We start from the raw sequence: 55343 nt of genomic DNA on the forward strand, positions 1-55343 counted from the left end.
GGGCCAGAAAGACCCAAGAACAGGTCCGCTCCGCTGATTACATCATCCAAAGTCCGCAGATCAGATTTCTGCGCAAAGGCCGCCTTGTGTGGGTTCATATCCTCGGTACGACCTTCGTAGACCAACCCATGAATATCGCACAGCCAGATGTTCTCGCGCTTTACGCCAAGCTTCACCAACATGTTCAGGCAGGCGATCCCAGCGGCACCACCACCGGTCGAAACAATCTTGATGTCCTCAAATGACTTGCCAGCAACCCGCAACGCGTTTGTGGCCGCAGCCCCAACAACAATTGCCGTGCCGTGCTGGTCATCATGGAAAACCGGAATGTTCATCCGCTCGCGGCAAATGCTTTCCACGACAAAGCAATCGGGCGCTTTGATGTCTTCAAGGTTAATCGCACCAAAAGTCGGACCCAGCGCGCAAACAATATCCGCCAGTTTCTCAGGATCAGTTTCATCCAGCTCAATATCAAAGCAATCAATATTGGCGAATTTTTTAAACAGAACTGCTTTGCCTTCCATCACCGGTTTTGATGCCAAGGCACCAATATTTCCCAGCCCTAGAACGGCTGAACCATTCGTGACAACAGCCACCAAATTCCCGCGCGACGTATAGCGGCTTGCGGTTGATGCATCTGCTTTGATCTCAAGACAGGCCTCGGCCACGCCAGGCGAATAGGCTCGCGATAGATCACGCCCATTGGCTAATGGCTTGGTCGCGCGGACTTCCAATTTCCCGGGTTTTGGAAACTCGTGATAAAACAGCGCTTCTTGGCGTTGGCGTTCTTTTGATCCATCAGGCATTTTGCATCTCACTATATCTTTTGTTTAGGGCTAAACTATTTTCTGTTGATTGAGAATAGCCGCCTGCATTCAGAATGCTTTCTCTTGCAAAACCGTGAAGACAATCGCAGTCTCTGCGTGCCGCGCGGTATTCTGCGCGGCTTAGGATTTCAAATTGATTGAGTTGTCATTTTTGACCATTGAGTTAAAAACTCTGAACGTCAATCATCAGGTTGCGCAGTCAACGACCTCTTCGGAGCGTAGAAAGGAATATTTGCGATGACACTAAAGGATCAGGCCTTAAAGGTCCGTGAAAAAGCCTATGCGCCTTATTCCAACTTCAAAGTAGGCGCGGCCATCGTCGCCGAAAACGGTGAAACCTTTGTGGGGTGTAACGTTGAAAACGTCGCCTATCCCGAGGGCACCTGTGCCGAAGCGGGCGCCATCGCATCAATGATCGCCAATGGCCAAACCCGTCTGACCGAAGTTTACGTTGTTGCAGATGCCCCCATGCCCGTTTCGCCCTGCGGCGGGTGCCGCCAAAAGCTGATTGAATTCGGCAATGGTGACGTTGTTGTCACGATGGCCACCTTGGGCGGGGTAGAGCAAAAAATGACCTTGTCGGAACTGATGCCCGGCGCCTTTACCGAAGAGCATCTGGAGAACACCTGATGGACGCCCGCGCGATCATTGCTGGGCTGCGCCGTGGGCAAAGCCCAAATCGAGAAGAACTGACTTGGTTCGCCCAAGGTTTGGCGGACCAAGCCGTAAGTGACGCGCAAGCTGGTGCCTTTGCGATGGCTGTGTGTCTGAATGGCTTAACTGAAACCGCCCGCGCGGACCTAACAATAGCCATGCGTGATAGTGGTGATCGCCTTAGCTGGGATTGTGCTGGGCCGGTGATCGACAAACATTCAACCGGCGGCGTGGGCGATTGTGTCTCGCTTGTACTTGCACCAGCCTTGGCGGCCTGCGGTGGCTTTGTGCCGATGATCTCGGGTCGTGGCCTTGGCCATACCGGCGGCACACTTGATAAAATGGAAAGCATTCCCGGCCTGCGCGTTGATCTACCAGAGGACCACTTTCGCCACGTCGTGCAAACCACAGGCGCGGCCATCGTCAGTGCTTCGGCCAATATCGCTCCAGCAGACAAACGCCTTTATGCGATCCGCGATGTCACCGCTACGGTGGAAAGCCTTGATTTGATCACGGCCTCTATCCTGTCCAAGAAGCTGGCCGCCGGGCTAGAGCATTTGGTGCTCGACGTAAAATGCGGCTCTGGAGCCTTCATGAAATCCGTGGACGAAGCGCGCGCCTTGGCGACATCCCTTGTGCGCACAGCCAATCTAGCCGGCTGCCCAACTTCGGCCATTGTGTCGGATATGAACGAACCGCTCGCTCCCGCGCTGGGCAACGCGTTGGAAATTGCCGAGATCATGCGGGTGCTGTGTGATGGCGCAAAGGGGTCGTTGCACGAACTCACCGCTGCACTTGGTGGCGTTCTCCTGTCTAACGCTGGTCTTGCAAAATCGGTCGACGAAGGCGCGGATATGATTGTGAAGTCCATCGAAGATGGACGCGCAGCAGAGGCCTTTGGTAAAATGGTTTATGCCCAAGGTGGCCCTGTGCAATTTGCCGAAAACTGGCGCCGTTTTCTCCCCGAAGCAACTGTCATCACCGAAGTGCCAGCGCCTAAAACAGGCTACATCAGTGCTATCAATGGCGAGGCTTTGGGCCTTGCGGTCGTCGCACTCGGCGGAGGACGCCAAGTGGAAGGTGACCAAGTTGATCCATCCGTTGGCCTATCGGATGTCGTTCGCTTGGGGCAAAAGGTGACAAAAGGCCAACCCTTGCTCCGCATCCACGCATCCCGCGAGGCATCCGCCCAACGCGCCGCTCAATCCGTGCTGTCGGCGATCCAGATCACAGACAAAGCACCAACACCCCAACCTTTGGTCCACGAAAGGATCGACGGATGACCCGTGCCTTCCTTGTTGTGATGGATTCCGTCGGTATCGGCGGTGCGCCAGATGCCGATCAATATTTCAACGGTGACCGGCCAGACACCGGTGCCAATACGATTGCGCATATTGCCCAAGCCTGCGCGAATGGTCATGCCGAAGCGGGGCGGACAGGTTTGCTCAATCTGCCCAACCTCGATGCACTGGGCCTTGGCGCGGCAACGCGTCTATCGTCTGGCGATGACACCCCGAACTTAAACGCCACGCCGACTGGTTTTTGGGCCGCAGCCCAAGAAACCTCGCAAGGCAAAGACACACCTTCAGGCCACTGGGACATTGCCGGTCTTCCCGTGCCGTGGGATTGGACCTATTTCCCAGATACGCGCCCAGCTTTTCCAGACGCTTTGGTCAAACAGATCACGCAAGCGGGCGATGTTGCTGGCATTCTTGGCAATTGTCACGCCTCGGGCACAGAGATCATTGATGAACTCGGCGCGCTCCACATTCAGACGGGCTTTCCAATTTGCTACACCTCCGCTGATAGCGTGTTGCAGGTGGCCGCACATGAACACACGTTTGGCTTGGCGCGCCTGCTGGCGTTCTGCGAGGCCATCGCGCCCATCTTGCATGATATGAAAGTCGGCCGCGTCATCGCGCGCCCCTTCGTAGGTGATGTTGAAACCGGTTTCAGCCGCACGGATAACCGCAAAGATTACGCCATTACACCGCCCAAACCGATCTTGACCAATTGGGTCCAAGACGCGGGTCAGCATGTGTATGGCATTGGGAAAATTGGCGACATCTTCTCGATGCAAGGCATTGATGACAGTCAAAAAGGCCCGGATGCTGAGTTGATGAACCATCTGCATAACCTTGTAGACACAGCCGAAGTTGGCAGCCTAACCTTTGCCAACTTCGTAGAATTTGACAGCCTTTATGGCCATCGTCGCGACATCTCTGGCTATGCTCGTGCGCTGGAGTGGTTTGACCTACAAATCGGTGCATTGATCCCGAAACTGCGCAAAGACGACCTTTTGATTATAACCGCGGATCACGGCAACGATCCCAGTTGGGTCGGGACCGATCACACCCGCGAGCGTGTGCCAGTGCTGTGCCACGGGATTGGTCAGGGCAATGCTGGCATCGTTAAATTCGCAGACATCGCAGCCACTGTGGCTGCACATTTAAACGTCCCGGCTCAAGGTCCGGGTAGGAGCTTTCTATGAGCGTCGCTGACCTCCCCAAAGTCGAACTTCACCTTCACCATGAAGGCGCGGCGCCACCTGCCTTTATCCGCCAATTGGCGGCAGAGAAAAAGGCCGACATCTCCAAGGTTTTCAATGACCAAGGCGGCTATGCCTTTAACGACTTCGTGCACTTTCTATCGGTCTATGAAGCCGCAACATCCGTTCTGAAAACACCCGAAGACTACGCGCGCCTCACAACAGCCGTTCTTGAAGAAAGCGCTGCCAATGGTGTGGTTTACAGCGAAACTTTTATCTCGCCAGACTTCTGTGGTGGTGGCGACGTAAGCGCATGGCGCGAATACCTGCACGCAATCCAAGAAGCCGCTGACGCCGCAGAAAAAGCCCACGGCATTATCCTGCGCGGCGTCGTGACCTGTGTCCGTCATTTCGGCCCGGAAAAAGCCAAAGCCAGCGCACTATGCGCCGCCGAAACAGCTGGGGACTGGATCACCGGCTTCGGCATGGGCGGAGACGAAGGGCAGGGGCATCAAGGTGACTTTGCCTATGCCTACGACATGACCCGCGAAGCAGGTCTAAAGCTGACCACACATGCCGGCGAATTTGGTGGCCCAGAAAGTGTGCGCGAAGCGATCCGCGACCTCAATGTTGAACGCATCGGTCATGGCGTGCGCTCCATCGAAGACGCAGGTCTTGTGCAAGAACTTGTCGATCGTCAGATCACGCTCGAAGTCTGCCCGGGATCCAACGTGGTCCTTGGCCTGTATCCAAACATTGCCGCGCACCCCATTCAGCGTCTGCGCGACGCTGGTGTACGCGTCACCGTTTCAACAGATGACCCGCCCTTCTTTGGCACAACGATGCGCCGCGAATACGACATGCTGAACCAAGCCTTCGGTTGGGACGCAGACGATTTCGCCGCCCTCAACAAAACCGCAGCCGAAGCGGCCTTCTGTGATGAAGACACCCGCGCACGCATCCTACAAAAACTGGAAACCGCATGAAAAACCATCTGACCGTCGTCGATCACCCATTGGTGCAGCACAAACTTACGCTCATGCGCAAGAAACAGACCTCTACGGCGGAATTTCGCCAGCTTCTGCGCGAGATCAGCCAGTTGCTCGCCTATGAAGTCACACGTGAATTGCCGGTGACCACAGCCACCATCGAAACACCGATGCAATCAATGGATGCCCCCGTGCTAGATGGCCGCAAGCTGGCCCTCGTATCCATCCTGCGCGCAGGCAACGGTCTTTTGGACGGAATGCTGGAATTGATCCCATCAGCCCGTGTTGGTTTCGTGGGGCTGTATCGCGACGAGGAAACGCTAAAACCGGTGCAATATTACTTTAAAGTACCGACAGAACTCGACAAACGCTTGGTGATTGCTGTTGATCCAATGCTGGCAACGGGCAACTCTTCGGTTGCGGCCATCGACCTTTTGAAAGAGGCCGGCGCCACCAATATTCACTTCCTCTGCCTTTTGGCCGCCCCCGAAGGTGTGGCGCGCATGAAAGAGGCGCATCCTGACGTTCCAATCGTGACCGCCTCGCTGGATGAGCGCTTAAACGAGCTTGGATATATCGTTCCGGGCCTTGGTGATGCAGGGGATCGCATGTTTGGTACTAAATAATCCCTATGCGTACTTTACTCATTTAGAGGATTAAGGCTAAAGTGCCCCCATATCTTGTGGGGGCACGATGCTGTTTACTAGGACACTCGCGATCGCTTTGGTCGCTTCGGTTATCGGACTACAGGCGGCAGACGCCCGTAGTTTACGCAATGATGGCACACCAGCGGAGTTTCCGCCGGCGTCATTCAAAGGCAAGCAATACGTTGATAGTCAGGGCTGCGTTTTCATTCGCGCAGGTGTTGATGGCTCCGTCACTTGGGTGCCGCGTGTCGCACGTGATCGCAAAATGATTTGCGGCTTTCAGCCTTCGTTGAAAAACCCATCCGCAACGGCATCGGCCGCACCTGTCAGCAACAAAGTTGTACAGATCGTACCAAACGCCGCGCCAGTGCAGACAAAAACCAAGGCACCCAAGAAGGTCGCGACTGTTTCCAAAAAGCCTGCGAAGGTCGTGCAGCCAGCTCGCGTTGTCGCACCTCAAAAACGGGTCGTGAAGACCCAGCCGGTTGTTGCAGCACCCGTCGCTCCAAAAGTGACACGCAAGTATTCAGTCAAACAAGTCGCGCCGAACCAAGTTGCAACCAGCACACAATGCGCCGGTATTAGCGCGCAGTCTCAGAAATATCTGAATCACCCAACAGCGAACGTGCGTTGTGGTGGCCAAACCATGGCCCCACATTTCGCAGACGCACAGGGGACACCAACAACTACCATTGCACATCAACCGACATATACAGCACCTGCTGTGAAACAGCGTTCTGTTGTCCGTACAAAGCCAGTGCAGGTCGTGACAGCGACCCAAGTACCAAGCAACACACGTGTTGTGCCGCGCCACGTTTATGAAAAACGCGCGAATGCAATCACCATCACCAAACCACCGCGCGGCTACAAAGCCGCTTGGCAAGATGACCGGCTGAACCGCCACCGTGCAGAGCAAACTTTTGACGGCATGGCGCAAGCTGACGCAATCCTGACCCGTGGCACGCCACGTCGTCTGAAATCAGTGCAGGCACAAGAAATCGTAACAGCGCAGCGCGTCAAAACCGTTGTCGCCTCCAAGGGCAACTCTGGTCAGAAACGCATGCACGTGAACACCGGGGGCTACGTTCAGGTCGCGACCTATCGCACCTCCAAAGACGCCCAAACCGTCGCGCGCCGCGTCAAAGCACTGGGCCTACCGGTTCGCGTTGGCAAGGTTACAAAGGGTGGCCAAACCTACCGCATGGTTCTGGCTGGTCCATTTGCCTCAACCGCACAAGCGCAATCCGCGCTGAACAAGGCACGCTCTGCAGGTTATAACAACGCCCGCATTCGCTAAGTAAAATTAGATAAGATAACTTGAAAAGCTCGGCCTTGGCCGGGCTTTTTAGTTTGTGCAGATCTCTTGCAAAGCCACCCATTCCCCGTCGCTTAGGACTGGGGGGATATTGCCCAACAACGTGGTATCTGCCTCGATCAGATCAATCGTGGTTTCGCCTGAAATATCAATTGCATAGGCATAGGGTGTGCCCGGCAATTCTAAGCCTGCGAAATGCTCTGCCAAATCTGCATGCGGCACCACTGGCGCGGTTTCGGTGGCCAATGCCTCGGCGTAGCCAATCAACGTATCTTCGGTCAACTGGCCAGTTGTCAGCAAACGAAAGCTCGCGCTGATGCCGCCGGTTTCTAGCAGATGCGCCAGCGGGTCACGCATTTGAATTCGCAACGCTTCGGCAGCCACATAGCCCGCCACAACAGCGGGGTCTTCGTGGTCTTCCAAGATCGTGCGCGACACTAAAATTGCGCCACCCGGCAATCCAGCCGTGTCGCGAATACCGCCGGGAACCACAATAATCTCACGCACACCAGCGCGGCTTGCCAGCCGTTCCAACGCCGCGTCTGCCACTTCTTCGTGACAGGGCGATCCGGTAATAGAACCCATCTGGCTTAGGACATCTTGCCCAATCACCACGCGATTGATCTGCGGCACCACAGACGTCACATGCGCCCGCAACGCGTCCGGCAGCCAAAACACAGCACCTGCCGCAACCGCCGCGACAGAGGACATCATGATTAACACACGCACGCGGCCAGAACGCGGTTCGCTCTTGTGAATGGCTTTGCGCAGCTTTTCGATGGCGCCCACCATTTCGGCCTCGCCTTCGCCAAGTTCTAACGTCTCACCGGTATCGCCATAGGGGTGAAAAACCGCAGGTGTCTTGCCCGGATTTGCGCGTTCAATCGCAGCAATAGACCAATGCGCCAAAGGGCGGTCTTGCATGTCGGAAATCACAAGGGTCGCATCGCCAATGGACGCAATCACTTCGCGGCGTTGCGCATCGGCATCAGCACGCCAAAGCCCCGAGGCTTCGAGCCGTTGGTATTTGTTCAGCGCGGTCATGACATCTGCTCATTATTATTTTGGCCGAAATTTACACTGAATCTGTCACTATCGCAATTGCTCGAATTTCATTGCGGGGTTTGGCATTCGACGCTAGCGAAATACACGTTTGGCGACTAGCATATGCACATGATCTTATCGCGCGGCCGCCGCTACATCTTTGTGCATATTCCTAAAACCGGCGGCACAGCCTTGTCGCTGGCGCTAGAGGATCGCGCAATGAAGGACGACGTGATGCTGGGCGACACGCCCAAAGCCATCAAACGCCGCCGCCGCATCAAAGGGGTAGAGGCATCGGGCCGCTTGTGGAAACATTCCATGCTGTCAGACATCGATGGCCTCGCAACTCTGGAAGAGATCCAAGACTTCTTCACCTTCACCTTGGTACGAAACCCATGGGACCGGGGCGTTAGCTATTTCCATTGGCTGCGCGAGCAAAAGTTTGAACATACCGCCGTCCAACTTGCCAAGTCACTGACGTTCAAAGAGTTCCTGCATCACCCACACACGCGCGCAAGCCTTGGGGCGTCACCCTATGCGCGTTACATGACGACAATTGATGGGAATGAATGCTGCAATCTCTACATTCGTCTGGAACATTTCCACGCGGATGCAGCACCTCTGTTTGATCACCTTGGGTTCACCCTGAACATTCCCCATGTGAACGCGTCACCACGTGATGCCGATTACCGCATCTATTACGATGACGAAGATGCCGCCCTATTGGGCGACATCTGCAACGCGGATATCAAGCGCTTTGGCTATAGCTACTAAGCCGCATCAGCTGTGCTGAACCGGTCGTAAAACCCATCCATATCCTCAGCCAACTGGCGCAACAGCGCAGGGCAATTAAAGCGCGCGCCAAACTTGGCCTCGAGCGTATCGCATTGTTCCGCCGCCCAAGCCGCACCAACAATGTCGAGCCAAGCAAATGGGCCACCAGACCACGGCGCAAAGCCCCAGCCCAAGATCGCGCCCACGTCACCCTCGCGAATGTCTTCCAACACGCCTTCTTCCAGCGCACGCACCGCTTCTAGAACCTGCGCAAACATCAACCGGTTTTGCACCTCGGTGACATCGGGCTGTTCGTCCATCCGCGGATATTGCTCGGCCAAGCCATCCCAATAACCAAGGCGCTTGCCCTTGTCGTCATAGTCATAGAACCCGGCACCAGATTTTCGGCCCAAACGCTCTTTTGCCTCCATCCAAAAGATCACCTCATCCACGGCGCCATCTGGATAGGCATCACCCATCCCAGCCTTGGTCGCCCGCGCAATCTTTGCGCCCAAGTCAATCGAGGTTTCATCCACCAATTGGATCGGCCCAACAGGAAAGCCCAGCAACTGCGCGGCATTATCGATCAGGGCAGGGGCCACGCCCTCACCAATCATCCGCAGACCTTCGTTGATGTATGGAATGATGCAGCGGTTGGCGTAGAAGAACCGCGCATCATTGACCACAATTGGCGTCTTCTTGATTTGACGCACATAATCCAACGCCTTGGCCACCGCTCGATCACCGGTTTCTTTGCCTTTGATGATTTCCACCAACAGCATCTTTTCCACCGGACTAAAGAAGTGGATGCCAATGAACTGCTCTGCACGGCTGGAAGCCTTGGCCAGTTCCGTAATCGGCAGGGTAGAGGTGTTAGACGCAAAAATGGCATCTTCCGGAATAATCGCCTCAACCTTCTTGGTCATCTCGGCTTTGACCTTGGGGTCTTCAAACACCGCTTCAACGATCAGATCAACGTCTTTCAACGCATCTAGATCGGTTGTCGCGTTGATCTTACTCAGTAGCGCAACCTTTTGATCTTCTGTCGCTTTTTTGCGTTTAATGCCTTTGTCCATATAGGTCTCAGCATAGGACTTACCACGATCAGCAGCCTCTTGGCTCTGGTCAATCAGCACCACATCAATGCCCGCCTTTGCTGACACCAACGCAATCCCAGCACCCATCATGCCAGCGCCCAAAACACCAACCTTTTTAACACGCTCATCGGCCACGTCAGGACGGTTCGCCCCCTTTTCCAACGCTTCTTTGTTGATGAACAGACTACGGATCATCGCGCCAGAACTTGGGTTCATCAAGATATTGGTAAACCACCGCGCCTCGATCTTTAGCGCTGTGTCAAACGGCACAGTCGCGCCCTCATAGACGGCTGACAACAACGCCTTAGCCGCAGGAAACGCGCCCCACGTCTTGCCATGCACCATCGCTGACGCACCCACATAGGTCATGAAGCCCGCCGGATGATACGGCGCGCCACCGGGCATTTTGTAACCCTTTTCATCCCACGGCTTTACGAACTTCGGCTCTGACAGAACCCAAGCCCGCGCATCCGCCATCGGATCATCGCTGACCTCATCGATCAATCCAGCCTGCTTGGCCTTGGCAGGCGAGCTCAGCTTCCCCTCTAACAAGAACGGCGCTGCCATCATCGCGCCCATCTTGCGCACCAGACGGGTAGTGCCACCAGCACCCGGGAAAATCCCAACCATGATCTCAGGCAAACCAATCTTGGCCTTCGGATTGTCAGCGGCAAAAATCCGATGCGTCGCCAGCGGGATTTCCAACCCAATGCCCAACCCTGTACCCGGCATCACCGTCGCAATCGGCTTACCGCCTTTGTTGGTCTTTGCATCCATCCCCGCGCGCTCAATCTTGCGCAGGATGCGGTGCATGTTCATCACACCATCAAACAGACCCTTAGCCGGATTATCGCCAGCCATTTCTTTCATCTTGGCGATGATGTTCAAATCCATCCCGCCCGCAAAGGTACCTTCCTTGCCAGAGGTGATGATCACACCCTTCACAGCCTCATCCGCTAGGGCGGCGTCAATATGCGCCTCAAGCTCTGCCAAGGCTTCAAGGTTCAGCACGTTCATGCTTTTGCCAACGGTATCCCAGACAATCGTCCCAACACCCTCGGCGTCAATATTCAGTGTGAAATCAGTCATGTATCATCTCCCGGATAAGGGCTGCCGTCTTTGCGCGTAAACTCAAACGCGCCATTTTCGACGGTCACTTTCATATCAATATCGCTGTACCAGGCGGTTTCCGTCGGCGTCCGCGTGCCCACAATGAAAAACCGCGCCTCGGCATCGGAATGGTTCACAATGCAATGCCCATTGGCATCACCGGCAGGGAAGGCGGCGCAGTCACCAACGTTCAAAACCGTCTCGCCATGGTCATCCACCAAGGTGCATGTCCCCTGCAAAACCACCATCAGCTCGTCCTGCTTTTCATGCCAATGACGCAGGCTGGATTTCGCTCCCGGCTGCAATATTGTGATATTCGCACCAAACTGCGTCAGACCACCTGCATCCCCCACACGAAGGCTGGAACGTCCTTCCATCTCAGCCGCATGTTTGATCGGATAAATCGATCCGGTCTTTGGCTCTAAACTCTCAAGATCAATCTTTGGCATCAGACCCTCTCAATAATCGTTGCAGCACCCATGCCGGAACCGATGCACAGCGTCGCCAGACCTGTCTCTTTGTCGGTGCGCTCTAGCTCGTCCAGCAAGGTACCTAAGATCATCGCGCCCGTTGCACCCAATGGATGCCCCATTGCAATGGATCCACCATTCACGTTCACCTTGGCAGGGTCCGCGTCAAACGCCTGCATGAACCGCATCACAACACTGGCAAAGGCCTCGTTCACCTCAAACAGGTCCAGATCACCAATCTCCATCCCGCTTTCGCGCAGGATTTTCTGTGTCACTGGTACAGGGCCGGTCAGCATAATCGTTGGGTCAGTCCCAATCTTGGCCGTCGCTTTGATGCGCGCACGTGGGGTCAGCCCCATCCGCTCGCCATATTCCTTATTGCCAATCAACACCGCAGCAGAGCCATCCACAATGCCCGAGCTATTGCCCGCATGGTGAATGTGATTGATCCGCTCAAGATGCGGGTATTTCATCAGCGCGATCTTATCAAAACCGGGCATCACTTCGCCCATCTGCTGAAACGCAGGGTTCAAACCACCAAGCGACTGCATATCAGTGCTCGGACGCATGTATTCGTCGGTTTCCAAAATCGGCAAGCCGTTGATGTCAAAGATCGGAATAACCGATTTTTCGAAATGCCCAGCATCCCACGCAGCCTTGGCGCGTTTCTGGCTTTCCACAGCCAGCGCATCGGCCTGATCACGGGTAAACCCATATTCCGTCGCGATAATATCCGCTGAAATCCCCTGAGGGACAAAGTAGTTATCAATGGCAATCGACGGGTCCACCGCAATCGCGCCGCCATCCATGCCCATTGGCACGCGGCTCATGCATTCCACACCACCGGCAATATAAGCATCGCCGCCGCCGCCACGCACTTGGTTCGCGGCCATGTTCACGGCTTCAAGGCCAGATGCACAGAACCGGTTGATCGAAACGCCCGGAATGCTTTCATCCAGATCAGAGGCCAAAACAGCCGTCCGCGCCAAACACGCGCCCTGTTCCGCCACCTGCGTGACATTCCCCCAGATCACATCCTCAACGGCGTGACCTTCCAAATTATTCCGCGCTTTCAAGGCGTTCAACACTGCCGCGCTCAGCTTCGGAGCAGTGACTTCGTGCAACGATCCATCCTTGCGCCCTTTGCCGCGCACGGATCGCACGGCGTCATAAATATAAGCTTCGGTCATGCTCGTCTCCTTCACAAACCACGATCACTGGGGTGACCCGGCATCAAATCATAGGGATGTTTCCAACCCGGTGTGTTTTCAATATTGCTGATCCAACGGTCGATATTCGGCCAATCCGCGCGGTCAAATCCAAACGGCTCTGGGTAAAACAGATACCCACAGCACGAGATATCGGCATTGCTCAGCCCATCACCAACAATCCAGTCGCGCCCCTCAAGATGGGTATTCAATGTGTTATAGGCGGCCTTTAGGCGCCCCTGCATGAACCCAATCGTTTCAAGTGGCCGTTTGTCTTCTGGCAAGAAATTCATCAGAAAGCGGGTCAGACCAGCCTGGCTAGATAACTTGTGATTGTCCCACAAAACCCAACGCAGAATTTCGTAACGTTCCGCATCCGTTGTGCCGCCAAACTTGCCGGTCTTCTCAGAAATATATTGCTGAATAGCGCCAGACTGGCTGGTCTTGAAATCCCCATCAACCAAAACCGGCACTTCGCCCATTTCGTTGATCTGCTCATGATATTCAGCGCTCCGCGCTTCGCCTTTGAAAAAATCCACAAAGACCGGCTCCCAGTCCAGCCCAGATAATTCCAACGCAAGCGCTGCCTTATAGGCGTTTCCACTTTCGCCGAAGCAATAGAGTTTTATCGTCATGTGTCTCTCCTAGAGGTGAGGGCAGGAGGGGGGGTTTCACACCCCCGCACCCCCGTGGAGTATTTTTAGAAAGATGAAGGCAGAAATTTACTTTGAATTAAGAGTAATGCGGTTTTGTTGAGACGCGGTACAGGCTGGAGAGCCGATGGCCGCGAAAGGTGAAGCCTCTCTTGTTTGCCAATATCGATTAGGCAAGTAGGGGAGGTGGACCACCTCTTCATCTTTCCACAAATACTCAATTTCCTCCCTCTCCTCAGATGTATCGCCTAGCGCTTTCGCGCATCGAGTTCAGAGTTGAACTGGCGCAACCGTTGCGCCAGCCCTTCGTCATCAGTGACTGCGTCAAAGTTCTCAAACAGAAAGGACAATGCCTCGCCTTCGTCCAACCCCGCTTCAGCAGAAAACCGTTTCAAACGCCGATAGGCATCTTCGGTCATTGCGATTGGCATGCGACGGGTCAAACGAAAGCGTTTTGGCATTATCAGTCCTTAAAATTGCTCAGCGTCCAGCGCCATAACGGTATCTGAACCGCTCTCGATCCGAGCCAAATGCATGGCCGTCGCGGGCAAGCGGCGTGCCATATAGTAGCGCGCTGTTGTCAGCTTTGTTTCATAGAACGCAGCGTCAGAGGTGCCCTCTGCCAAAGCCGTGTTCGCCGCCTTTGCCATACGCGCCCACATCAGACCCAGGCAGACATGCCCAAACAGATGCATAAAGTCATAAGATCCTGCCAGCGCATGGTTCGGGTTCTTCATGCCGTTCTGCATGAAATACATGCCCGCCGCCTGCAGGTGCTTTGACGCGTCTTTCAGCGGGCCAACGAAATCAGCCATCGCCTCATCATCCCCATGCTCTTTGCAGAAGGTTTTCACGATTTCAAAGAAGGCCATGACGTGTTTACCACTGTCTTGAGCCAGCTTTCGTCCAACCAAATCAAGCGCTTGCACCCCATTGGCTCCTTCGTAGATCATTGTGATCCGCGCATCACGGGTGAACTGGCTCATGCCATGTTCTTCGATGTAGCCGTGCCCGCCGTAAACTTGCTGCGCTTGAACAGTGGATTGATACCCTTCGTCGGTCAAAAAGCCTTTGATCACCGGCGTCATCAGTGACACCAGCCCGTCCGCGTCCTTGTCCTCAGACCGGTGCGCCTGATCAATCAGGTTTGCGCCCCACAACAGGAACGCGCGCCCACCTTCGACAAAGCTTTTCTGATCCATCAGCGCACGGCGAATATCAGGATGCACAATCAGCGGGTCCGCCGGACCATCTGGGTTCTTTGCACCCGTCACATCGCGACCTTGCAGACGGTCCTTGGCGTATTCGACAGCGTTTTGATACGCTGCTTCAGCTTGGGAAAGCCCCTGCATGCCCACACCCAAACGCGCCTCGTTCATCATGGTGAACATGGCCCGCATGCCCTTGTGCTCTTCACCCAGCAGATAGCCGGTGGCCTCGTCGTAGTTCATCACACAGGTGGAATTGCCGTGAATACCCATCTTGTGTTCAATCGCGCCAACAGACACGCCATTGCGCGCGCCCAGCGATCCATCTTCATTCACCATCACCTTTGGCACGATAAACAGCGACACGCCCTTGATCCCATCGGGGCCCCCGGGGATCTTCGCCAGAACCAAATGTACGATGTTTTCAGCCATGTCGTGATCACCGGCAGAGATGAAAATCTTTTGGCCCGAAATCTTGTACGACCCATCACCCTGCGGCTCTGCCTTCGTGCGCATCAAACCCAGATCGGTGCCACAATGCGGCTCGGTCAGGTTCATAGTGCCGGTCCATTCACAGCTGACCATTTTCGGCAAATACGTCGCTTTTTGCTGCTCTGTCCCGTGTACCAAAATGGCCGAGGCCGCGCCGTGCGTCAGGCCCTGATACATGGTGAACGCTTGGTTGGCGCCGGAAAACAATTCGCCAACTGCGGTGCCGATCACCGCTGGCATATTCTGTCCGCCAAACTCTTCGGGCATATCCAGCCCGGTCCAGCCGCCGTCTTTGACCTGCTCAAACGCCTCTTTAAACCCGGTGGGTGTGCCAACCACGCCATTTTCAAACGAACAACCCTCGGCGTCACCCACAACATTCAGCGGCGCAACCACGCCACCGGCCAGCTTGCCTGCCTCTTCCAGAATTGCATTGGTGAAATCGCGATCCAAATCGGCGTAACCAGGGATGTCGCTTGCGCTGACGTTCAACACATCATGCAGGACAAACTGCATATCCTTTGTGGGGGCGGTATAAGTTGGCATAAAGTCCTCCGGGTGCGAAAATTATTCGGCTGCGTTTTTTTGCTGAGTCAGCGAGGAAATCATCTTTTCTCCCCACTTCAGCTGTTCTTTGAGGTCCATGATGGCATCATCAAGTTCCTCACGTTGCCGTTCCAAATCAGCAAGCCGCTCTTGCGCCACGGCATAGGTTTGCGTCAGCTGCGTTTGCTGCTGATCCCCCATGTCGTACAGGTTCAAAAGTTGGCGAATCTCTTCGAGTGAAAACCCAAACCGCTTGCCGCGCAAAATCAGCTTAAGCCGTGCGCGATCTCGACGCGTGAACAGGCGTTTTTGCCCGTCACGAATTGGGAACAGCAGTTCCTTGCTTTCATAAAACCGAAGTGTGCGCGGCGTCACGCCGAAGCTGTCGCACATTTGGCGAATGGTCATTTGATCTTCAGTCATCACAGGTCCTCATCCGTGGTGTCGTAGATAAGCTGGGAACGTTTCTGAGTCGTTACAATGAAAATTCGAGTTTACGTAGTTGGTACGTTACGTCAATTTATCGTTGACGTAACTTCCGTTAACGTAACTCTGTGTTTTGGGTAATTTGTGAACGTCCAAAGGTGCTTTTGCGTCACGGCCATTGACCCATTTACCAATAGAAAAAGGGGCGAAACCAATGTTTCACCCCCTATAGATCATGGAATTTTCGTAGGCGTTTGTGCCGAAACGGCCCCGCTCACTCCGAAGATTTTTTCGCCACGTCGCGCACACGCGTTAATTCAGCAATCGCTTCGTCCAACTGTTCGCGCTGATCCTTCAGCTCGTCAAGCTGACGATTGGCGACGTCAACAAAGGCCGCCATTTGGGCTTTGCTGCCTTCGTTTTCATACATCAAAAGCCATTGGCGCAGCTCTTCCAGTTTGATGCCGAACTTGCGACCTCGCAAAATCAGCGTCATCCGCGCTATTTCGCGCGCACCATAGAACCGGGAGCGCCCCTCGCGATCAGGTTGCAGCAGCTCAATATATTCGTAATAGCGCAAAGTCCTTGGCGTAACGTCAAATTTCGCGCACATTTCCTTGAACGTAAGACGTTCTGCAGTCATGTCATAATCTCCCTCATAGGGAATTTAGGCGGGTATTTCAAAATGAGCAACAGGGCTTGCTTGTCTTGACGTAACATCAAATCGGGGGCGAAAGGTTAATTTCGTGACAACAGATAAGGCCAAACTGGCAAAGCAATTTATCGAAGCGATTCCACACGCCAAAGCTTTGGGAATGGACATGACCGAAATCGGTGATGGCATAGCCCAGCTTGAAATGGACTATGACGAACGCTTTATCGGCGATCCCGAAACCGGGGTGATTTCTGGCGGTGCGGTTTCTGCATTGATGGATACCTGTTGTGGCGCTGCCGTCATGAGCCATCCACAGGTCAAAGGCGCAACAGCCACGATTGATCTACGCATCGACTACATGCGCGCAGCCGTTCCAGGCCAACGCATCCGCGCGCGGGCAGAGGTGTATCACCTCACACGCACCGTCGCCTTCGTTCGCGCCAAGTCCTATGACGACGACAGCGAAAACCCCGTTGCCACCGCCACTGGTGCCTTCACAGCGGAGCGTAAATCATGAGCCGCCCACGTCCAGAACCCGTTCAAGTCGTCAAGCAACGCCGCGATGCCGCGCTCAGCGCTTTAGTCAGCTCCATTCCTTACAGCCAATTCCTCGGCATCCACTTTGATCGCCGCGGTGACGAGCTAACCGCCACCATGTCCTTTGACGAAAAGATCATTGGCAACCCATTGCTGCCCGCGCTTCATGGCGGTGCCACCGCTGCCTTTCTAGAGATCACAGCGGTCATCGGCCTCAGCTGGTCGCGTCTTTGGGAGGACATGGAAACCGGCGTGCTGTCTTTGGACGAGATAGAGGCGGGCCACATGCCGCGCCTGCCCAAAACCATTGATTTCACTATCGACTACCTGCGCTCCGGCCTACCACGGGATTCCTACGCCCGTGCGCGTGTTAACCGCTCTGGCCGCCGCTACGCATCCGTTCACGTCGAAGCATGGCAAGACAACCGCGCCAAACTCTTCGCGCAAGGCACTGGCCATTTCCTCATTCCAGAACGCAAACCCTAACGTGACCACGCCCGAGATCACCCATCGCCGCATCCTCAAAATCGCGCTTCCCGTGGTTTTGTCCAACGCCACCGTGCCGATCCTCGGCGCGGTTGACGTAGGCGTCGTGGGCCAATTGGGCGAGGCAGTGCCCATCGGCGCGGTCGCCATGGGCGCAATCATTCTTAGCACGATCTACTGGATCTTCGGCTTTCTACGTATGGGCACCGCAGGCCTCGTTGGCCAAGCCGCCGGTGCAGGCGACGATGCCGAAGTCTCAGCCTTCCTCACCCGCGCTCTGCTGATCGCCGGGGCAGGGGGTTTGGCCCTGATCCTTCTGCAACCGCTCATCTTTGCTGGGGCCTTCTGGCTATCTCCCGCCTCGCCAGAGGTCGAAAGCCTCGCCCGCGAATACCTCTTCATCCGCATCTGGACCGCCCCCGCTGCCATCGCCGTCTACGCGCTCACCGGATGGCTTGTCGCGATGGAACGCACAACCGGCGTCTTTTGGGTGCAACTCATCATGAACGGCGCCAATATCCTGCTTGATCTCTGGTTCGTGCTGGGGCTGGGCTGGGGTGTGCAGGGCGTTGCCATTGCCACAGTCATTGCCGAACTCATGGGCGCAGGTGTCGGCATCTACCTCTGCCGTGACGCCTTTCAAAACGTCGAATGGCGTAACTGGCTGCGGGTTTTTGACCGCGCCAAGCTGATCCGAATGGGCCTGCTAAACGTAGACATCCTGATCCGTTCGGCCCTACTGATGGCCATCTTCACCAGCTTCGTTTTCGTCGGTGCGCGTTTTGGCGACGTGACCTTGGCGGCAAACGAAGTCCTCATCCAATTCACCTATATCACCGCCTACGCGATGGATGGATTTGCCTTCGCAGCCGAAGCGCTCATCGCCCGCGCTATCGGTCAGAAAAACCCAAAACGCCTGCGCAAATCCGCACTGAAGTGCAGCTTTTGGGGCATGGTCACATGCGTTTCAATGTCGATCTTTTTCGCATTCGGCGGCACATGGTTGATCTCTGTCATGGCCAAATCCACAGAGGTACAAACCACCGCCGCAGACTACCTGCCATGGATGATAGCCGCACCTATCTTGGGCTGTGCGTCATGGATGCTGGATGGAATTTTCATTGGGGCCACACAGGGCCGCGATATGCGCAACATGATGATCCTTAGCGCGATCATTTACGTGATCGCCGTCATCACCCTGATCCCAACCTATGGCAACCACGGCCTCTGGGCCGCGCTTGTCATATCATTCGTAGCTCGGGGCATCACACTCGGCGCGCGCTACCCCGCGTTAGAACGATCCCTCGCCTAAAGGATCTCTAAAACAGAGGTCGGAGGCCGACCCAACCGCGCCTGACCACCTGCAATCACAACCGGACGTTCGACCAGTTTCGGCACGGCAACCATCGCTGCAATCAGCTCATCCTCTGAGCTGTCCTTAGACAGCCCACGTTCTTTGAACTCGGCTTCGCCCTTGCGGATCAGATCAATCGCCTTGATCCCCAACATGCCCAAAACCTCACGGATTTCCGCCTCTGTCGGCGCATCCTCTAGGTACTTGCGGATCGTCACCGGGCCTTTTTCTTCAACCAATGCCAAAGTCTCGCGCGATTTCGAACAGCGCGGGTTATGCCAAATCTCGGTCATAGCCAATCACTCCGTTTGCTGCCAACAGCGTCAGCAACGTTGTCAAATCCATCCCGCGCCAGCAGATCATCCAACCCGCGCGCAATATCCGCGACCATAGACAACCCACCATAAACCAGCGCCGTATAAAGCTGCACAACAGAGGCACCCGCACAAATCTTGGCATAGGCTTGCTCGGCATTTGAAATGCCGCCAACACCCACCAACGGCAGCTTGCCCTCAGTCATCGCAGACAACTGCGCCAAAACCCGCGTCGATTTCTCAAACAACGGCGCACCGGATAGACCGCCCATCTCGCCCTTGTGCTGCGACATCAGCCCATCGCGATCCAACGTCGTGTTGGTCGCAATAATCGCGTCCAATCCACTTTCCAACGCGACCTCAGCAATCTCTGCCAATTCCGCTTCGGATAAATCCGGCGCAATCTTCAAAAACACCGGGATCTTCTTCGAAAGCCCTTCACGCGCGTCCATCACACCCGCCAGCAACGCCGACAGCGCCGCTTTGCCCTGCAAATCCCGCAGCTTTTCGGTGTTCGGAGAACTCACATTCACCGTCGCAAAATCCAGATGCGCGCCACAATGCGCCAACACCTTGGCAAAATCCGCTGCACGATCCTCTGAATCCTTATTCGCCCCAAGGTTCAAACCAATCACAGCATCCCGCGGCCGCTGCGCCAGGCGGCTTGCAATCGCTTCCATACCGTCATTGTTAAACCCAAACCGGTTGATCGCCGCACGATCCTCGGTCAAGCGAAACAACCGAGGCTTCGGATTGCCCGGCTGCGCCCGCGGAGTCGCGGCCCCAACTTCAAAGAACCCAAATCCCGCACGCGACAAGCCCAACAAAGCCGTCGCGTTTTTATCAAAACCAGCCGCCAATCCCACAGGGTTCGGCACATCCAGCCCTGCAAATGACGTGCGCAACCGTGGTGACGTCACCAACCCGGGCGACGCAGCCGCGCCCAATTGCAACGCTTTGATTGCCAAACCATGCGCGGTTTCTGGGTCCACTTTATGCAACAACGGCATGCCCAGTTTTTCCATCAAATTCATTGCGTCATCTCCTCAGGGAAAACATGTGCGCCGTCCACAAACGGCAACGGCTTGGCCCACAAAACCTCATCCAGCCTCATCGCGCGATACAGATGCGGGAACTTATCGCCACCGCGGGACACTTCCCACTTCAGCGCGTCGCCCAAATCATCCGCCTCCAGCGCCAGCAGCCACAGCCCATCCAGCCCAGCGAAATGCTTCGCCGCCGTCTCAGCCGCTTGCGACCCGGTGGAAAAATGCACAAAGCCATCGGCCAAATCTATCGGAGCGCCCAAAGTTTCACCTTTGGCCTGCAACGTGGCCCATTCATTGGCCTTAAATATCTTGAAAATCAGCATGTCGCTCAAATGCCCGCCCGCTGCCTTAAGGTCAAGCTTTCCAGCCATGTCATGCGGCTGTTACCAATAATTCTGTATTCAACGCCCATGAACACAAAGAAATTTTGACTCGCGGGTCAATTTTATGCCCAACTCTACGGATCTATAGCGAAAGGGGAGCAATATGTTTTCGCGTCTACTAACATCCGCTGCTGCACTGGCCGTCACCACAGGTATGGCCTCTGCCGATTATGCACTGACAATTCTTCACACAAATGATTTTCACGCGCGCTTTGAGCCGATCAGCCGATTTGATTCTGGCTGCTCTGCCGACAGCAACGCCGAAGGCAAATGTTTCGGCGGTTCCGCCCGTCTGAAATCCGCCGTCGACGCAGCCCGCGCGCAATACGAAAACTCCATCCTTGTGGATGGCGGCGACCAATTCCAAGGCACGCTGTTTTACACCTATTACAAAGGCAAACTCACAGCCGAGATGATGAATACACTCGGCTATGACGGCATGACCGTGGGCAACCACGAATTCGACGATGGCCCCGAAGTGCTGCGCGGCTTCATGGATGCCATCAACTTCCCGATCCTGATGTCCAACGCTGACGTGTCCGCGGAACCCCAGCTTGCGGGTGTTTTGCAGAAATCCACCGTCATCGAAAAGGGCGGCGAAAAGATCGGCATGATCGGCCTGACCCCAGAAAACACCGATGAACTGGCGTCACCGGGGGACAACATCACCTTCACCAGCGCAGTAGACGCGGTCCAATCCGAAGTCGATCGTCTGACCGCCGAAGGCGTGAACAAGATCATCGTCCTGTCCCACTCTGGTTTTGCCAAAGACAAGATGGTCGCGGAAATGACCACGGGCGTGGATGTCATCGTTGGCGGCCACACGAACACCTATCTGTCAAACATCTCTGACCGCGCCGAAGGTCCGTACCCAACGGTCGTAGGTGAAACACAGATCGTATCGGCCTATGCCTACGGCAAATTCCTTGGCCAGTTGAACGTTGTGTTTGATGACGACGGCGTCGTCAAGTCCGCACAGGGTGAGCCGTTGATCATGGATCGCTTCATCACTGAAAACGATGCTGTTAAGGCCCGCATCGCCGAAGCTGCCAAACCGCTGGACGAAATCCGCAACAAAGTTGTGGCCGAAACAGCGACCGAAATCATCGGTGTCCGCGAAGAATGCCGTGCCGTTGAATGCGCCATGGGCAACCTAATCGCCGATGCGATGCTAGACCGTGTTAAAGACCAAGGCGTTGAAATCGCCATCCAAAACGGTGGCGGCATCCGTGCCTCCATTGACGCGGGCGAGGTCACAATGGGCGAAGTCCTGACCGTTCTGCCATTTCAAAACACACTGTCCACATTCCAAGTGACTGGCGCAACCATGGTTGCTGCACTTGAAAACGGTGTGTCCCAAGTGGAAGAGGGCGCAGGCCGTTTCCCACAAGTGGCGGGCATAACATTCGCTTTTGACGCTGCAAAACCAGCGGGCGAACGCGTGTCTGATGTCATGGTCGGCGGCGCAGCCATTGATCTGGCCAAATCCTACAACGTTGTGTCCAACAACTATGTGCGTAACGGTGGCGACGGCTACAAGATGTTTAAAGATGCAGCAAATGCCTATGACTTTGGTCCAGACTTGGCAGATGTCACTGCCGAATTCATCGCCAAAAACGCGCCATATACACCGTACAAAGACGGTCGCATCACTAAAAAATAAGCCTCCTATACCAAGGTTGGTTCGAAACCCGGCAGCACTATCTGCCGGGTTTTTTCGTTTGATTTCCCGCCTTCACAGCCTCGGATCAAATCGTTAATAACATCTTTATGGACCACCCGCTGATAGATCTAATTAATCAAAAAATCGCCGAAGCAGAGGCGAAGGGCGATTTTGATAATCTTCAAGGCGCGGGTAAACCGCTGCCGCCTGCGGACGACCCAGAAAATGCGCTGCTCAATCGGTTGGTAAAAGAAAGCGGCGGCGTGCCCGAATTTGTCTCGCTCTCTCGCGAACTGGATCGCCTGCGCGCCGAATTGCGCGAGACCGGGGACCGCACCCGTCGCCGTGACATCATGAAAGAGATGTCGATGATGGAGGCCAAGATCGACATCGCCCGTAAAGCGCATCGCTAAGCCTCGGCGATATTATTGCCAAAAAAATCCATCAAATTAACGGCCCATTTTCATGGTTTTCCAAAAAACGCATCAAAATCGGGCTGAAACGTACGTTTCAACACGGGAATCGCACGAATTTCACATTTATCGGGTCTTAACCTGACGCACTTTGTGGCCGACTCAGCGGCGACCCACCACATGTCGCCCCTCGAATCTGCGGATTTCGGGCCCAATTTCATGGTTAATACACCGTACGCCCCTCTGGGCATCCGCCGAAATTCGGGTAATCTGCCCTCATGTGCGGACGAATAGCCATCACCTTACCAACTGACGCTATGGCGCAAATGTTTGCCGCCATGCCCGCAAATAATCTGCCAAATGTCCCCAATTATAACGTCTGCCCCACAACGGATATTCACGTGGTCATGGCGGCCGAGGGCCAGCGTCAGCTCGTTAAAATGCGTTGGGGTTTCTTGCCACATTGGTACAAAACCCCAACTGACGGCCCGCTTTTGATCAACGCTCGCGCTGAAACCATCGCGGAAAAACCAGCGTTTAGAACAGCTTGCCGCACACGCCGCTGTATCGTGCCCGTATCAGGGTTCTATGAATGGACCAAAGACGAGGCCGGCAAACGTTGGCCGTGGTACATCCATTCTGACGAACCACTCGCCCTTGCCAGCATCTGGCAAGACTGGGGCCAAGGCGAAGAAACCCACCGCACCTGCGCCGTTGTCACAACCGGCGCCAATGAAACCATCTCTCAAATCCACCATCGCATGCCCGTCATTCTGGCAGAGCGCGATTGGGGCAAATGGCTCGGCGAAGAAGGCCACGGTGCCGCCCCCCTCATGACCGCCGCACCAGAGGATCTATTATCCTTCTATGCTGTTGATCCTAAAGTGAATTCCAACCGGGCCTCGGGGCCGGAATTGATCGAACCGTTCGACTGATTATCAAAGCAAAGCTTATGCAGCTTCAGGTTTGAAACCTCTTGGGTTTTACCTGTAAAAAGCGTTTCATAAGGCATTCTTACAAAGGCGACCCAATGTCTGACCCAACCTATTTCGCGCCGCTCGGTGGCTTGCCGCCCCAAACCCAACTGACCACAAACCGCGCCGTTTTTACTGATGCATATGCCGTTATCCCACGCGGCGTGATGACCGATATTGTGACGTCAAATTTGCCATTCTGGACAGACACCCGCGCTTGGATTTTGGCCCGCCCCATGTCTGGATTTTCCGAGACATTCTCGCAGTATATCCTAGACATAGCCCCAGGTGGCGGCAGCGATAAACCCGAACTTGATCCAAACGCACAGGGCGTGTTGTTTGTCGTTTCGGGCGAAATCACCGTAACTTTGCAAGGCAGCGATCACGTTCTAACAGAGGGCGGCTATGCCTACCTGCCACCATCCACTGGCTGGACGTTGCGCAACAGGGGCACAGAGCCCGTCAAGGCGCACTTCATTCGGAAATCCTATGAGGCGGTAGAGGGCATCGACACGCCCGATGCATTTTTTGTTAACGAAAACGATATAGACCCTATCGCCATGCCCGGCACCGAAGGCCGCTGGGCAACCTCGCGTTTCGTAGACCCAAACGACATGCGCCACGACATGCATGTGAACATTGTCACCTTTGAGCCGGGCGGGGTGATCCCGTTTCCAGAAACGCATGTGATGGAACACGGGCTGTATGTTCTAGAAGGCAAGGCAGTGTATCTGCTTAACCAAGAATGGGTCGAGGTTGAGGCTGGCGATTTCATGTGGCTCCGCGCCTTTTGTCCGCAGGCGTGCTATGCGGGCGGACCGGGGCGCTTCCGGTATCTGTTGTACAAAGATGTGAACCGTCACGCCAAATTGGGGTGATGTGTTGGTACAATCAGGGGGGTGGTCATTTCTCTGCAAAGGATGTGAACTGCCGCTAGGTTCACATCCTGTCGGAGATCCTGCATGGCGATCAAGAAAACACATATATTTATCAATGGCTTCGGTCGTATCGGGCGCAGCTTGTTGCGAATCCTCATGCTTGACCCAGCCTATAAAAATTTCGAAATTATAGGGTTGAATGACATCGAGTCACTAGAGACATGCGCATACTTGTTTGAATATGACTCTGTCTTTGGCCCATTTCCCGGCGCCGTCGAACACACGGACACAGCATTGATTGTAAACGGAAAATCTATTCCGTTTACCGCCGCTCAGGATATTGCTGCGCTGGATTTATCGGCTGTGGATGTTGTTTTGGAATGCACGGGCATGACCGGCAATCGCGCGATTGTGGAGCGTGGCCTAGATGCAGGCGCAAAAGACGTTTTGATTTCAGGACCTTCTGATCAAGCGGATGTAACCGTAGTGCTGGGCGCTAATGACCAGATGCTTGGAGATCACCACGTGGTTTCCAATGCATCATGTACCACCAACGCCCTCGCGCCATTGATCAAAACTCTGGACGAGGCATATGGCCTGATCAGCGGGCACATGACAACGGTGCATTGCTATACAGGCTCTCAGCCCACGGTCGACAAGCCCCGCGCTAACCCTGAACGCAGCCGTGCAGCGGCCTTATCTATGGTGCCAACAACCACCAGCGCGCATCACATGATAGAGCATGTATTACCCCATCTAAAAGGCCGCGTCGAAGCGCGTGCGATCCGTGTTCCAACGGCTTCTGTCAGTGCTATTGATCTGACAATCCAAACTGAGAAACGGATGACATCTGAAGGCGTGAATGCCGTTCTAAAAGCGCAGACGGAACATGGCATTTTAGGTTGGACGACCAAACCGCTGGTCTCCACAGATTTGCGCATGCGCCGCGAGTCTCTTGTGGTCTGTGAACGAGAAACCTCTGTTTCTGTTGGAGGATTGCTGCGCGTGTTTGGCTGGTACGATAACGAATGGGGTTTTTCGTGCCGCATGCTCGACATGGCCCGTTTGATGGCCGCGCGATAAGCAAAAGCCCCGCGTAAGGCGGGGCTTTCGATATTACTTGCGTTTCTTCGGCGGCATCAGATCAGTGATTGTGCCTTCGAACATTTCGGCAGCAAAGTTCACGGTTTCTGATAACGTCGGATGCGGGTGAATGGTGTGACCAAGGTCCACCGCATCAGCACCCATTTCGATGGCCAGAGCGACTTCAGCAATCAGATCACCTGCATTCGGCCCAACAATCCCCGCGCCAATCACGCGCTCGTTGCTTTCATCAAACAGTACTTTGGTCAAACCTTCGGAGCGGCCAAGTGACAAGGATCGACCAGATGCAGCCCAAGGGAATACACCCTTGCCAACCTTGATACCTTCGGCTTTGGCTTGCGTTTCTGTCACGCCAACCCAAGCAACCTCTGGATCGGTGTAGGCAACAGACGGGATCACACGCGCATCAAAGAAGCGCTTGTGACCTGCGCAAACTTCGGCGGCCACTTTACCTTCGTGAACCGCTTTGTGCGCCAGCATTGGTTGGCCGACCACATCGCCAATCGCAAAGATATGCGGTTGTCCGGTACGTTGTTGATTATCCACGGCAATAAAGCCGCGTTCGTCTACAGCTACACCCGCTTTGTCTGCGTCAATCAACATGCCATTCGGCTTTCGGCCAACGGCGACCAACACCTTGTCAAAGGTATCTGTGGTCTCGCCATCCGGACCCTCCATCGTGACTTTTAGTCCCTTTTTCTGGGCCTCAATCGCGGTCACTTTGGTTTTGGTCAAGATTGCTTCGTAGCGGCCTTCGATGCGCTTGTGCAGTGGTTTGACGATGTCTTTATCCGCACCCGGAATAAGCTGGTCCATGAATTCAACGATGGTCACTTTCGATCCCAATGCATCATAAACAGTGGCCATTTCCAAGCCAATGATGCCACCACCCAAAACAAGCAACCGTTCTGGAACATCTTCCAATTCAAGCGCACCTGTTGAGTCAATCACGCGTGGATCGTCATGCGGGATAAACGGCAAAGTGACCGGGACCGAACCAGCCGCAATGATGCATTGGTCAAAGCTGACGGTGGTTTTCACGCCGTCATTGTCGACCTCAATCATGTTTGGCCCGGTGAACTTACCGTAACCATTCACAACCTTCACTTTGCGAGCCTTTGCTAAGCCACCCAAACCGCCAGTCAACTGATTAACAACGCTTTCTTTCCAGCCGCGCAGGGCGTTCAGGTCAATTTCTGGCTTGGCGAATTTCACACCGAAATGGCCCATTTCTTCGGCTTCGGTGATGACTTTCGCGCCATGCAACAATGCTTTGGATGGGATACAGCCCACGTTCAAACAAACGCCACCTAGGTTGCTATCCTTTTCGATCAGGATAACTTTCTTACCCAAGTCCGCTGCGCGGAAGGCTGCGGTGTAACCACCAGGGCCAGAGCCCAAAACGACCACTTCGCCGTGATGGTCGCCTGCACCCGTCGCGCTGCCAGTTGCGGCAACCGTTGTAGGTGCTTCGGGTGCGGCTGGCGTGGCGGGCTCGACGTCCGCTGCGCCAGCACTTTCGGCTGCGTCTAGGATCAAGATCAGTGATCCTTGGGCAACATTGTCGCCTTCGGCCACTTTGATCTCTTTCACGACACCCGCCGCTGGTGAGGGCACTTCCATCGTTGCTTTGTCAGATTCTAGCTCGATCAAGGCGTCTTCTGCGGCGACGGTGTCGCCAACAGAAACCAAGATGGAAACAACAGGAACCGCGTCGAAATCGCCAATATCAGGAACTTTAACTTCCATTGTCATCGCTCCCTTACAGCATCAACCGGCGCACATCGCCGAGCAGGTGTTTCAGGGTTGCGCAGAAGCGTGCCGCCAAGGCACCATCAATCGCGCGGTGATCGTAAGACATCGAAAGTGGCTGCATCAAACGCGGCTCAAACTCGCCGCTTTCTTTGTTCCAAACCGGTGCCATTTTTGACCGGGTCAGGCCCAAAATTGCAACTTCTGGAGCGTTCACGATAGGCGTGAAACTGGTGCCGCCAATGCCGCCGAGCGATGAAATGGTGAACGTCGCGCCAGACATGTCGTCGCCTTTCAGCTTGCCATCACGTGCTTTGCCAGACAATTCCATCAAGTCTTTGGAAATCTCTACAATGCCTTTGCGATCCGCGTCTTTGATGACCGGAACCATCAGGCCGTTTGGCGTATCGGCTGCAAAACCAATGTTGTAGAAGTCTTTCTTGATCAGCTTGTCGCCATCCGGATGGATCGAACTGTTCACTTCCCAATGCTGTTTCAATGCAGAAACAGAGGCTTTTACAACGAAGCTTAGCAGAGTAACGCGATAGCCTTCGGTCTTGGCAATGCCATCAAGTTCACGGCGGTATCCGTCAAGATCGGTGATGTCTGCTTCTTCGTTGTGTGTCACATGTGGAATGTTCAACCAACTGCGGTGCAGCGCAGGGCCAGAGATCTTTTTGATCCGTGGCATTTCAACATCTTCGACTTTGCCGAACTTGCTGAAATCAACAGCTGGAATCGGTGGTATACCCATGCCGCCCTGTGCCGGAGACGCCGCCGCTGGTGCAGCAGTCGCTTTCAGATGCGCAGTGATGTCGTCACGCAGGATACGGCCGGCACGGCCGGTGCCATTCACTTTGGCAATGTCGATGTCCAATTGGCGCGCAAAGGCGCGGACAGATGGCGATGCATGGGCTTTCCCAAAGCCGCTGTCCACAACAGCCACAGGTGCAGGGGCTGCCGCTGGGGCAGGGGGCGCCGCAGGTGCTGCTGCTGGAGCGGTTGGAGCCACCGCAGGTGCGGAAGCTGCTTCGCCTTCTAGGATCAGAACCACCGCGCCTTCGCCGATGTTGTCGCCTTCGGCAACTTTGATTTCCAATACTTTACCGGCAGCTGACGAGGGCACTTCCATCGTGGCCTTGTCGCTTTCCAATTCGATGATTGGATCTTCTTCGGCGATGACGTCGCCGACGCTTACTAGGATGGATACAACAGGAACTTCCGCGAAATCCCCAATGTCTGGTACTTTGACTTCAATTGTCATGATCTTGTCTCCTCTGTCCGATCACACCAGCCGTGGGTTCGGCTTGTTTCCGTCGATGTCATATTTTGCCAATGCTTTTTCGAGCACTGCTTTTGTGATGCTGCCTTCGCGATACAAGTCGACCATGGCCGCTGCTGCGATGTGGTTTGCATCTACCTCAAAGAACCGGCGCAGGTTTACGCGGCTGTCCGAGCGGCCGTAGCCGTCGGTGCCCAACACGGTGTAATGCCGTGGCACACATGCGCGAATTTGTTCTGCAAAGTTCTTCATATAGTCGGTCGCCGCAATTACCGGACCTTTGGACTTTGCCAATTGCTGCGCCACGAATGGTACCCTTGGCTCTGCCAGCGGGTTCAGGCGGTTGTGACGCTCTGCGTCCTGACAGTCGCGCGCCAGCTCGTTAAAGCTTGGGGCAGACCAAATTTCAGCTGTGACGCCAAAGTCTTCTTCGAGCATTTCAGCCGCCTTGATCGCTTGGATCAAGATGGTGCCAGAGCCCATCAAAGTAACGTGCTTCTTCGTTGGCTTCGCGACCTCTTTGAAACGATACAGGCCTTTGACGATGTCTTCTTCGACGCCCATCGGCATATCAGGATGCGCGTAGTTTTCGTTCATCAGGGTCAGGTAGTAGAACACGTCTTCCTGATCTTCGTACATGCGCTTCATGCCGTGTTGAATGATCACCGCGACTTCGTGTTGGAAGGTCGGGTCATAGCTGATGCAGTTCGGAACGGTGCCCGCCAGAATATGGCTGTGGCCATCTTCGTGCTGCAAACCTTCGCCGTTCAAAGTAGTTCGGCCAGCGGTGCCGCCCAGCATAAAGCCACGTGCACGGCTGTCGCCTGCGGCCCAAGCCAAATCGCCAATCCGTTGGAAACCGAACATAGAGTAGTAGATAAAGAACGGGATCATCGGCACACCGTGATTGGAATATGACGTCGCCGCCGCGATCCAATCCGCCATAGCACCGGCTTCGTTGATACCTTCTTGTAGAACCTGACCATCGACGCTCTCTTTATAGAACATCATTTGATCAGCATCTTGTGGTGTGTATTTCTGGCCAAGCGGGTTGTAGATGCCGACGGAACGGAACAGACCTTCCATACCAAATGTACGGCTTTCATCCGGCACGATGGGCACGACGTTTTTGCCCACGTTTTTGTCACGCAAGAGCGTTGTCAGGATGCGGACAAAGGCCATTGTCGTTGAAATTTCGCGATCACCCGTGGATTTCAACTGCGCTGCGAATTTGTCGAGCGCTGGGATTTCCATTTTTGGTGAAACAGTTTCACGTTTTGGGAATTCACCACCCAAAGCTTTACGACGATCTGCCAAATACGCTTTTTGGGCGTTGTTCAATTGAACGAATGGCGCTTTGCCTACATCTTCGTCACTGACCGGAATCTGGAAACGATCGCGGAAGGCGCGCAGTTGATCTTCTGTCATTTTCTTTTGCTGGTGGGTCGTGTTCTGACCTTCGCCAGCAGAGCCCATACCGTGGCCCTTAACCGTTTTTACCAGCAAACAGGTCGGTTGACCCTTGGTGTCTGACGCGCGTTTGAACGCGGTATAAACTTTCTGAGGGTCATGACCGCCGCGACGTAGGGACCAGATTTGTTCATCTGTCCAGTCGGCAACCAAAGCAGCTGTTTCTGGGTATTTGCCAAAGAAATGTTCGCGAATATAGGCGCCGTCTTTGGATTTGAACGTCTGATAGTCGCCGTCCAAGGTTTCATCCATCAGCTGACGAAGTTTACCAGAAGTGTCTTTTTCCAGTAGGTCGTCCCAGCCTTTGCCCCAAAGCAATTTGATGACGTTCCAGCCCGCACCGCGGAAGTCGCCTTCGAGCTCTTGAACGATCTTGTGGTTGCCGCGTACCGGGCCGTCTAGTCGCTGTAAGTTGCAGTTCACAACAAAGATCAGGTTATCCAGACCTTCGCGCGCAGCAAGGTCGATCGCACCGCGAGATTCCGGCTCGTCCATCTCGCCATCACCAAGGAAGCACCAAACCTTACGGTCGGCCATATCAATGTGACCACGGTTGTGCATGTATTTCATGAACCGCGCTTGATAGATCGCCATAAGTGGGCCCAGACCCATCGAAACCGTCGGGAACTGCCAATAATCAGGCATCAACCATGGGTGAGGGTAGGACGACAGGCCTTTGCCGCCCACTTCGGAACGGAAGTTTTCAAGCTGCTCTTCGGTTAGGCGACCTTCCATAAAGGAGCGCGCGTAGATGCCCGGGATCACGTGGCCTTGGAAAAACACCAAGTCGCCACCGTGGATCGCTGATTTTGACCGCCAGAAGTGGTTTAGGCCGATGTCATACATCACTGCCGAAGACGCGAAAGAGGCAATATGCCCGCCATATTCGCTGGATACTTTGTTACGGCGCACAACGGTCGCCATCGCGTTCCAACGGTTAATGGTGCGGATGCGCCATTCCATATCCATGTCACCTGGGAACGGCTCTTGCTCGTCCGCTGGGATCGTATTTTGATAAGGTGTTGTTGCTGAAAAGGGTAGGTTGGCACCAGCTGCCCGTGCCTGTTGAACCGCTTTATCTAATAGGTAATGGGCCCGATCTGCGCCGTCCCGCGCAATCACGTCTTCGATGGCTTCTTGCCATTCGCGAGACTCTACCGGGTCGATGTCTTCGAATTTCGTCGCCATGGACGCGTCCTCCTCCGGGAATAACTGCAAACCTTATAGTTTAATATTAAACTACATAGGTAGCCCGTCAGCGTCATAGCAGCCATGCGCTCAGCGGGAAACAGAAAATAGTCGCAAGAATTTGCGTTTCACTGAGCGAAATTAGAAATTGGGAAGGTGACGGTCTCTATTTAGTTTAGCGATGAACTATACTGAAGGGGGCCTCAAAGAAGTGTTCTTCAAGGTTGGTGTCACTCGCAATGCGATCCACAACCGCAAACAATCCGGGGGCATGAAGCGGGGTCAAAACGCCATGCCATGTGCCCATATGCAAGTTTATCCCTTGCCCGGGGGCAGTAACGAAAGCCCTTGGTATTGCGGGGATATTTCCAACATCTTCTGCCACAATCACCAGAAATGGGGAAAGAGACATAGGGATGAAAGCCTGACTGCCCTTCGGATGCCGCTCGACCATATCTAAGGTATACGGAAATTGACGGGGCTCTGAGTCAAACAGGCTAATGCCAGGCTTTCCGCTGGTGAAATCAAGCTGTGCTAAGTCATGATGACGGCCACAGTAGCCTTGGTTTATTACTTGATCAGGTTTGGACTTTAATTCCAAGACATCGCCAAAGGGCGCAAATGCGTCTGCCGTCAAAGGCTCTGTCGTGATGCGCTTCATGGCAAAATCGCTTCAAGCCGAATTGCTGCGATCCGCTCAACCTGCCGGCAGGATTCTTGGAACTCTGTTTCGCTACTGTTGTCGATCCGTCGTTTAAATGCCCTAAGAATACTCGCTTTATCGTGGTCGCGGACGGCAATGATAAAGGGGAAACCGTGTTTCTTTACATATTCCGTGTTCAGGCTTTGAAAGGTGCTGCGCTCTTGATCCGTTAGCAAATCCAACCCGGCACTTGCCTGTTCTGATGTGGACTCGTTGGTCAAAGCGCCAGCCGCAGCAAGTTTGCCTGCCAGATCAGGGTGGGCATTTAACACCTCTAGCTTTTGTGCCTTTGATGCACTGCGAAACACTCGCGCAAGAACACTGTGCAATCCAACCGCGGTGTCATGTGCTGGCCCCAGCTCCATGGCATGTGCGGCTTTGGCGATCCAAGCCGAATGCTCAAAGATACTGCCGAACTGTTGAACAAACCGATCCGCAGACATCTGACTTGGCCGTTCGATCCGTTCGTGCGGATGTGTTTTTGCCCAATGCTCGGCAATCTCAATACGGCGCGGTGTCCAAACACCTTCAAACTCTTGTATGTATTCTATAAATTTCCGTAGCCCCGCGATCTTGCCGGGGCGCCCCATCAAGCGGCAATGCAATCCGATGCTCATCATTTTGGGCTGACCATCGCGACCTTCGGCATAAAGTTCGTCAAAGGCGTCCTTTAAATAGGTAAAGAAATCTTGCCCCGTCACCCAACCCGGTGCCGTGGCAAACCGCATATCGTTGGCTTCTAGCGTGTAGGGGATGATCAGTTGATCCTGCTCACCATATTCACGCCAGTAAGGTAGATCATCGTCATACGTGTCTGAAATATAGTCAAAAAGACCAGTTTCAGCGACCAAGCGGACCGTGTTGTCGGAGCAGCGCCCCGTGTACCACCCCTGTGGTTGTTCCCCGACAACTTCGGTGTGTAAACGGATCGCTTCGGCAATAGCGGCGCGCTCTTCTGCTTCTGGCATGTCCTTATGTTCAATCCACTTCAACCCATGCGATGCAATTTCCCATCCAGCCGATTTCATCGCAGCCACTTGATCAGGGGAGCGGGCCAAGGCGGTCGCAACCCCATAAACAGTTACGGGGATTTTCGCGCCTTCGAACAACCGATGCAAACGCCAGAACCCTGCGCGCCCACCGTATTCGTACATTGATTCCATGTTCCAATGCCGTTGTTCAGGCCACTGAGCCGCGCCGGGAATATCGCTAAGAAAGGCTTCAGACGCTGCGTCGCCATGCAGTACACAGTTTTCGCCACCTTCTTCGTAGTTCAGCACAAATTGAACGGCGACGCGCGCGTGTCCTGGCCACTGAGCATCCGGTGGGGTTTGGCCATAGCCACGCATGTCTCTTGGGTATCTGTTCATCTCAGCTCTCCTCGGCGTTTAACTAACGCGACTTAGCGGCCGTTGTTTTCATCTTTATTTTGAAAGAGCTCATTGCATCTGTACAGTGGTCAAGAAGAATAACATTCGCTTTATGTAATAAAGTATCTGGGGGGCTTAGAAATGAGCGGTTATTTAACAACGCATGTTTTGGATACAGCACGGGGCTGTCCGGCCGAAGGCGTAAAGATTTCATTGTATCGCGTAGATGAAGACCAGCGCGAATTCATAAGCGAGGCCGTAACCAATCCCGACGGGCGGACAGATTCACCTATATTGCCTAAAGAGCAATTCGCGATGGGGATTTATGAGTTGGTGTTTTCCTGCGGTGGCTACTTTCAAGGAAGCGGGCAGGCGGGTCGTTTACCTTTGTTCCTTGAGGAAATCCCTATTCGGTTTGGGATGAACGAAGAAAACCACTACCACGTACCGCTGTTGCTTTCTCCATACGGTTATTCAACCTACCGCGGTAGTTAGGCCCTTATTTCCTTCAGTGCGGCTGTGATTTTGGTTGCCATGAAATCAATCAGCAAACGGGTTTTGGGATCCTGATGTCTGCGGTGAGTGTAAAGACAGGCGAGTTGCACCGGAACAGGTGGGAACTCTGTTAGTACTGGTATCAACGCTCCGGACTCTAAGTGAGGGGCGACTTCGAAATAGGGTTTTAATACAATTCCGTGTCCGTCGAGCGCCCAATTTGTAAGCACGTCGCCGTCATCTGTCTCAAACGGTCCTGTTACGGCAATCTTTTTAACGCCCTCTGGTGTTTGGAGCGGCCATTGAAATTCCGGCGCGCCGGGGTAACGTAGGTTCAGGCAGGCGTGGCTACCATCCGCGAGGCTTTCGGGATCGGTTGGATCCCCCTTTTCTTGCAAGTACTTAGGTGCCGCACAAAGTAGGCGAGGGCAGTCGGCGATTTTGCGTATTTTTAAGGTGCTGTCCTGGGGAAGGCCCAAGAAAAACGCGACATCCAAACCTTCGGCCGTAAGGTCAAGCTTACGATCTGAGAGCCTAAGGCGAAGGTCGATTAACGGAAATTCTTCTTTGAAAGCAGGGACATGGGGCGCGATAAATCGTCGACCTAAACCGAGAGGGGCCGCGACAAACAATGAACCGCGGGGGCTTTGGGTGACGGACTGTACATCAGCTTCGGCGTTTTCGACGGCCTGCAGGATTTTGCAGGCGCCGGTATAAAACAACTCACCTTGTTCAGTGGGGTTCAGTTGTCGCGTAGTACGTTGAAAAAGCCTAACATTTAGCCGATCTTCGAGTTGTGCAATACGGCTGCTGGCAACGGCGGCAGAGATTCTTTGGTCTCTGGCGGCTGCAGACATGTTGCGGAGCTCGTAGACTCGGACGAAGGTTTGGATATTCTCGAAGTAGGACATTGTTTGGATTTACTTGAAACTGTTCGGGTTTATTTGAGGATAGCTGAAAATAACGTGCTGCGCTAGAGTGACAATAAAACAGGTTAGGTCGAAATATGTTTGAAATTCCAATACTTTACGAATGGTTGGCCTTTGCTGTGCGCTGGGTGCACGTGATAACGGCGATCGCTTGGATTGGGTCTTCGTTCTATTTTATCGCTCTGGACCTTGGATTGAACCGAAGCGGCGACTTTGGCGGGGCGGATGGCGAAGAGTGGCAGGTGCATGGAGGCGGATTTTACCATGTTCGCAAGTACTTAGTCGCGCCAGAAGCGATGCCAGAGCATCTAACCTGGTTCAAATGGGAGAGCTATTCGACATGGCTGTCCGGTTTTGCGCTGTTGATGGTGGTGTATTGGATGGGCGGCGAGCTGTTCCTGATTGATGCCAATAAGTCTAACCTATTGCTGTGGCAGGGAATTTTGCTATCGGCCGCCGTGTTGACGATTGGTTGGGTTGTTTATGACTTCCTGTGCAAATCACCGCTTGCGAAACATCCGACCGTTTTGATGGTTCTGCTGTTTTGTCTTTTGGTTGTAATGGGTTACGGGTTAAATCAGGTGTTCACCGGGCGGGCTATGATGCTGCACCTTGGGGCCTTTACCGCGACGATCATGACGGCCAATGTTTTTTTTATTATCATGCCAAATCAACGGGTTGTGGTCGCTGACTTGCAAGCAGGGCGTGTGCCGGATGCGAAATATGGAAAGATCGCGAAATTGCGGTCGACGCATAACAATTACCTGACGCTTCCCGTTATTTTCTTAATGTTATCAAATCACTACCCGCTGGCATTTGCGACTCAGTACAATTGGATCATCGCGGCGCTGGTGTTTTTGATGGGGGTGACCATCCGACATTTCTTTAATTCCATGCATGCCAAGAAGGGCATGCAGTGGTGGACGTGGTGCGTTACTGCGATTTTGTTTATTCTTATCATGTGGTTATCTAGTGCAGGGCCCGTTGTGAAACCGTTAGAAGAGGCAGAGTTGGATATGCCTGCCGCCGGGGTGCAATTTGCAGAAGCTGAGGGATTTCAGCAGGTTAGCGATATTGTGTTGGGACGTTGTTCTATGTGCCACGCACGCGAGCCAAGTTGGGACGGTATCCATCGAGCGCCAAAGGGTATCTTATTGGAAACACAGGGAGAAATCGCCGTGAATGCGCAGGCGATTTATGTCCATGCGGGCGTGACTGACGCCATGCCACCCGCGAATGTAAGCTGGATGGAACCGGATGAACGCGCAGCGATTGTGGCGTGGTTCAAAGCGGCGGGGCGCACGCCGGGGTAACATTCGGTAAATGTGAGTTTCGTACGTTTCGGTGCTTGAAACGTACGATTCGAGATCGACGCGTTTGGCGCGCCGTTTGGATTTGAGTATTTTTGGAAAGGTGATGCAGGGGCGGTAGCGCCCCGGCAGCATTGTTGCGCTTATTTGCGGTAAAAGAAGATCGGCGCGTTAGTGAAATCTTCATGTGTTCCAGCCAAAGCTACGAACTCAGGCGCGTTCAGCACCTCCCACATGTACCAGCGACCGCGCTCGCGGTAGACGATGAGTGTGAGGGGGCGGGCATCGCTGAAGAGCGTTTTTACGAGGGAGGAGTCGATTGGCATGATGCCATAGATACGGCCGGTTTCAGTTTTGGAGAACTTCATGGGCGCGCCGGGGCGGAAATAGTAATTTGGGTCGGCCTTCATCACTTCTTGGGCGAAGGGCAGTAGGGTGTAGTCGATCTTGCCAAGGGATGTGCCAGCCATCAACGCGAGCTTGTGCATGACCTGAGGTTCCGACAGGTCTGCCATGGTATAGACGTCAGCCTTGTGCGATGCCTCGACATAGCTTTTGACCATATTGGCCATATTGCGCCAGTCACGTTGGGTTAGGGTTTCGGCAGAGGCTGTTGATGCCAGAATGAGTAAACTGGCCAAGAGCGCAGAAAGGCGTTTCATAAAATCCTCATTAATCAAATGTTTACCGGACCTTACGAGGGCTCGTTTATTTGGTCAATGCGGGGATAATGGATTGAGAGGCGCGATGGCGTTGCCGGGCTGAAGCCCGGCCTACAGTTTGTTGCGAAGAAGGCGGGTCTTAGACGTCCAGTTCCTCGACAAACCGGGCGTTTTCTTGGATGTATTCAAACCGTTTCTCTGGTTTTTTGCCCATCAGGCGTTCGACCAGATCGCCGGTTTCGCCGGGTTCGTCCTCGTCGATGGTGACGCGGATGAGCTTCCGCGAAGTTGGGTCCATCGTGGTTTCTTTAAGGTCTTTTGCGTCCATCTCGCCAAGACCCTTAAAGCGGGAGACGTCGATTTTGCCTTTGCCGCCAAGGCCCTTTTCCAGAAGCGCGTCGCGCTCTGCTTCGTCGGTGCAATACACGCGTTTCGCGCCTTGGGTTAGGCGGAAGAGCGGTGGGCAAGCGAGGTAGAGGTGACCTTGGTCGATCATCGGGCGCATTTGGGTGAAGAAGAAGGTCATCAAAAGCGCGGCAATGTGGGCCCCGTCAACATCCGCATCGGTCATGATGATGATCTTGTCGTAGCGCAGATCGTCGGTGCTGAATTTTGAGCCAAGGCTCACACCCAGCGCTTGGGTGAGGTCGCTGATCTCGGCGTTGGTGCCGAGTTTATTGGAGGCCGCGCCAAGAACGTTGAGGATTTTACCACGCAGGGGCAGAAGCGCCTGGTTTTTGCGGTTGCGGGCCATTTTGGCAGAGCCGCCCGCGGAGTCACCCTCGACAATAAAGAGTTCAGTGCCGTCGCGGTTGGTGGCCGAGCAATCGACCAGCTTGCCGGGCAGGCGTAGCTTTTTCGTTGCGGTTTTGCGTTGGGTTTCTTTTTCTTGTTTGCGGCGCAGGCGTTCCTCGGCGCGCAGCACAAGGAAGTCGAGAATGGCGCCAGCGGATTTGTTGTTGGCGGCGAGCCAGTTGTCAAAGTGGTCGCGGACCGAGTTTTCGACCATGCGCTGCGCTTCGACGGTGGCAAGGCGGTCTTTTGTTTGGCCAACGAATTCCGGTTCGCGGATAAAGCAGGACACGAGGGCGCCGGCCCCTGTGGTCAGATCCTCGCGGGTGATGGTCGCGGCTTTTTTGTTGTTTACGAGTTCGCCGTAGGCCTTGATGCCTTTTAGGATGGCGGCCCAGAACCCGGCCTCGTGCGTGCCGCCCTCGGGTGTGGGGACGGTGTTACAGTAGGATTGGATGAAGCCGTCGCGGGCCGGGGTCCAGTTGATGGCCCATTCGACTTTGCCCGGTGCGCTGAATTTTTCGAAGGAAACCGTGCCGGTGAAGGGCTGGTCGGAATAGGTTGTGGAGCCTTCGAGGGTTTCGTTGAGGTAATCCGCGAGGCCGCCGGGGAAGTGGAACTTGGCCTCAAGCGGGGTGTCGCCGTCAACGATGGCAGTTTTCCAGCGGATTTCGACGCCAGAAAAGAGGTACGCCTTGGAGCGGGCCATTTTGAACAGGCGGGATGGTTTGAGTTTGAGCTTACCGAAGATTTCAGCATCTGGATGGAAGGTGACCGAGGTGCCGCGGCGGTTTGGGGCTGCGCCGACTTTGGCGAGCGGGGCTTGGGGCACGCCACGGGAGAATTCCATCGCGTAGAGTTCTTTGTTGCGGGCGACTTCGACGCGCAGGTGATCGGAGAGGGCGTTTACAACAGACGAGCCAACGCCGTGCAGACCGCCAGATGTTTCATAGCTGTCGCCCGAGAATTTGCCGCCTGCGTTCAGAGTGCAAAAGATGATTTCGAGCGCGGATTTGCTAGGGTCTTTGGGGTGCGGGTCGGTTGGAATGCCGCGCCCGTTGTCGCGTACCGAGACGTGGCCGTTTTCATGCAGCTCGATTTCGATCCATGTGGCGTGGCCTGCGACGGCTTCGTCCATGGAGTTATCGACGATCTCGGCAACCATGTGATGCAGCGCCCGGTCATCCTTGCCGCCGATGTACATGCCCGGCCGGAGGCGGACGTGTTCCATATCCTCGAGGACTTGGATCGAGGAGGCGTCATAGGAGTTTTCCGTTTTGGTATCTGCAAGGAGATCGGTCATGCGCTGCTCTTTTTGCTTATCATTGTTACGCATTATTTCACTGCAATGGCTTTGGGGCAAGAGCGGTGGTGGGGTGGAAAAATTCTATTTTTTTAGGGGGTAAGGGATCAGTTGGGGTATTTCCGCCAAATCGAAGGTTAATGAAGTGTTAACGGCGCGTTGTTTTTAAAGCATTTTTTTGTTGCAATATGAGACTTGTGAACGCAGGGTTGTTGAAATAGGCAATATACACCCCAGAGGAGAGTGTCATGGTATGGAATGACACCATGGGATCCGTGGGCCGTACACAAGGCCCCGCCGCACGTGAAAGCGAACGGAAAGAAAAGGATCAACAAAGGCGGGCGATGGAGCGATCCAACGCCAAGGACCTGAATGAGCTTGATAGCTACATTCGGCATATTACTGGTTTGCACCACGAAACGATCAAGGTCATAGATTGGCAGGCACTGGCTGCGAAACCTGCGCCATTGGCCCCAGAAATGGATTTAACCAACTCTGAGAATGTCAGACGGCAGTTGGCGCAGCATGAGGCTGGCTTTGTTGAATGGTTGATGGGACGGGGAAAGCAGACGCGTGCGGCGCTTGAGCGGGCGCTTGATTTAGCGAGATCCCGTCAGCACCGTGAAATTCTGGCAAAACTTGCCCCTTATCATAGCCTTGTGCAGGCTTGGGAAACGGAACAAGCGGTTTGCCATGGTGTGATGACAGGCGATGATGGTGCTATGTTGAGCGTGATCAAAAGCCAGCAAACGCTTACGAAAATTCATAAGCTTGGGCGTGGGTTGGGGTTTTCGGTGCAAGGGGGCGTCGTTCATGCGGTGCTGTCACTGCATAAGACCAATATCGTGCCTGACTTTCAGTTTAAATACATGCCCAGCGGCAAGCTGACTGAGGTAAAGATGCCTCGGGAAAAGACAATGAAGCTGTATCGGGCCTATGCGTCGAGCGCCGTTTTGAAAGTGGCGTCGGATTTGTTCCGCGTTATTCCACGCGAAAGCGTGATTGTGTCCTGTGTGGCGCCTTGTCATGTGGCTGATAGCGACTACGACGAGGAATGGCCGGTTCTTTCTGTAAGGTTTAATCGCCGCGATGTGATGGCCTTGCCGATGGACCGCACCGATCCTGTTCAGGCGATGCGGCTGTTTAATGTGGCCGAAGCGTTTCATCCGATCCATGGGTTTGGGCGGATCGCGCCGATCTTGGATATTCCGGTTCGGATGGCGATCTGACGAGACGATTGGCGTTCCGAAGCTGCGACGCTGTGTTCCTCCCTTCGCGCAGTTTCGGGATGCGTTTGTCTTGGCCGTGTAGTAGACCCCACGCAACAATATGACGTGTGGAGGCCTGCGTGTGACTGATCATTCTCTTGACCCGAAAGACTGGGATGCGTTTCGTGCCGAGGCGCAGGCGTTGTTGGATCATTGTATCGATCAGATGCAAAATGCGGGCGACCGCCCGTGGCAACATGTGCCCGATGGGCTCGAAGCGCGCTATGCGATTGGTCAGACGGCGGCACAGGGCGGCGATGTTATGGCGCGGTTGCGTGACGACGTGCTGCCGTATCACGCGGGCAATACGCATCCGAAATATTGGGGCTGGGTGCAGGGCACGGGTCTGACAACGGATGTGACGGCCGGAATGGTCACGGCGGTGATGAATTCCAACTGTGGGGGCCGCAATCATGGGGCTAACTACATGGAACGCGCGGTGATTGACTGGGCCCGTCAGCAGATGGGTATGCCCGACACAGCATCGGGCGTGTTGGTGACTGGCACGTCTCAGGCGACTGTGATTGGATTTTCCGCGGCGCGTATGCGGGCGTTGGGCGCGGATGTGCGTAAGGTCGGGCAGGGTGCTGTGCGCTTGACCTGCTATGCGGGGCAAGGCGTGCATAACGCGACACGCAAGGCGATTGAATTGCTGGGCATCGGGTCTGACAACTTGCGGATGGTGCCGTTGATTGACGGCTGCATGGACATCGCGGCCTTGCGGGCCATGATTGCAGAGGATCGCGCGGCAGGCGCTGTGCCATTCTTGGTGGTTGGTACGGCGGGATCGGTTGATCTTGGGCTGTTTGATGATTTCAACGCCCTTGCGGATGTGGTCGCGGACGAGGGGCTTTGGTTGCATGTGGACGGCGCATTTGGCGCGTGGACACGGTTGGCCGCGGAACCTTATCGCAGTTTGAGCGACGGTATTGGGCGCGCAGATTCGATTGCGTTGGATTTCCACAAGTGGATGTATGTCGGATACGATTGCGGGCTGGCTTTGCTGCGCAATGAGGATGAACATCGCGCGGCCTTTGCGGCGCGGCCAGCCTATTTGGATGGTAAGGATCGGGGTGTGGCCAGCGGTGATCCGTGGTTCTGCGACTACGGGATTGATCTGTCACGCGGGAACCGGGCGCTGAAGGTTTGGATGGCATTGGAAACGCATGGCGCTGATGCTTTTGGCGATGCGATCACGTTTAACTGCACGTTGGCTAAGGTGATGGCCGATGAAGTGCGCGCACATGATCAGATGGTGTTGGGGCGCGATCCTGTGTCGAATGTCTGTGTGTTCTCGGCACGCGGTGATCTGGATGCGGCGGCGCAATCGGTGCTGAACAACCGGATTGCAGTGGAGTTGCAGGAAGGTGGCGAAGCGGTGTTTTCAACCACGATCATTGATGGGGTGGAAATGCTGCGGGCGGCGATTGTGAACCACCGATCAACCGAACAAGACGTGCGCGAGGCGGTGCGTGCCGTGGCGCGATTGGCCGGTTAAGTCAGCGTTCTAAGTTGCTTTGTTAGGGGCGAGAGATCTTTGAAGGTCTCTTGCAGAGCTTGGGTCGGTGCGTCTAACGCCTCGGCATAGTCGCGCCATGCGGATAGGCTTTTGCGTTTCAGCAGCTCGCCGCGCGGGTGATCTTTGTCATAGGGGCTGGGAACGCGTTTGAGTTCGGGGTCGGCTATGCGAAAGCCGTTGGATTTGAGCTGTTCAATCGTTTCAGCAAATTCCGGGCCATGGGGGCCGTCGATGGCGAGGCGCCATTGGGTGAGGGTGTCTTTTTCAAAGCCCATCAGGCCTGCGCCGATAGAGATGTAATCCAAGCCAATACCAAAGAACCAACCGATGGGCTGGCGGCCGCCTGTGTCTGTTGTCCAGAGCATGTGAAGGTGCTGGTGGTAGGGTGTTTTATCTTTGGAGAACCGCACATCGCGGTGGGGCCGGAAGAGTTTGGTTTTAACAGGATGACCGGTGAGCTTGCCTAGGTCTGCGGCACCTTGTTCTAGCAGTAATTCTGCAGGGCGTTTCAGGTGGCTGTCATAGCGGGTCTTGTTGTCTAGGAACCACTCTCGACTATTGTTCTGCGCCAATTCGGAAAGAAAGGCGCGGGCATCTGGGATGAGGGTGGCAAAACTGTCGGACATAGCAACTCCCTGCTTTGATTGTAGTTTTGACGGATGAATTACGATCGTCCAGTGGTTTTTTTGTCATGGTGTCAAAGTGAGATTGATTGACTGCTTATTAGTTAAGCAAATGCCGCTTGCGAGAGGCGTTTAAGGTGATAAGGATTTCACCTATGGATCGCATTCAAATGACATATGGCGGGCACATGCGTGCCCTTTTCACACTTGGGCTGCCGTTGATCGGCGGGCATGTGGCGCAGTTTGCAGTTGGATTGACCGACACTATCATGTTGGGCTGGTATTCTGTGGACGCGTTGGCGGCTGTTGTGCTGGCTACACAGTTGTTTTTCTTAGTCTTTATTCTGGGGTCTGGATTTGCCTTTGCGGTGATGCCGATGGTTGCCGAAGCTTTGGCAACCGAAGATGACACTGCCATTCGTCGAACCACGCGGATGGGGCTGTGGCTGTCTGTTATCTATGCTTTGGTGTGTTTGCCGCTGTTCTGGTTTTCGCGGCCCGTGTTGGTGGCAGCGGGGCAGGATCCGATTCTGTCCGAGGCCGCGCAGGGGTATTTGCGCATTGCTGGTGTTGGGCTGATCCCTGCGCTGATTGTTATGGTGCTCAAGAGCTATCTTGCCGCCTTGGAGCACACGCGCGTGGTGTTTTGGATCACAATTGCGGCGGCTGTGATCAATGGATTTGTGAATTACGCCCTGATTTTCGGCAATTGGGGCGCGCCAGAACTGGGCATTCAGGGGGCAGCGATTGCTTCATTGTCGGTGCAGGTGGTGATGCTGATTGGCGCGGTGCTTTATGCTGTTTGGGCCTTGCCGCAAGATGATCTGTTTACCCGTATCTGGAAACCGGACTGGGAGGCCGCGCGGCGTGTCTTTATGCTGGGTGTGCCGATTGGGTTCACCACCTTGGCGGAGGTTGGCTTGTTTGCTGCAGGCACCCTGATGATGGGCTGGCTGGGTACTGTTCAACTGGCGGCGCATGGGATTGCGCTGAACCTCGCTGGGTTGATGTTTATGGTGCATCTTGGGTTAAGTAATGCGGCGACCGTCCGAGCGGGGAACGCTATGGGTCGGAAAGATGCCGAGCATTTGGCCAGGGGTGCGCGCACTGCGATTGCGATGAGTATGGTTTATGCGGTGTTCTCGGTGATCATCTTTGTGACCCAATCCGAGTTTTTGGTGTCACTGTTTCTTGATCCAAATGACGCGAACTTTGATGCAATCTTAGCGGCGGGGGCCGTGTTGTTGATTGCGGCGGCGATGTTCCAATTTGTGGATGGATTGCAAGCCATGGCGCTGGGCGTGTTGCGCGGGATCATGGATACACGCGGCCCGATGATCATGGCGGCGATTAGCTATTGGTTGGTTGGCGTGCCGTGCAGCTACTTTATGGGTTTTACACTTGGTTGGGGTGGACTTGGCGTGTGGTTCGGCCTGGGTCTTGGCTTGGCCGTGGCGGCGGTGCTGTTGTTGTGGCGATTTTGGCGCGGGAAATTGGGTGTGCTGCGCAAGAGCTTTGCGGGGTAGTTCCTGTGCGACTTTGGCACCGTTAGGATAAACATTTTTCTTCTTGCGCGATTTTAGTAGGTTCTGTTGGCACATCTAATCGCTGCGGAGCGGAGCTATGTCGAAGAAGACCCTGACCTCTGAAATTACAAAGAAGAACCTTATCGCGTGGGACGAGGCGGCACCCATTCATGCGCGGCATAACATGACGTGGTTGCTGGAGGCGGTGAAAGCCCCGGATTTTACCTGTTTGGATGCGACAGAAATGGGCGTTTTGACCGAGCTGGATGTTGTCGGGAAAAATGTTGCGCAGATGTGTTGTAACAATGGGCGCGAGTTGATTTCTGTCAAGAACATGGGGGCTGCGCGATGTGTTGGCTTTGATGGTGCGCAGGGCTTTGTTGATCAGGCCCGAGCACTGGCCGAGGCTGCGGGGCAGGACACAGAATTTGTCTGTTGCGATGCGTATGACATTCCAGCCCAGTACCAAGGGCAGTTTGATCTGGTCACAATCACGATTGGTGTGTTGGGCTGGATGCCTGACTTGAACGCGTTCTTTGCCGAAACTGCCAAACTCCTGAAACCAGGTGGTGCCATCTTTATCTATGAGCATCACCCGATTGTCGTGATGGTGGAGCCCGGCGCAGCCGACGCCCCGATTAAATGGGAGCTTTCCTATTTCCGCACTGATCCCTATGTGGATTCAAGCGGGTTGGATTACTACGGCGGCGAGACCTATGAGGCGACGCCGAACGCTTCGTTTAGCCACAAGATGTCTGACATCATTATGGCAGGCGTGCGTGCGGGGATGGCGGTGGAGCAGTTTGAAGAGCTACCGAACCACATTTCGCATATGTGGTGGAATGTCGAAGCCTCGGGCATTGGTTTGCCGATGAGTTATATTTTGGTGCTGCGGGGGTAGGGTGCGTAACAGCTTAGTCGTCACCCAGCATCCGTTCTGCTTTTTTGCGGACCAGCACGGTTCGTAGGTCGTGCATTGCCATCAGCAGGGAATCTGTGACCATCTCTAGCTGTTCATCCGTCGCTTGGCTTTGGGTCCAGTGGGCGGTGTGGTGGAGGTGGTCGATGGCGCGCAGGATGTCGTCCATTTGGCGCCAGTCGAGCGTTTCGCGGCGGTCGGCGATCCAGGTTTTGATCGCGGCTTTGTCTTCGTCCGTTAGTTTGCGGTCGCCATGCGCGCGGATTTCTCCGGTGCGCATGACGACGGTTGCAATCTGATCCATTTCGATCCGCCGGTGACGGTTGCCTGTATCCACGCGGAATACAGAGGCGCCGGTGTCGCGGGTGCGAAAGAAATATTCGGGCAGATCGACGGCCATTGGGTGTTCCTCTGTCTTAGGCGAGTGACGCGCAGAAGGTTTGGATGCGGGTGCAGGCCTCTTTCAGGGCCTCGTCCGATGTGGCGTAGCTGACGCGGAAGTTAGGCGAGAGGCCGAATGCCGCGCCGAAAACAACGGCGACATCTTTTTCCTCTAGTAATGCGGTCGCAAAGGTTTCATCGTCCACGATCTTGGTGCCAGCTGGGCTCGTTTTGCCGATAAGGCCCGCAATGGATGGGTAGACGTAGAACGCGCCTTCGGGAGAGGGGCAGGTGACGCCCTCGATTTCGTTCAGCATTTGCACGGCCATGTCGCGACGGCGGACGAATTTTTCGTTGTTTGGGGCAAGGAAGTCCTGCGTGCCATTCAATGCCTCGACCGCGGCCCACTGGCTGACGGAGCAAGGGTTGGATGTGGATTGGCTTTGGATTTTGCGCATGGCTGCAATCAAGTGCTCTGGACCTGCTGCATAACCAATGCGCCAGCCTGTCATGGCATAGGCTTTGGATACGCCGTTGCAGGTGAGGGTGCGGTCATAAAGCTGTGGTTCAACCTCGGCCGGGGTGCAGAATTCGAAATCGTCATAGGCGAGGTGTTCATACATGTCGTCGGTCATGACCCAGACGTGGGGGTGACGCAGCAGAACATCGGTGAGTGCCTTTAGTTCATCCCGGCTGTAGCCCGCGCCGGATGGGTTGGATGGGCTGTTGAAGATGAACCATTTTGTGTTGGGCGTGATTGCGGCCTCTAGCTGTTCGGCGGTGAGCTTGAAGTTAGATTCAAGGCTGGCCTCTGCAATCACCGGGGTGCCGCCCGCGAGCAGGACCATATCGGGATAGCTGACCCAATAGGGGGCTGGGATGACAACTTCGTCGCCCGCGTTCAGCGTGGCCATAAAGGCGTTATATAGCGTTTGCTTACCGCCGGTGCCGACTGATACTTGCTTTGGCGTGTAGGTCAGACCGTTGTCGCGCTGTAGCTTGTCGCAGATCGCTTGCTTTAGCTCTGGGATGCCATCCGGTGCAGTGTAGCGGGTTTTGCCCGCGTCGATTGCGGCCTTGGCTGCGTTGCGAATGTTTTCTGGCGTGTCAAAATCAGGCTCGCCCGCGGAGAGGCCGATGATGTCGCGGCCCTGTGCCTTTAGCTCTGCGGCTTTGGCGGTCATCGCGATTGTAGGAGATGGTTTGACGCGGGACAGGGTTTTCGCGAGGAAGGACATGGCTGGGCCTTTGTAAATTGCATTTGTGCAAGTCTTAGGCCGCTGCGGTTGAGCGTTCAAGCGCGAAGGCGAATTGGGTTGCTGAAAGCGACATTCAGCGGTATTTGGCAGCATTATTTCTGATGAGGCATGTGATGACTGAGACCCACGAACACCGTCTGAAACGGATGAAAATGCGGTCTATGCGCCGGGGCATCAAAGAGATGGATATCATCCTAAGCCATTATGCGGACCATAAATTGGCGGGCATGGATGCGGCCGCGTTGGATTTGTATGACGCGTTGCTGCATGAAAACGATCAAGACTTATATCAGTGGGTCAGCGGCCAAGTGGCTGCACCAGAACGATTTTCTGCGCTGATGGCAGATATTGCGGCGTTTTCTGAAACACGTAATTAGCTTGCATTTTAGGCATTGCGCCTAATTTAACGGATTTTTCGCGTTTAGGGTGCAGTTTCCTTCTCAGATTGAGACGGAGACTGGTATGAGCATACATCCTTCCTTGGGCCTAGCGACTGATCGCGGGTTTATGACCGGCTATCTAGACGCCCTTGCGCTTGTTGAACGGCTGCACCGGCTTCTGTTGGACGTTATCAAAGATGAGTTTGAACGCGTGGGCGTTCTGGAAATCAATGCGGTGCAGGCGCTGTTATTGTTTAATATTGGTGACAATGAGGTAACGGCAGGCGAACTAAAGTCGCGCGGTTATTATCAGGGCAGCAATGTCAGTTATAACCTGAAGAAACTGGTCGAGACCGGCTATATGCATCACGAGCGATGCGCCATGGATCGGCGCTCTGTGCGTGTGCGGTTAACGGAAAAGGGACGTGGCATTCGGGACGTCGTGACCGACCTATTTGAACGCCACGCCGAAGGGCTGCAAACCAAAGGCGTGATTGGGCCCGAAGGGCTGGAAGATATTACTTCTTCGTTAAAACGGATGGAGCGGTATTGGACGGATCAAATCCGCTACATCTATTAGCGCTGGGCTTACCAGTGGCCTGTGTTTTCCATGCTGGCCCATGGTTCGGCTGGGGCAAGCGCATCGCCATCTTGCAGAAGCTCGATGGAAATGTTGTCAGGTGAACGCACAAAGGCCATGCGCCCGTCGCGGGGTGGTCGGTTGATGGTCACGCCATTGTCCATCAGGTGCTGACACATGTCGTAGATGTTTTCGACGGAATAGGCCAAATGACCGAAATGCCGACCGTCGCTGGGCAAGGCATCATCGCCATCCCAGTTGTAAGTCAGCTCGACCGGGCACTCTTCTTGGCCTTCGGGGGCCATAAAGATCAATGAAAAACGACCTGCCTCATTGTCCCAACGGCGGGTTTCTTTCAGACCCAAAAGTTCAAAAAAGGCCATGGATTTCTCAAGATCAGCAACGCGGACCATGGTGTGGAGATATTTGATTTTCATGTGGAGGCTCCCTTTGAACGGCAGTTTAGTCGCCGACTTAGCAAAGTCGAGAGGTTGATCATGCGTTTTGTAAGAAAGGGGGCAATGCCCGGCCTATCTAGTCGCGAGAAAAAATTGGTTAACAAGATGTAGCGCAACGCCTGCGCTTCCGTTATCAGGAGAGTCACCTCTTTTACGACTGGACCTGATTAGGAGGCGGCGGTGAAACAGTATCATGAAGCCCTACAGACCATTCTGGACAATGGCGAGACAACGACGGATCGCACAGGCACTGGAACGACGTCTTATTTTGGCATGCAATGCCGCTATCCGCTGGCTGACGGATTTCCGTTGGTCACAACCAAAAAACTGCATCTGAAATCCATCATCCACGAGCTGTTGTGGTTCCTGAGTGGCGACACCAATATTCGCTATCTGCAAGAAAATGGTGTGTCGATCTGGAATGAATGGGCGGATGAGAACGGCGATTTGGGTCCGGTTTATGGCCACCAATGGCGTAAGTTCCCGGCGCTTGAGCCGGTGGATGCACCAGAGGGGCAAGAACAGCTTTACCGCAAAAAGACCGTGGATCAGATTTCGGATCTGGTTGAGATGATCAAGACCTCGCCCAATAGCCGACGGTTGATCGTGTCTGCCTGGAACCCGGCGGATGTGCCGGATATGGCCTTGCCGCCGTGTCACACGCTTTGGCAGGTTAAGATTTTGGGTGGGAAACTGCATCTGCAGCTATATCAACGCTCTGCTGATATGTTCTTGGGCGTGCCTTTTAACATTGCATCCTATGCATTGTTGCAGGTGATGTTGGCCCATGTAACGGGCTACGAGCCGGGCGATTTCGTGCATACGATGGGGGATGCACATATCTATTCCAACCATATGGAACAGGTGCAAACGCAATTGTCGCGCACGCCAAAGGCGCTGCCGCAGTTGCGGATCAAGCGGCAGGTGAACTCAATTTTTGATTTCACTTATGATGACTTTGAAATTTTGAATTACAATCCAGAACCGGGCATCAAAGCGCCTGTGGCGGTATAAGATATGATTACATTGATGGTAGCGCGTGCCCATGGCGGGGCAATCGGCAAAGACAACGACATCCCGTGGTATGCTCCTGAAGATTTAGCGGCATTTAAGCGTGAGACGCTTGGCGGGGCGATGATCATGGGGCGCAACACCTGGGACAGCCTGCCGTTTAAGCCGCTGAAAAATCGTTTGAATATTGTCGTTAGCTCGCAATCTGGGCTGGGCGAGATTTGCGTGCCGTCGGTTGAGGCCGCAATAGAGGCTGCGCAAGAGGCCGGGTATCAACGGATTTATGGCATGGGTGGCTTTGGGATTTACAAAGCCATGTTGCCGCTGGCTGATCGGTTGCTGATCACCGAGGTCGATCTGGATGTGCCGGATGCCGATACGTTTTTCCCAGAATTTTCGACGGATGATTGGCGTCTGACCGGGACGCATGCGTTGCGCAAATCTGATCCGGGATGCGTGTTGCACGAATATTTACGGCGTCAGGCCTAAAAACCGCATTGAAAATGTCACGTTTGCCACCAAAGCGTATGGTTTCAGTGACAAAAATTGACTAGGCCACAAAATGTAGTAGTCTTGCGACGTAAGACCACCTGTATAAAAACGTGAGCAGTTCGAGAGAAAAGGTGTCACACATGTTTAAGAAAATGCTGATCGCCGCAGCTTTGGTATCCGTCGCAGCCCCCGCGCATGCGACCTGCGTCATCTTTCCTTGTAAGATCAAGGAAGATCCGATCATCGAATTTATCCCACAGATTCCGCCACAGACGCCAAACGGGTGCGCCTATCGCGCCTCTGCGTCACGCGACAACATTTGCCCCGCTGGGCTGCAGCCTGTGCAAGCAGGTGGTATGATCAGCTGTGGTGTTCCTGTTGCTGGTGAGATTTGTAACCCGCCAGTTGTGAAGAGCGTGAAAAAGAAGAAAGTTCACCGCTCTCGGATCGTTTGCCCAGTTGGGGAAAAAGGGTGTTACACCACCAACTAAGGCTGGTGGCGTGACTTAGGTTGTTCGAAATTGTGAGGGGCGTATGGTACGCCCCGCGCAGTCTTAAGTGAGTTTCAGATCGCCAGCCATTTGGCGACCGTCGCGGCCTTCGCTCAGTTCGAATTCTACCTTCTGATTGTCGGCCAAACCCGTCAATCCAGAACGCTCTACGGCTGAGATGTGAACAAAAACGTCTTTTCCACCATCATCAGGTGCAATAAAGCCGTAGCCTTTGGTTGTATTAAACCACTTTACGGTGCCAGTTGGCATACCGTCTCTCCTTCTACTTCGATCAGTCTCCCCGGTCAGACCGGATGCAACACCTAATCCCCTGAGCCAGTTGGTTAATACCCATGGCGCATGAAGGCGCAAATGCCACGAACGGATGATTGCATGGAGAATGTAAAAAGCAAGCAAAACTGCTAGGAAAGTTTCAAACTTTGGGACAATTGCCACAAGGCACAAGAGGATATAATGCGTTTATTTGGCTTAAAAAACTGTGATACCTGCCGTAAGGCATTGAAAGCATTGCAATCTGCAGAGCTGGTTGATGTGCGCGCCGATGGCGTTCCCGATGTCATAATGGCACAAGCGTTTGAGCAATTTGGCGACGCTTTGGTGAATAATCGCTCAACAACGTGGCGCCAATTAAGCGAAGAAGAGCGTAAAATAGCGCCTTTAGCGCTGTTGGCGCAGCACCCTACGCTGATGAAACGGCCCCTGATTGAGGCCGATGGCACCTTGTATTTGGGGTGGGGTAAGGATGTGCAGGCGGCCCTTGGCGTTGGGTCCTAGGACCCTTATGTAGGGTAGCAACTACAGGAGATATCTATGCGGAATGCAGCACTTGTACTTGGGATCATTGCCGGAATTGTCGGGATGATCGTTGGCTTTTTTGGCTGGGGGTACACCGCATTGATCGCGGAATATGGCGAACTGGACGGAATTGCCGAACAGGTCAATAATGTCGAGCTGGTACGGATCTCTGCGCTGGTGTCGCCTTTGTTGGCGATTGCCGGGGGCGCGATGGCGCGTGCACGTGCGTTATGGGGTGGGGTGTTATTGCTCGCCTCAGCGGCTGGAATGTATTTGGGATTTGGGTTCAACGTATTCACGATGTTCCCGATTGCCTTTGCGGGGCTCGCTGGTCTGCTGGCCGTAGCGGCGGGCAAACCAGACGAGCCTAAGGCGCATTTCTAATTAGGCAATGGCCGCTTCGCGGCGGCTTGCCAAGATGCGGTCCACTGACAGTGGGCCTGCGCCTTTGATGACAAGAACCAGCAGCAAGAATACCCAGAACGCGCGTTGATCAAGGATATGCGCGTCTGACACCCGGTCAAACCATGCGCCGATGGTTTCGGCACCTGCGCCATGGCCGTAGATGTCTGTCAGCGATTGCACGACGACAAAGCCAATCATACCAAGTGCAGCCAGACGAGTGGCAAGGCCCGCAAGGATCGCGAGTGGCAGAACGAATTCTGCAACAGTGCCAGCCCAGACAACAGCCCAGTGGAAGATGCCAAGCTGGCTGGTGTCATAGCTGACGGATTCCAGAACCTTTGGCCAGATTTGCGCGTAGGCACCGGTGCTGGGCACAAAGATACCAAAAATGCCGTCGCCCAATTTTGTTAGGCCGGAGTTCCAAAAGTACATGAACAGCACGGCAACAAAGATAAAGCGGGCCAGAGTTGGTAAAATCCAGTCCTGACGTTCAAGCCTGTCAAAGACCGCGTTGTGGAGCGAAATCAAAGTGTTCATTGCTGTTCCTCATATGTGATCTTGGTGATGGCTGCGTTTGACAGCAATAGACCCAATAGGGCCCCAAGATCGAAGTCTTCTGCTATTTCAGTGGCGCGTTCTGCGGCGTCGCCAAGGGTGGCCCCTTGGATCATAGCGGTTAAAAATGCCGCGCCGCCGGGTGGCAGTGGGTGGGGTTCTGGATCAAACTCTGCACGCAAGACGATAACATCCTGGGCGATGGCCTGTGGTTTTGGTGCGCCTTCGATCATGTTGTAAGCCCACAAATCGTAGATCGGCCATTGCGACGGTACAATCTCCATCGCTGGCGCAAAGGTAAATGTGACCGCTGGCAGGCGCTCTGGTGCGATTTGCGCCAAGGCGTCCGGTGCAATCGGAGTGGCGTCAGCGGCGTGATACGCGCGGCGCAGGGCCAGTTCGATTTCGGCAACATCGCCTAGGTAGGCGAGGTGTTTGATGGGTTCAAATGTGCGCAGGAAGTTCGGAAAGTCCGCGCCGTAGTGCATCATGACCGGCGCTTGTGGCGGTGATTGACGCAGGTAAATCCCGGCGATGGGTTTGAAATTGGCATCGCCCAAAAGCTTGGCAATGACGGGGAAACCGGTTTCCAAAGACTCCGTCAGCGAAACGGCGACATTGTTGCGGTACACACTAAAGCGGCGGCCGGCAGGGTTGCCTTGGCCGTCCAGCAGACCTTCGGGGACGTCAATTGCGGCGTCCATCATCGCCGCGCGGAATACTGTCTGGCTGATGGTCATGCGGCAGGTACTTTGGTTAGGGCTGTGGCTGCGCGTTGGGCTTCGTTGGCCAAAACGGGCCATTCGGGCACATCGGTGTCCCATTCGATCAAAATGGGGCGTGGCCCAGATAATTCGAGGGTGTGATCAAGCAGGGCCCAAACTGGATCGACGATGGCTGCACCATGGCTGTCGATGAGCAGGGGTTTACCGTGGTCATCCTCGTCCTCATCATGGCCGCCAAGGTGGATTTCTCCAACTTTATCAAGAGGATATTCCGCGATGTAGTCGCGCGGATCGTATTCAAGATTGGTGGCAGAGACAAAGACGTTGTTCACATCCAGCAAAAGGCCACAGCCGGAACGGTTTGCCACTTCGCGTAGGAAGTCAGGCTCGGACCAGGTGCTTTCGGCAAAAGCCAGATAGCTGGATGGGTTTTCCAGCATCATCTGACGTCCGATGGTGTTTTGCAGTTGATCAATGTGATCTGCTACCCGTGTGAGTGTCGCTTTGGTGTAAGGCAAAGGTAGCAGATCGTTAAAATAGCTGCCGTCATGGGTCGACCAGGCGAGGTGTTCTGAGAACACAGTGGGGTTCAACCAACTGACGAGGTGCTTCAGGCGTGCAAGGTGTTCTGGATCAAGCGGCGCTTCGCCACCGATCGACAGGCCAACGCCATGCACGGAAATTGGGAATTTTTCAGTAAGGTGACGCAGTTGCGCCAAGGGGCGTCCGCCCATGCCCATATAGTTTTCTGCGTGAATTTCGAGCCAGCCAACCGGATCGGCGTTTTCCATAATCTCTGCAAAGTGCTGTGGCTTGTAGCCAACACCGGGCTTGCAGGGCAGAGCAGGGAAATGTGACGGCGCATCAAGCATCAAAGGGGCCTTTGGTTATTGTAGAGTGTCCCGCCCGAAAGACGGGCGGGACGTAGATAATTTATGCTGGCAGGTCGCGTGTTAGCTCTTCCAAAGAACCCATGCGTGCTTTGCCGTCTGCCATTGCTGGCAGTTCGATTGTTGTGCATGTGCCTGCGTCAACCAGTGTCCATGCGTTGCCTTGGTAGTCAACCTTGGAAGTACCGGCGCATGTTGTGCCTGGGCCAGCTGCGCAGTCGTTTTTACCTGCAAGAGATACACCGAAGCATTTTTCTTTGCCGTCCATTGCGGATGCGGTGTGAGCTGTCACTGAAGTCAAAGCTGCTGCAACAGAAGCGGCGACGGCGAGAGATTTTACGGTTTTCGACATTTTATCTATCCCTAAAAAGGTTCAAGTGTTGCCACGAAATGTGGCGTACCTGCACTCTAGCCGGGAGTGGTGATAAACCTCCAATAACGCATTCGTGGGTCACGCGCGCGTTATTGAATGTCAAATTCTAAATGCGTTATGTCCCTATAAAATAAGAAAAACCGGACCCTAAGGCCCGGTTCTATCAGCGGATTTTGGCCGCCAATTGTTACAAAATTGGTTAACTTGGATTAACGCATGTCTGGAGGAGTGGCCTCTGTGTGCAGAATTGAAACAATTTCGTCCAAACTTTGTACCTGAGTTTGTTTGTTCCCCAAGCGACGGGTCGAAACGGTGCGTTGTTCTACTTCTTTCATACCGACCGCTAGAATGACTGGAACTTTGCCAACCGAATGCTCGCGGACTTTGTAGTTGATCTTTTCGTTGCGCAGATCGGCCTCGGCGCGGACGCCTACGGCTTTCAACGCTTCGACAACTTCAAGCACGTAATCATCGGCATCGGAAACGATGGCTGCAACAACGACCTGACGCGGGGCAAGCCAGAACGGCAGCTTGCCTGCGTGTTCTTCGATTAGAATGCCGATGAACCGCTCAAACGAACCAAGGGTCGCGCGGTGCAGCATGACAGGGCGGTGCTTGCCACCGTCCTCGCCAATGAATTTCGCATCCAGACGTTCCGGTAGGTTGGCATCCACTTGCAATGTACCACACTGCCAGTTCCGGCCGATTGCGTCGGTCAGAGTGAATTCCAGCTTTGGACCGTAGAATGCGCCTTCGCCTTCGAGGATTTCAAAGTCGTGGCCTGCCGCTTTACATGCGTCGCCCAAGGCTTTTTCCATCTCGTCCCAAGTTTCATCAGAGCCGATGCGCTGTTCTGGGCGGGTAGAAAGCTTGATGGTCCAGTCGTTAAAGCCAAGATCGCCGTAGATGTCTGACAAGAAGTCGATGAAGGTCTTGGTTTCTGCTGTGATTTGATCATCTGTGCAGAAGATGTGGCCATCGTCCTGCGTAAAGCCACGCACACGCATGATACCGTGCAAAGCGCCTGATGGTTCGTAACGAGCACAAGAACCGAACTCTGCCATACGCAATGGCAGGTCGCGGTAGGATTTCATTCCTTGGTTAAAGATCTGCACGTGGCACGGGCAGTTCATCGGCTTTAGCGCGTTGACAGCTTTTTCACGTGCATGTTCCTCGTCAACTTCGACGATGAACATGTTCTCTTGGTATTTGTCCCAGTGGCCGGATTGTTCCCATAGCTTACGGTCGACAACCTGTGGTGTGTTCACCTCGACATAGCCACCTGCGCGCTGTTTGCGGCGCATGTAGTCTTGGAGTTCGGTGTAAACAGTCCAGCCATTTGGGTGCCAGAATACCTGACCCGGTGCTTCGGGCTGCATGTGGAACAGGTCCATCTCGTTGCCGAGTTTACGGTGGTCGCGCTTGGCGGCCTCTTCCAGCATGTTTAGATGCTTTTTCAGGTCTTCTTTGTTTTTGAACGCCACGCCGTAGATACGCTGCAACATCGCGCGATCGGAATCACCGCGCCAATACGCGCCAGCCACAGACATCAGTTTGAAGGCGTCTGCCGGAACTTGACCGGTGTGTTGCAGGTGCGGACCACGGCAAAGGTCTTGCCATTCGCCATGCCAATACATGCGCAGAGGCTCGTTGCCTGG

Annotated in this window: 59 protein-coding genes (2 of these 59 running past the window's edge); 28 read left to right on the forward strand and 31 right to left on the reverse strand. The window is 54.4% G+C overall.

Annotated features, from left to right (window positions below):
• Window positions 1-806 carry the start of an NADP-dependent malic enzyme gene (locus Q4544_RS05530; protein ID WP_303504499.1) on the reverse strand. Its footprint begins 1474 nt before the window's first position, so 806 of the gene's 2280 nt are visible here — the first part of the coding sequence; it begins with the start codon at window positions 804-806; its stop codon lies beyond the left edge, outside the window.
• Window positions 807-1064: 258 nt separating this feature from the next.
• Between Q4544_RS05530 and Q4544_RS05535 the strand changes: the two genes are divergently transcribed.
• The 6 genes from Q4544_RS05535 to Q4544_RS05560 all read left to right on the forward strand — a co-directional run bounded on the left by Q4544_RS05535 (window position 1065) and on the right by Q4544_RS05560 (window position 6902).
• Window positions 1065-1457, forward strand: a complete 393-nt coding sequence (locus Q4544_RS05535) for a cytidine deaminase (RefSeq protein WP_303504500.1) — start codon at window positions 1065-1067, stop codon at window positions 1455-1457.
• Window positions 1457-2764: a thymidine phosphorylase gene (locus Q4544_RS05540; protein WP_303504501.1), complete on the forward strand. Its 1308-nt coding sequence runs from the start codon at window positions 1457-1459 to the stop codon at window positions 2762-2764. The genes Q4544_RS05535 and Q4544_RS05540 overlap by 1 nt, the downstream gene beginning before the upstream one ends.
• A complete protein-coding gene (locus tag Q4544_RS05545; protein WP_303504502.1) occupies window positions 2761-3972 on the forward strand; it encodes a phosphopentomutase in 1212 nt (403 codons plus the stop codon). Before Q4544_RS05540 ends, Q4544_RS05545 begins: the two co-directional genes overlap by 4 nt.
• Window positions 3969-4955 (forward strand): adenosine deaminase, encoded by a 987-nt coding sequence (locus tag Q4544_RS05550; RefSeq protein ID WP_303504503.1) that lies wholly within the window; start codon window positions 3969-3971, stop codon window positions 4953-4955. The genes Q4544_RS05545 and Q4544_RS05550 overlap by 4 nt, the downstream gene beginning before the upstream one ends.
• Window positions 4952-5584: a uracil phosphoribosyltransferase gene (gene upp / locus Q4544_RS05555; protein ID WP_303504504.1), complete on the forward strand. Its 633-nt coding sequence runs from the start codon at window positions 4952-4954 to the stop codon at window positions 5582-5584. Before Q4544_RS05550 ends, upp begins: the two co-directional genes overlap by 4 nt.
• A gap of 67 nt (window positions 5585-5651) precedes the next feature.
• Entirely contained in the window at window positions 5652-6902 is a 1251-nt protein-coding gene (locus tag Q4544_RS05560; RefSeq protein ID WP_303504505.1) for an SPOR domain-containing protein, read from the forward strand.
• A gap of 48 nt (window positions 6903-6950) precedes the next feature.
• Here the strand turns inward: Q4544_RS05560 and Q4544_RS05565 are convergent, their stop codons facing one another.
• Entirely contained in the window at window positions 6951-7964 is a 1014-nt protein-coding gene (locus Q4544_RS05565; protein WP_303504506.1) for a hypothetical protein, read from the reverse strand.
• A gap of 129 nt (window positions 7965-8093) precedes the next feature.
• On the opposite strand from Q4544_RS05565, the gene Q4544_RS05570 reads away from it, so the two are divergent.
• A complete protein-coding gene (locus Q4544_RS05570) occupies window positions 8094-8738 on the forward strand; it encodes a sulfotransferase family 2 domain-containing protein (protein WP_303504507.1) in 645 nt (214 codons plus the stop codon).
• Here the strand turns inward: Q4544_RS05570 and Q4544_RS05575 are convergent.
• From Q4544_RS05575 to Q4544_RS05610, 8 genes are all read right to left on the reverse strand, one after another.
• Window positions 8735-10924 (reverse strand): 3-hydroxyacyl-CoA dehydrogenase NAD-binding domain-containing protein, encoded by a 2190-nt coding sequence (locus tag Q4544_RS05575; protein ID WP_303504508.1) that lies wholly within the window; start codon window positions 10922-10924, stop codon window positions 8735-8737. The genes Q4544_RS05570 and Q4544_RS05575 overlap by 4 nt on opposite strands.
• Window positions 10921-11394, reverse strand: coding sequence for a cupin domain-containing protein (locus tag Q4544_RS05580; protein WP_303504509.1), 474 nt, complete (start codon window positions 11392-11394; stop codon window positions 10921-10923). The genes Q4544_RS05575 and Q4544_RS05580 overlap by 4 nt, the downstream gene beginning before the upstream one ends.
• Entirely contained in the window at window positions 11394-12605 is a 1212-nt protein-coding gene (locus tag Q4544_RS05585; RefSeq protein ID WP_303504510.1) for an acetyl-CoA C-acetyltransferase, read from the reverse strand. The genes Q4544_RS05580 and Q4544_RS05585 overlap by 1 nt, the downstream gene beginning before the upstream one ends.
• Window positions 12606-12616: 11 nt before the next feature.
• On the reverse strand, window positions 12617-13258 hold the full coding sequence (locus tag Q4544_RS05590; protein ID WP_303504511.1) for a glutathione S-transferase family protein: 642 nt from the start codon (window positions 13256-13258) through the stop codon (window positions 12617-12619).
• Window positions 13259-13524: 266 nt separating this feature from the next.
• Window positions 13525-13737, reverse strand: coding sequence for a hypothetical protein (locus Q4544_RS05595; protein ID WP_303504512.1), 213 nt, complete (start codon window positions 13735-13737; stop codon window positions 13525-13527).
• 9 nt (window positions 13738-13746) lie between these two features.
• Window positions 13747-15522, reverse strand: coding sequence for an acyl-CoA dehydrogenase C-terminal domain-containing protein (locus Q4544_RS05600; RefSeq protein ID WP_303504513.1), 1776 nt, complete (start codon window positions 15520-15522; stop codon window positions 13747-13749).
• Window positions 15523-15543: 21 nt separating this feature from the next.
• Window positions 15544-15945: a MerR family DNA-binding transcriptional regulator gene (locus Q4544_RS05605; protein WP_303504514.1), complete on the reverse strand. Its 402-nt coding sequence runs from the start codon at window positions 15943-15945 to the stop codon at window positions 15544-15546.
• Between the two features lie 277 nt (window positions 15946-16222).
• Complete coding sequence (locus Q4544_RS05610; protein ID WP_303504515.1) at window positions 16223-16591, reverse strand: MerR family DNA-binding transcriptional regulator; 369 nt, start codon at window positions 16589-16591, stop codon at window positions 16223-16225.
• Between the two features lie 103 nt (window positions 16592-16694).
• Between Q4544_RS05610 and Q4544_RS05615 the strand changes: the two genes are divergently transcribed.
• From Q4544_RS05615 to Q4544_RS05625, 3 genes are read left to right on the forward strand one after another with little or no spacing between them, the layout of a single operon-like run.
• Window positions 16695-17120: a PaaI family thioesterase gene (locus Q4544_RS05615; protein ID WP_303504516.1), complete on the forward strand. Its 426-nt coding sequence runs from the start codon at window positions 16695-16697 to the stop codon at window positions 17118-17120.
• Entirely contained in the window at window positions 17117-17626 is a 510-nt protein-coding gene (locus Q4544_RS05620; protein ID WP_303504517.1) for a PaaI family thioesterase, read from the forward strand. The genes Q4544_RS05615 and Q4544_RS05620 overlap by 4 nt, the downstream gene beginning before the upstream one ends.
• A gap of 1 nt (window position 17627) precedes the next feature.
• Window positions 17628-18938 carry an MATE family efflux transporter gene (locus Q4544_RS05625; RefSeq protein WP_303504518.1) on the forward strand — a complete coding sequence of 437 codons (1311 nt, stop codon included), beginning with the start codon at window positions 17628-17630 and terminating at the stop codon, window positions 18936-18938.
• Here the strand turns inward: Q4544_RS05625 and arsC are convergent.
• Genes arsC through Q4544_RS05640 form a run of 3 tightly spaced genes read right to left on the reverse strand, consistent with a single transcriptional unit; the run spans window position 18935 to window position 20666 of the window.
• Window positions 18935-19273, reverse strand: a complete 339-nt coding sequence (gene arsC / locus Q4544_RS05630) for an arsenate reductase (glutaredoxin) (protein ID WP_303504519.1) — start codon at window positions 19271-19273, stop codon at window positions 18935-18937. The two genes, Q4544_RS05625 and arsC, sit on opposite strands and share 4 nt — an antisense overlap.
• A complete protein-coding gene (locus Q4544_RS05635) occupies window positions 19270-20328 on the reverse strand; it encodes a quinone-dependent dihydroorotate dehydrogenase (protein ID WP_303504520.1) in 1059 nt (352 codons plus the stop codon). Before Q4544_RS05635 ends, arsC begins: the two co-directional genes overlap by 4 nt.
• Window positions 20325-20666, reverse strand: coding sequence for a DUF952 domain-containing protein (locus Q4544_RS05640; RefSeq protein WP_303504970.1), 342 nt, complete (start codon window positions 20664-20666; stop codon window positions 20325-20327). The genes Q4544_RS05635 and Q4544_RS05640 overlap by 4 nt, the downstream gene beginning before the upstream one ends.
• A 163-nt stretch (window positions 20667-20829) precedes the next feature.
• Between Q4544_RS05640 and Q4544_RS05645 the strand changes: the two genes are divergently transcribed.
• From Q4544_RS05645 to Q4544_RS05665, 5 genes are all read left to right on the forward strand, one after another.
• Window positions 20830-22389 (forward strand): bifunctional UDP-sugar hydrolase/5'-nucleotidase, encoded by a 1560-nt coding sequence (locus Q4544_RS05645; protein WP_303504521.1) that lies wholly within the window; start codon window positions 20830-20832, stop codon window positions 22387-22389.
• A gap of 107 nt (window positions 22390-22496) precedes the next feature.
• Complete coding sequence (locus tag Q4544_RS05650) at window positions 22497-22802, forward strand: DUF1992 domain-containing protein (RefSeq protein WP_303504522.1); 306 nt, start codon at window positions 22497-22499, stop codon at window positions 22800-22802.
• Window positions 22803-23080: 278 nt separating this feature from the next.
• On the forward strand, window positions 23081-23737 hold the full coding sequence (locus tag Q4544_RS05655; RefSeq protein WP_303504523.1) for an SOS response-associated peptidase: 657 nt from the start codon (window positions 23081-23083) through the stop codon (window positions 23735-23737).
• 95 nt (window positions 23738-23832) lie between these two features.
• A complete protein-coding gene (locus Q4544_RS05660) occupies window positions 23833-24654 on the forward strand; it encodes a bifunctional allantoicase/(S)-ureidoglycine aminohydrolase (protein ID WP_303504524.1) in 822 nt (273 codons plus the stop codon).
• Window positions 24655-24738: 84 nt separating this feature from the next.
• A complete protein-coding gene (locus tag Q4544_RS05665; RefSeq protein WP_303504525.1) occupies window positions 24739-25737 on the forward strand; it encodes a type I glyceraldehyde-3-phosphate dehydrogenase in 999 nt (332 codons plus the stop codon).
• Window positions 25738-25770: 33 nt separating this feature from the next.
• Here Q4544_RS05665 and lpdA read toward each other — a convergent pair whose 3' ends face one another.
• From lpdA to puuE, 5 genes are all read right to left on the reverse strand, one after another.
• On the reverse strand, window positions 25771-27507 hold the full coding sequence (gene lpdA, locus Q4544_RS05670; protein WP_303504526.1) for a dihydrolipoyl dehydrogenase: 1737 nt from the start codon (window positions 27505-27507) through the stop codon (window positions 25771-25773).
• A gap of 13 nt (window positions 27508-27520) precedes the next feature.
• Window positions 27521-28774, reverse strand: a complete 1254-nt coding sequence (locus tag Q4544_RS05675) for a 2-oxo acid dehydrogenase subunit E2 (protein WP_303504527.1) — start codon at window positions 28772-28774, stop codon at window positions 27521-27523.
• A gap of 21 nt (window positions 28775-28795) precedes the next feature.
• On the reverse strand, window positions 28796-31450 hold the full coding sequence (aceE, locus tag Q4544_RS05680) for a pyruvate dehydrogenase (acetyl-transferring), homodimeric type (protein WP_303504528.1): 2655 nt from the start codon (window positions 31448-31450) through the stop codon (window positions 28796-28798).
• A 175-nt stretch (window positions 31451-31625) separates the two neighbouring features.
• The gene (locus tag Q4544_RS05685) at window positions 31626-32111 is read right to left on the reverse strand and encodes an ureidoglycolate lyase (protein ID WP_303504529.1); all 486 of its coding nucleotides are present in this window, start codon (window positions 32109-32111) and stop codon (window positions 31626-31628) included.
• Window positions 32108-33523, reverse strand: a complete 1416-nt coding sequence (gene puuE, locus Q4544_RS05690; protein WP_303504530.1) for an allantoinase PuuE — start codon at window positions 33521-33523, stop codon at window positions 32108-32110. The genes Q4544_RS05685 and puuE overlap by 4 nt, the downstream gene beginning before the upstream one ends.
• Before the next feature lie 141 nt (window positions 33524-33664).
• Here puuE and uraH point away from each other — a divergent pair, with 141 nt between their 5' ends.
• Window positions 33665-34018: a hydroxyisourate hydrolase gene (gene uraH / locus Q4544_RS05695; RefSeq protein ID WP_303504531.1), complete on the forward strand. Its 354-nt coding sequence runs from the start codon at window positions 33665-33667 to the stop codon at window positions 34016-34018.
• Here the strand turns inward: uraH and Q4544_RS05700 are convergent.
• Window positions 34015-34929: a LysR family transcriptional regulator gene (locus Q4544_RS05700; protein WP_303504532.1), complete on the reverse strand. Its 915-nt coding sequence runs from the start codon at window positions 34927-34929 to the stop codon at window positions 34015-34017. The two genes, uraH and Q4544_RS05700, sit on opposite strands and share 4 nt — an antisense overlap.
• A gap of 95 nt (window positions 34930-35024) precedes the next feature.
• Between Q4544_RS05700 and Q4544_RS05705 the strand changes: the two genes are divergently transcribed.
• Window positions 35025-36260 (forward strand): urate hydroxylase PuuD, encoded by a 1236-nt coding sequence (locus tag Q4544_RS05705; RefSeq protein ID WP_303504533.1) that lies wholly within the window; start codon window positions 35025-35027, stop codon window positions 36258-36260.
• Between the two features lie 140 nt (window positions 36261-36400).
• On the opposite strand, the gene Q4544_RS05710 is transcribed toward Q4544_RS05705, so the two are convergent.
• Together Q4544_RS05710 and parE are read right to left on the reverse strand one after the other, a co-directional pair.
• Window positions 36401-36919, reverse strand: coding sequence for a hypothetical protein (locus tag Q4544_RS05710; RefSeq protein WP_303504534.1), 519 nt, complete (start codon window positions 36917-36919; stop codon window positions 36401-36403).
• A 139-nt stretch (window positions 36920-37058) separates the two neighbouring features.
• On the reverse strand, window positions 37059-39014 hold the full coding sequence (gene parE / locus Q4544_RS05715; RefSeq protein ID WP_303504535.1) for a DNA topoisomerase IV subunit B: 1956 nt from the start codon (window positions 39012-39014) through the stop codon (window positions 37059-37061).
• 248 nt (window positions 39015-39262) lie between these two features.
• Here parE and Q4544_RS05720 point away from each other — a divergent pair, with 248 nt between their 5' ends.
• Window positions 39263-40243: a hypothetical protein gene (locus tag Q4544_RS05720; RefSeq protein ID WP_303504536.1), complete on the forward strand. Its 981-nt coding sequence runs from the start codon at window positions 39263-39265 to the stop codon at window positions 40241-40243.
• A gap of 121 nt (window positions 40244-40364) precedes the next feature.
• The gene (locus Q4544_RS05725; RefSeq protein ID WP_303504537.1) at window positions 40365-41780 is read left to right on the forward strand and encodes a pyridoxal-dependent decarboxylase; all 1416 of its coding nucleotides are present in this window, start codon (window positions 40365-40367) and stop codon (window positions 41778-41780) included.
• Here Q4544_RS05725 and Q4544_RS05730 read toward each other — a convergent pair.
• Entirely contained in the window at window positions 41777-42427 is a 651-nt protein-coding gene (locus Q4544_RS05730) for a TIGR02453 family protein (RefSeq protein ID WP_303504538.1), read from the reverse strand. The genes Q4544_RS05725 and Q4544_RS05730 overlap by 4 nt on opposite strands.
• Before the next feature lie 152 nt (window positions 42428-42579).
• On the opposite strand from Q4544_RS05730, the gene Q4544_RS05735 reads away from it, so the two are divergent.
• Together Q4544_RS05735 and Q4544_RS05740 are read left to right on the forward strand one after the other, a co-directional pair.
• Entirely contained in the window at window positions 42580-43950 is a 1371-nt protein-coding gene (locus Q4544_RS05735; RefSeq protein ID WP_303504539.1) for an MATE family efflux transporter, read from the forward strand.
• Window positions 43951-44047: 97 nt separating this feature from the next.
• Window positions 44048-44851: a class I SAM-dependent methyltransferase gene (locus Q4544_RS05740; protein WP_303504540.1), complete on the forward strand. Its 804-nt coding sequence runs from the start codon at window positions 44048-44050 to the stop codon at window positions 44849-44851.
• 13 nt (window positions 44852-44864) lie between these two features.
• Here Q4544_RS05740 and Q4544_RS05745 read toward each other — a convergent pair whose 3' ends face one another.
• Both Q4544_RS05745 and Q4544_RS05750 read right to left on the reverse strand, forming a co-directional pair.
• On the reverse strand, window positions 44865-45269 hold the full coding sequence (locus Q4544_RS05745) for a hypothetical protein (RefSeq protein ID WP_303504541.1): 405 nt from the start codon (window positions 45267-45269) through the stop codon (window positions 44865-44867).
• Window positions 45270-45285: 16 nt separating this feature from the next.
• Window positions 45286-46488 carry a pyridoxal phosphate-dependent aminotransferase gene (locus tag Q4544_RS05750; protein ID WP_303504542.1) on the reverse strand — a complete coding sequence of 401 codons (1203 nt, stop codon included), beginning with the start codon at window positions 46486-46488 and terminating at the stop codon, window positions 45286-45288.
• A gap of 134 nt (window positions 46489-46622) precedes the next feature.
• Between Q4544_RS05750 and Q4544_RS05755 the strand changes: the two genes are divergently transcribed.
• Window positions 46623-46886: a succinate dehydrogenase assembly factor 2 gene (locus Q4544_RS05755; RefSeq protein WP_303504543.1), complete on the forward strand. Its 264-nt coding sequence runs from the start codon at window positions 46623-46625 to the stop codon at window positions 46884-46886.
• A gap of 85 nt (window positions 46887-46971) precedes the next feature.
• Window positions 46972-47469 (forward strand): MarR family winged helix-turn-helix transcriptional regulator, encoded by a 498-nt coding sequence (locus tag Q4544_RS05760; RefSeq protein ID WP_303504544.1) that lies wholly within the window; start codon window positions 46972-46974, stop codon window positions 47467-47469.
• An 8-nt stretch (window positions 47470-47477) separates the two neighbouring features.
• On the opposite strand, the gene Q4544_RS05765 is transcribed toward Q4544_RS05760, so the two are convergent.
• Window positions 47478-47906: a VOC family protein gene (locus tag Q4544_RS05765; RefSeq protein WP_303504545.1), complete on the reverse strand. Its 429-nt coding sequence runs from the start codon at window positions 47904-47906 to the stop codon at window positions 47478-47480.
• Between the two features lie 201 nt (window positions 47907-48107).
• Here Q4544_RS05765 and Q4544_RS05770 point away from each other — a divergent pair, with 201 nt between their 5' ends.
• The 3 genes from Q4544_RS05770 (at window position 48108) to Q4544_RS05780 (ending at window position 49921) form a co-directional block, all read left to right on the forward strand.
• Complete coding sequence (locus Q4544_RS05770) at window positions 48108-48941, forward strand: thymidylate synthase (RefSeq protein WP_303504546.1); 834 nt, start codon at window positions 48108-48110, stop codon at window positions 48939-48941.
• A gap of 3 nt (window positions 48942-48944) precedes the next feature.
• Window positions 48945-49427: a dihydrofolate reductase gene (locus Q4544_RS05775; RefSeq protein WP_303504547.1), complete on the forward strand. Its 483-nt coding sequence runs from the start codon at window positions 48945-48947 to the stop codon at window positions 49425-49427.
• Window positions 49428-49570: 143 nt separating this feature from the next.
• Entirely contained in the window at window positions 49571-49921 is a 351-nt protein-coding gene (locus Q4544_RS05780; RefSeq protein ID WP_303504548.1) for a hypothetical protein, read from the forward strand.
• Between the two features lie 63 nt (window positions 49922-49984).
• Here Q4544_RS05780 and Q4544_RS05785 read toward each other — a convergent pair whose 3' ends face one another.
• Complete coding sequence (locus Q4544_RS05785) at window positions 49985-50191, reverse strand: cold-shock protein (protein WP_303504549.1); 207 nt, start codon at window positions 50189-50191, stop codon at window positions 49985-49987.
• 204 nt (window positions 50192-50395) lie between these two features.
• On the opposite strand from Q4544_RS05785, the gene Q4544_RS05790 reads away from it, so the two are divergent.
• Window positions 50396-50716 carry an ArsC/Spx/MgsR family protein gene (locus Q4544_RS05790; protein ID WP_303504550.1) on the forward strand — a complete coding sequence of 107 codons (321 nt, stop codon included), beginning with the start codon at window positions 50396-50398 and terminating at the stop codon, window positions 50714-50716.
• A gap of 36 nt (window positions 50717-50752) precedes the next feature.
• Window positions 50753-51121, forward strand: a complete 369-nt coding sequence (locus tag Q4544_RS05795) for a hypothetical protein (RefSeq protein ID WP_303504551.1) — start codon at window positions 50753-50755, stop codon at window positions 51119-51121.
• On the opposite strand, the gene Q4544_RS05800 is transcribed toward Q4544_RS05795, so the two are convergent.
• From Q4544_RS05800 to thrS, 5 genes are all read right to left on the reverse strand, one after another.
• Window positions 51122-51679: a DoxX family protein gene (locus Q4544_RS05800; RefSeq protein ID WP_303504552.1), complete on the reverse strand. Its 558-nt coding sequence runs from the start codon at window positions 51677-51679 to the stop codon at window positions 51122-51124.
• Window positions 51676-52437 (reverse strand): DNA-binding domain-containing protein, encoded by a 762-nt coding sequence (locus tag Q4544_RS05805; RefSeq protein WP_303504553.1) that lies wholly within the window; start codon window positions 52435-52437, stop codon window positions 51676-51678. Before Q4544_RS05805 ends, Q4544_RS05800 begins: the two co-directional genes overlap by 4 nt.
• Window positions 52434-53294: a DUF692 domain-containing protein gene (locus Q4544_RS05810; RefSeq protein ID WP_303504554.1), complete on the reverse strand. Its 861-nt coding sequence runs from the start codon at window positions 53292-53294 to the stop codon at window positions 52434-52436. Before Q4544_RS05810 ends, Q4544_RS05805 begins: the two co-directional genes overlap by 4 nt.
• A gap of 61 nt (window positions 53295-53355) precedes the next feature.
• The gene (locus Q4544_RS05815; RefSeq protein WP_303504555.1) at window positions 53356-53664 is read right to left on the reverse strand and encodes a DUF2282 domain-containing protein; all 309 of its coding nucleotides are present in this window, start codon (window positions 53662-53664) and stop codon (window positions 53356-53358) included.
• 230 nt (window positions 53665-53894) lie between these two features.
• Window positions 53895-55343, reverse strand: partial view of a threonine--tRNA ligase gene (gene thrS / locus Q4544_RS05820; RefSeq protein WP_303504556.1) — the 3' portion only. It continues 501 nt past the right edge of the window; the window shows 1449 of its 1950 coding nt (coding positions 502-1950); its start codon lies beyond the right edge, outside the window — the gene reads right to left on this strand; the stop codon is at window positions 53895-53897.

Source organism: Cognatishimia sp. 1_MG-2023 (assembly GCF_030548175.1).
Classification (GTDB): domain Bacteria; phylum Pseudomonadota; class Alphaproteobacteria; order Rhodobacterales; family Rhodobacteraceae; genus Cognatishimia.

What these genes read in the sequence shown, in the direction of transcription:
- Q4544_RS05600 (WP_303504513.1), bottom strand. Translation starts at nt 15,522, where the DNA reads ATGCCAACTTATACCGCCCCCACAAAGGATATGCAGTTTGTCCTGCAT.
- Q4544_RS05565 (WP_303504506.1), bottom strand. Translation starts at nt 7,964, where the DNA reads ATGACCGCGCTGAACAAATACCAACGGCTCGAAGCCTCGGGGCTTTGG.
- Q4544_RS05560 (WP_303504505.1), top strand. Translation starts at nt 5,652, where the DNA reads ATGCTGTTTACTAGGACACTCGCGATCGCTTTGGTCGCTTCGGTTATC.
- Q4544_RS05805 (WP_303504553.1), bottom strand. Translation starts at nt 52,437, where the DNA reads ATGACCATCAGCCAGACAGTATTCCGCGCGGCGATGATGGACGCCGCA.
- puuE (WP_303504530.1), bottom strand. Translation starts at nt 33,523, where the DNA reads ATGAACAGATACCCAAGAGACATGCGTGGCTATGGCCAAACCCCACCG.
- Q4544_RS05790 (WP_303504550.1), top strand. Translation starts at nt 50,396, where the DNA reads ATGCGTTTATTTGGCTTAAAAAACTGTGATACCTGCCGTAAGGCATTG.
- Q4544_RS05655 (WP_303504523.1), top strand. Translation starts at nt 23,081, where the DNA reads ATGTGCGGACGAATAGCCATCACCTTACCAACTGACGCTATGGCGCAA.
- Q4544_RS05755 (WP_303504543.1), top strand. Translation starts at nt 46,623, where the DNA reads ATGACTGAGACCCACGAACACCGTCTGAAACGGATGAAAATGCGGTCT.
- Q4544_RS05540 (WP_303504501.1), top strand. Translation starts at nt 1,457, where the DNA reads ATGGACGCCCGCGCGATCATTGCTGGGCTGCGCCGTGGGCAAAGCCCA.
- Q4544_RS05730 (WP_303504538.1), bottom strand. Translation starts at nt 42,427, where the DNA reads ATGTCCGACAGTTTTGCCACCCTCATCCCAGATGCCCGCGCCTTTCTT.
- Q4544_RS05740 (WP_303504540.1), top strand. Translation starts at nt 44,048, where the DNA reads ATGTCGAAGAAGACCCTGACCTCTGAAATTACAAAGAAGAACCTTATC.
- arsC (WP_303504519.1), bottom strand. Translation starts at nt 19,273, where the DNA reads ATGACCGAGATTTGGCATAACCCGCGCTGTTCGAAATCGCGCGAGACT.
- Q4544_RS05720 (WP_303504536.1), top strand. Translation starts at nt 39,263, where the DNA reads ATGGTATGGAATGACACCATGGGATCCGTGGGCCGTACACAAGGCCCC.
- Q4544_RS05815 (WP_303504555.1), bottom strand. Translation starts at nt 53,664, where the DNA reads ATGTCGAAAACCGTAAAATCTCTCGCCGTCGCCGCTTCTGTTGCAGCA.
- Q4544_RS05610 (WP_303504515.1), bottom strand. Translation starts at nt 16,591, where the DNA reads ATGACTGCAGAACGTCTTACGTTCAAGGAAATGTGCGCGAAATTTGAC.
- Q4544_RS05660 (WP_303504524.1), top strand. Translation starts at nt 23,833, where the DNA reads ATGTCTGACCCAACCTATTTCGCGCCGCTCGGTGGCTTGCCGCCCCAA.
- Q4544_RS05570 (WP_303504507.1), top strand. Translation starts at nt 8,094, where the DNA reads ATGATCTTATCGCGCGGCCGCCGCTACATCTTTGTGCATATTCCTAAA.
- Q4544_RS05635 (WP_303504520.1), bottom strand. Translation starts at nt 20,328, where the DNA reads ATGAATTTGATGGAAAAACTGGGCATGCCGTTGTTGCATAAAGTGGAC.
- Q4544_RS05605 (WP_303504514.1), bottom strand. Translation starts at nt 15,945, where the DNA reads ATGACTGAAGATCAAATGACCATTCGCCAAATGTGCGACAGCTTCGGC.
- Q4544_RS05620 (WP_303504517.1), top strand. Translation starts at nt 17,117, where the DNA reads ATGAGCCGCCCACGTCCAGAACCCGTTCAAGTCGTCAAGCAACGCCGC.
- Q4544_RS05735 (WP_303504539.1), top strand. Translation starts at nt 42,580, where the DNA reads ATGGATCGCATTCAAATGACATATGGCGGGCACATGCGTGCCCTTTTC.
- Q4544_RS05665 (WP_303504525.1), top strand. Translation starts at nt 24,739, where the DNA reads ATGGCGATCAAGAAAACACATATATTTATCAATGGCTTCGGTCGTATC.
- Q4544_RS05580 (WP_303504509.1), bottom strand. Translation starts at nt 11,394, where the DNA reads ATGCCAAAGATTGATCTTGAGAGTTTAGAGCCAAAGACCGGATCGATT.
- Q4544_RS05650 (WP_303504522.1), top strand. Translation starts at nt 22,497, where the DNA reads ATGGACCACCCGCTGATAGATCTAATTAATCAAAAAATCGCCGAAGCA.
- Q4544_RS05700 (WP_303504532.1), bottom strand. Translation starts at nt 34,929, where the DNA reads ATGTCCTACTTCGAGAATATCCAAACCTTCGTCCGAGTCTACGAGCTC.
- Q4544_RS05645 (WP_303504521.1), top strand. Translation starts at nt 20,830, where the DNA reads ATGTTTTCGCGTCTACTAACATCCGCTGCTGCACTGGCCGTCACCACA.
- Q4544_RS05810 (WP_303504554.1), bottom strand. Translation starts at nt 53,294, where the DNA reads ATGCTTGATGCGCCGTCACATTTCCCTGCTCTGCCCTGCAAGCCCGGT.
- Q4544_RS05760 (WP_303504544.1), top strand. Translation starts at nt 46,972, where the DNA reads ATGAGCATACATCCTTCCTTGGGCCTAGCGACTGATCGCGGGTTTATG.
- Q4544_RS05710 (WP_303504534.1), bottom strand. Translation starts at nt 36,919, where the DNA reads ATGAAACGCCTTTCTGCGCTCTTGGCCAGTTTACTCATTCTGGCATCA.
- Q4544_RS05585 (WP_303504510.1), bottom strand. Translation starts at nt 12,605, where the DNA reads ATGACCGAAGCTTATATTTATGACGCCGTGCGATCCGTGCGCGGCAAA.
- Q4544_RS05750 (WP_303504542.1), bottom strand. Translation starts at nt 46,488, where the DNA reads ATGTCCTTCCTCGCGAAAACCCTGTCCCGCGTCAAACCATCTCCTACA.
- Q4544_RS05775 (WP_303504547.1), top strand. Translation starts at nt 48,945, where the DNA reads ATGATTACATTGATGGTAGCGCGTGCCCATGGCGGGGCAATCGGCAAA.
- Q4544_RS05785 (WP_303504549.1), bottom strand. Translation starts at nt 50,191, where the DNA reads ATGCCAACTGGCACCGTAAAGTGGTTTAATACAACCAAAGGCTACGGC.
- Q4544_RS05550 (WP_303504503.1), top strand. Translation starts at nt 3,969, where the DNA reads ATGAGCGTCGCTGACCTCCCCAAAGTCGAACTTCACCTTCACCATGAA.
- Q4544_RS05765 (WP_303504545.1), bottom strand. Translation starts at nt 47,906, where the DNA reads ATGAAAATCAAATATCTCCACACCATGGTCCGCGTTGCTGATCTTGAG.
- Q4544_RS05640 (WP_303504970.1), bottom strand. Translation starts at nt 20,666, where the DNA reads ATGCTGATTTTCAAGATATTTAAGGCCAATGAATGGGCCACGTTGCAG.
- Q4544_RS05780 (WP_303504548.1), top strand. Translation starts at nt 49,571, where the DNA reads ATGTTTAAGAAAATGCTGATCGCCGCAGCTTTGGTATCCGTCGCAGCC.
- upp (WP_303504504.1), top strand. Translation starts at nt 4,952, where the DNA reads ATGAAAAACCATCTGACCGTCGTCGATCACCCATTGGTGCAGCACAAA.
- Q4544_RS05595 (WP_303504512.1), bottom strand. Translation starts at nt 13,737, where the DNA reads ATGCCAAAACGCTTTCGTTTGACCCGTCGCATGCCAATCGCAATGACC.
- Q4544_RS05590 (WP_303504511.1), bottom strand. Translation starts at nt 13,258, where the DNA reads ATGACGATAAAACTCTATTGCTTCGGCGAAAGTGGAAACGCCTATAAG.
- aceE (WP_303504528.1), bottom strand. Translation starts at nt 31,450, where the DNA reads ATGGCGACGAAATTCGAAGACATCGACCCGGTAGAGTCTCGCGAATGG.
- Q4544_RS05575 (WP_303504508.1), bottom strand. Translation starts at nt 10,924, where the DNA reads ATGACTGATTTCACACTGAATATTGACGCCGAGGGTGTTGGGACGATT.
- Q4544_RS05795 (WP_303504551.1), top strand. Translation starts at nt 50,753, where the DNA reads ATGCGGAATGCAGCACTTGTACTTGGGATCATTGCCGGAATTGTCGGG.
- Q4544_RS05545 (WP_303504502.1), top strand. Translation starts at nt 2,761, where the DNA reads ATGACCCGTGCCTTCCTTGTTGTGATGGATTCCGTCGGTATCGGCGGT.
- uraH (WP_303504531.1), top strand. Translation starts at nt 33,665, where the DNA reads ATGAGCGGTTATTTAACAACGCATGTTTTGGATACAGCACGGGGCTGT.
- Q4544_RS05685 (WP_303504529.1), bottom strand. Translation starts at nt 32,111, where the DNA reads ATGAAGCGCATCACGACAGAGCCTTTGACGGCAGACGCATTTGCGCCC.
- parE (WP_303504535.1), bottom strand. Translation starts at nt 39,014, where the DNA reads ATGACCGATCTCCTTGCAGATACCAAAACGGAAAACTCCTATGACGCC.
- Q4544_RS05745 (WP_303504541.1), bottom strand. Translation starts at nt 45,269, where the DNA reads ATGGCCGTCGATCTGCCCGAATATTTCTTTCGCACCCGCGACACCGGC.
- Q4544_RS05705 (WP_303504533.1), top strand. Translation starts at nt 35,025, where the DNA reads ATGTTTGAAATTCCAATACTTTACGAATGGTTGGCCTTTGCTGTGCGC.
- Q4544_RS05535 (WP_303504500.1), top strand. Translation starts at nt 1,065, where the DNA reads ATGACACTAAAGGATCAGGCCTTAAAGGTCCGTGAAAAAGCCTATGCG.
- lpdA (WP_303504526.1), bottom strand. Translation starts at nt 27,507, where the DNA reads ATGGAAGTTAAAGTTCCTGATATTGGCGATTTCGACGCGGTTCCTGTT.
- Q4544_RS05675 (WP_303504527.1), bottom strand. Translation starts at nt 28,774, where the DNA reads ATGACAATTGAAGTCAAAGTACCAGACATTGGGGATTTCGCGGAAGTT.
- Q4544_RS05800 (WP_303504552.1), bottom strand. Translation starts at nt 51,679, where the DNA reads ATGAACACTTTGATTTCGCTCCACAACGCGGTCTTTGACAGGCTTGAA.